At 45.4% G+C, this 57671-nt stretch carries 49 protein-coding genes (1 of these 49 running past the window's edge); 36 read left to right on the top strand and 13 right to left on the bottom strand.

Features of this window, described 5'->3' with window-relative positions; all coding sequences use genetic code 11:
* From LCM10_RS15755 to LCM10_RS15745, 3 genes are all read left to right on the top strand, one after another.
* On the top strand, positions 1-313 hold the 3' portion of the coding sequence (locus LCM10_RS15755) for a TetR/AcrR family transcriptional regulator (protein WP_224877257.1). It extends 263 nt beyond the left edge of the window; only the last 313 of its 576 coding nucleotides appear in the window; the start codon falls outside the window, past its left edge; its stop codon occupies positions 311-313.
* Between the two features lie 117 nt (positions 314-430).
* On the top strand, positions 431-2629 hold the full coding sequence (locus tag LCM10_RS15750) for a YhgE/Pip domain-containing protein (RefSeq protein ID WP_224877256.1): 2199 nt from the start codon (positions 431-433) through the stop codon (positions 2627-2629).
* A 144-nt stretch (positions 2630-2773) separates the two neighbouring features.
* Positions 2774-3526 carry a FixH family protein gene (locus LCM10_RS15745; protein ID WP_224877255.1) on the top strand — a complete coding sequence of 251 codons (753 nt, stop codon included), beginning with the start codon at positions 2774-2776 and terminating at the stop codon, positions 3524-3526.
* 120 nt (positions 3527-3646) lie between these two features.
* Here the strand turns inward: LCM10_RS15745 and yhfH are convergent, their stop codons facing one another.
* Positions 3647-3781 carry a protein YhfH gene (gene yhfH, locus LCM10_RS15740; RefSeq protein WP_224877254.1) on the bottom strand — a complete coding sequence of 45 codons (135 nt, stop codon included), beginning with the start codon at positions 3779-3781 and terminating at the stop codon, positions 3647-3649.
* Between the two features lie 195 nt (positions 3782-3976).
* Here yhfH and LCM10_RS15735 point away from each other — a divergent pair, with 195 nt between their 5' ends.
* The 7 genes from LCM10_RS15735 to LCM10_RS15705 all read left to right on the top strand — a co-directional run bounded on the left by LCM10_RS15735 (position 3977) and on the right by LCM10_RS15705 (position 15096).
* Positions 3977-4711 (top strand): MBL fold metallo-hydrolase, encoded by a 735-nt coding sequence (locus LCM10_RS15735; RefSeq protein ID WP_224877253.1) that lies wholly within the window; start codon positions 3977-3979, stop codon positions 4709-4711.
* A gap of 10 nt (positions 4712-4721) precedes the next feature.
* The gene (locus LCM10_RS15730) at positions 4722-5708 is read left to right on the top strand and encodes a lipoate--protein ligase (protein ID WP_224877252.1); all 987 of its coding nucleotides are present in this window, start codon (positions 4722-4724) and stop codon (positions 5706-5708) included.
* A 207-nt stretch (positions 5709-5915) separates the two neighbouring features.
* Positions 5916-8333: a M14 family zinc carboxypeptidase gene (locus LCM10_RS15725; protein WP_224877251.1), complete on the top strand. Its 2418-nt coding sequence runs from the start codon at positions 5916-5918 to the stop codon at positions 8331-8333.
* Positions 8334-8498: 165 nt separating this feature from the next.
* Positions 8499-10055, top strand: coding sequence for a fatty acid--CoA ligase family protein (locus LCM10_RS15720; protein WP_224877250.1), 1557 nt, complete (start codon positions 8499-8501; stop codon positions 10053-10055).
* A 160-nt stretch (positions 10056-10215) separates the two neighbouring features.
* On the top strand, positions 10216-10992 hold the full coding sequence (locus tag LCM10_RS15715) for an enoyl-CoA hydratase-related protein (RefSeq protein ID WP_224877249.1): 777 nt from the start codon (positions 10216-10218) through the stop codon (positions 10990-10992).
* A 1663-nt stretch (positions 10993-12655) separates the two neighbouring features.
* Entirely contained in the window at positions 12656-13597 is a 942-nt protein-coding gene (locus tag LCM10_RS15710; protein WP_224877248.1) for a nuclease-related domain-containing protein, read from the top strand.
* Positions 13598-13845: 248 nt separating this feature from the next.
* Positions 13846-15096 (top strand): YeeE/YedE family protein, encoded by a 1251-nt coding sequence (locus LCM10_RS15705; RefSeq protein ID WP_224877247.1) that lies wholly within the window; start codon positions 13846-13848, stop codon positions 15094-15096.
* Between the two features lie 39 nt (positions 15097-15135).
* Here the strand turns inward: LCM10_RS15705 and LCM10_RS15700 are convergent, their stop codons facing one another.
* Complete coding sequence (locus LCM10_RS15700) at positions 15136-15693, bottom strand: helix-turn-helix domain-containing protein (RefSeq protein WP_224877246.1); 558 nt, start codon at positions 15691-15693, stop codon at positions 15136-15138.
* Between the two features lie 104 nt (positions 15694-15797).
* On the opposite strand from LCM10_RS15700, the gene LCM10_RS15695 reads away from it, so the two are divergent.
* The 3 genes from LCM10_RS15695 (at position 15798) to LCM10_RS15685 (ending at position 18716) form a co-directional block, all read left to right on the top strand.
* On the top strand, positions 15798-16523 hold the full coding sequence (locus LCM10_RS15695) for an AzlC family ABC transporter permease (protein WP_224877245.1): 726 nt from the start codon (positions 15798-15800) through the stop codon (positions 16521-16523).
* Positions 16516-16827: an AzlD domain-containing protein gene (locus LCM10_RS15690; protein WP_224877244.1), complete on the top strand. Its 312-nt coding sequence runs from the start codon at positions 16516-16518 to the stop codon at positions 16825-16827. Before LCM10_RS15695 ends, LCM10_RS15690 begins: the two co-directional genes overlap by 8 nt.
* A gap of 620 nt (positions 16828-17447) precedes the next feature.
* Positions 17448-18716 (top strand): M48 family metallopeptidase, encoded by a 1269-nt coding sequence (locus tag LCM10_RS15685; RefSeq protein ID WP_224877243.1) that lies wholly within the window; start codon positions 17448-17450, stop codon positions 18714-18716.
* Positions 18717-18766: 50 nt separating this feature from the next.
* Here the strand turns inward: LCM10_RS15685 and LCM10_RS15680 are convergent, their stop codons facing one another.
* Positions 18767-19429 carry a DUF421 domain-containing protein gene (locus LCM10_RS15680; RefSeq protein ID WP_224877242.1) on the bottom strand — a complete coding sequence of 221 codons (663 nt, stop codon included), beginning with the start codon at positions 19427-19429 and terminating at the stop codon, positions 18767-18769.
* A gap of 106 nt (positions 19430-19535) precedes the next feature.
* Positions 19536-19775, bottom strand: a complete 240-nt coding sequence (locus LCM10_RS15675; RefSeq protein WP_224877241.1) for an IDEAL domain-containing protein — start codon at positions 19773-19775, stop codon at positions 19536-19538.
* A gap of 195 nt (positions 19776-19970) precedes the next feature.
* Between LCM10_RS15675 and LCM10_RS15670 the strand changes: the two genes are divergently transcribed.
* A complete protein-coding gene (locus LCM10_RS15670; protein WP_224877240.1) occupies positions 19971-20504 on the top strand; it encodes a competence protein ComK in 534 nt (177 codons plus the stop codon).
* Positions 20505-20549: 45 nt separating this feature from the next.
* On the opposite strand, the gene LCM10_RS15665 is transcribed toward LCM10_RS15670, so the two are convergent.
* Positions 20550-20954, bottom strand: coding sequence for a hypothetical protein (locus tag LCM10_RS15665; RefSeq protein ID WP_224877239.1), 405 nt, complete (start codon positions 20952-20954; stop codon positions 20550-20552).
* Between the two features lie 267 nt (positions 20955-21221).
* Here LCM10_RS15665 and LCM10_RS15660 point away from each other — a divergent pair, with 267 nt between their 5' ends.
* The 4 genes from LCM10_RS15660 (at position 21222) to LCM10_RS15645 (ending at position 28012) form a co-directional block, all read left to right on the top strand.
* Positions 21222-23189, top strand: coding sequence for an alpha/beta hydrolase family protein (locus LCM10_RS15660; RefSeq protein WP_224877238.1), 1968 nt, complete (start codon positions 21222-21224; stop codon positions 23187-23189).
* A gap of 233 nt (positions 23190-23422) precedes the next feature.
* Positions 23423-24064 carry a TVP38/TMEM64 family protein gene (locus LCM10_RS15655; protein WP_224877237.1) on the top strand — a complete coding sequence of 214 codons (642 nt, stop codon included), beginning with the start codon at positions 23423-23425 and terminating at the stop codon, positions 24062-24064.
* Positions 24061-24621: a signal peptidase I gene (lepB, locus tag LCM10_RS15650; RefSeq protein WP_224877236.1), complete on the top strand. Its 561-nt coding sequence runs from the start codon at positions 24061-24063 to the stop codon at positions 24619-24621. The genes LCM10_RS15655 and lepB overlap by 4 nt, the downstream gene beginning before the upstream one ends.
* A gap of 178 nt (positions 24622-24799) precedes the next feature.
* Positions 24800-28012, top strand: coding sequence for a BTAD domain-containing putative transcriptional regulator (locus LCM10_RS15645; protein WP_224877235.1), 3213 nt, complete (start codon positions 24800-24802; stop codon positions 28010-28012).
* Positions 28013-28061: 49 nt separating this feature from the next.
* On the opposite strand, the gene LCM10_RS15640 is transcribed toward LCM10_RS15645, so the two are convergent.
* Positions 28062-29573: an HD-GYP domain-containing protein gene (locus LCM10_RS15640; protein ID WP_224877234.1), complete on the bottom strand. Its 1512-nt coding sequence runs from the start codon at positions 29571-29573 to the stop codon at positions 28062-28064.
* A gap of 215 nt (positions 29574-29788) precedes the next feature.
* Between LCM10_RS15640 and LCM10_RS15635 the strand changes: the two genes are divergently transcribed.
* The 11 genes from LCM10_RS15635 to LCM10_RS15585 all read left to right on the top strand — a co-directional run bounded on the left by LCM10_RS15635 (position 29789) and on the right by LCM10_RS15585 (position 40609).
* A complete protein-coding gene (locus LCM10_RS15635; protein ID WP_412103412.1) occupies positions 29789-30997 on the top strand; it encodes a substrate-binding domain-containing protein in 1209 nt (402 codons plus the stop codon).
* Positions 30998-31132: 135 nt separating this feature from the next.
* On the top strand, positions 31133-31897 hold the full coding sequence (locus LCM10_RS15630) for an ABC transporter ATP-binding protein (protein ID WP_412103410.1): 765 nt from the start codon (positions 31133-31135) through the stop codon (positions 31895-31897).
* Positions 31881-32588: an ABC transporter ATP-binding protein gene (locus LCM10_RS15625; protein WP_224877232.1), complete on the top strand. Its 708-nt coding sequence runs from the start codon at positions 31881-31883 to the stop codon at positions 32586-32588. The genes LCM10_RS15630 and LCM10_RS15625 overlap by 17 nt, the downstream gene beginning before the upstream one ends.
* A gap of 13 nt (positions 32589-32601) precedes the next feature.
* Positions 32602-33462: a branched-chain amino acid ABC transporter permease gene (locus tag LCM10_RS15620; protein ID WP_224877231.1), complete on the top strand. Its 861-nt coding sequence runs from the start codon at positions 32602-32604 to the stop codon at positions 33460-33462.
* 4 nt (positions 33463-33466) lie between these two features.
* Complete coding sequence (locus LCM10_RS15615; RefSeq protein WP_224877230.1) at positions 33467-34462, top strand: branched-chain amino acid ABC transporter permease; 996 nt, start codon at positions 33467-33469, stop codon at positions 34460-34462.
* 12 nt (positions 34463-34474) lie between these two features.
* Complete coding sequence (locus LCM10_RS15610) at positions 34475-35497, top strand: 3-oxoacyl-ACP synthase (RefSeq protein WP_224877229.1); 1023 nt, start codon at positions 34475-34477, stop codon at positions 35495-35497.
* 5 nt (positions 35498-35502) lie between these two features.
* Entirely contained in the window at positions 35503-36411 is a 909-nt protein-coding gene (locus LCM10_RS15605; protein ID WP_318247505.1) for an alpha/beta hydrolase, read from the top strand.
* The gene (gene fabG, locus LCM10_RS15600) at positions 36408-37151 is read left to right on the top strand and encodes a 3-oxoacyl-ACP reductase FabG (protein WP_224877227.1); all 744 of its coding nucleotides are present in this window, start codon (positions 36408-36410) and stop codon (positions 37149-37151) included. The genes LCM10_RS15605 and fabG overlap by 4 nt, the downstream gene beginning before the upstream one ends.
* Positions 37152-37186: 35 nt before the next feature.
* Entirely contained in the window at positions 37187-38362 is a 1176-nt protein-coding gene (locus tag LCM10_RS15595; protein ID WP_224877226.1) for a thiolase family protein, read from the top strand.
* A 167-nt stretch (positions 38363-38529) separates the two neighbouring features.
* Positions 38530-40014 (top strand): class I adenylate-forming enzyme family protein, encoded by a 1485-nt coding sequence (locus LCM10_RS15590; protein ID WP_224877225.1) that lies wholly within the window; start codon positions 38530-38532, stop codon positions 40012-40014.
* Between the two features lie 49 nt (positions 40015-40063).
* Positions 40064-40609: a GNAT family N-acetyltransferase gene (locus LCM10_RS15585; RefSeq protein WP_224877224.1), complete on the top strand. Its 546-nt coding sequence runs from the start codon at positions 40064-40066 to the stop codon at positions 40607-40609.
* Between the two features lie 18 nt (positions 40610-40627).
* On the opposite strand, the gene LCM10_RS15580 is transcribed toward LCM10_RS15585, so the two are convergent.
* Positions 40628-41815, bottom strand: coding sequence for an MFS transporter (locus tag LCM10_RS15580; protein WP_224877223.1), 1188 nt, complete (start codon positions 41813-41815; stop codon positions 40628-40630).
* A 166-nt stretch (positions 41816-41981) separates the two neighbouring features.
* Here LCM10_RS15580 and addB point away from each other — a divergent pair, with 166 nt between their 5' ends.
* The 3 genes from addB (at position 41982) to LCM10_RS15565 (ending at position 49629) form a co-directional block, all read left to right on the top strand.
* Complete coding sequence (gene addB / locus LCM10_RS15575) at positions 41982-45461, top strand: helicase-exonuclease AddAB subunit AddB (RefSeq protein WP_224877222.1); 3480 nt, start codon at positions 41982-41984, stop codon at positions 45459-45461.
* Positions 45454-49224: a helicase-exonuclease AddAB subunit AddA gene (gene addA, locus LCM10_RS15570; protein ID WP_224877221.1), complete on the top strand. Its 3771-nt coding sequence runs from the start codon at positions 45454-45456 to the stop codon at positions 49222-49224. Before addB ends, addA begins: the two co-directional genes overlap by 8 nt.
* 102 nt (positions 49225-49326) lie before the next feature.
* Complete coding sequence (locus tag LCM10_RS15565; protein ID WP_224877220.1) at positions 49327-49629, top strand: HNH endonuclease; 303 nt, start codon at positions 49327-49329, stop codon at positions 49627-49629.
* Between the two features lie 98 nt (positions 49630-49727).
* Here the strand turns inward: LCM10_RS15565 and LCM10_RS15560 are convergent, their stop codons facing one another.
* From LCM10_RS15560 to LCM10_RS15535, 6 genes are all read right to left on the bottom strand, one after another.
* Entirely contained in the window at positions 49728-49946 is a 219-nt protein-coding gene (locus tag LCM10_RS15560; protein WP_224877219.1) for a spore germination protein, read from the bottom strand.
* Between the two features lie 77 nt (positions 49947-50023).
* Positions 50024-50482 carry a spore germination protein GerPE gene (locus LCM10_RS15555; RefSeq protein WP_224877218.1) on the bottom strand — a complete coding sequence of 153 codons (459 nt, stop codon included), beginning with the start codon at positions 50480-50482 and terminating at the stop codon, positions 50024-50026.
* Between the two features lie 5 nt (positions 50483-50487).
* Positions 50488-50667, bottom strand: a complete 180-nt coding sequence (locus tag LCM10_RS15550; protein ID WP_224877390.1) for a spore gernimation protein GerPD — start codon at positions 50665-50667, stop codon at positions 50488-50490.
* Positions 50648-51271, bottom strand: coding sequence for a spore germination protein GerPC (gerPC, locus tag LCM10_RS15545; protein WP_224877217.1), 624 nt, complete (start codon positions 51269-51271; stop codon positions 50648-50650). The genes LCM10_RS15550 and gerPC overlap by 20 nt, the downstream gene beginning before the upstream one ends.
* A 27-nt stretch (positions 51272-51298) precedes the next feature.
* Positions 51299-51532 carry a spore germination protein GerPB gene (locus LCM10_RS15540; protein ID WP_224877389.1) on the bottom strand — a complete coding sequence of 78 codons (234 nt, stop codon included), beginning with the start codon at positions 51530-51532 and terminating at the stop codon, positions 51299-51301.
* Positions 51533-51544: 12 nt separating this feature from the next.
* Positions 51545-51766, bottom strand: a complete 222-nt coding sequence (locus LCM10_RS15535; protein WP_224877216.1) for a spore germination protein — start codon at positions 51764-51766, stop codon at positions 51545-51547.
* Positions 51767-51891: 125 nt separating this feature from the next.
* Between LCM10_RS15535 and LCM10_RS15530 the strand changes: the two genes are divergently transcribed.
* The 4 genes from LCM10_RS15530 to LCM10_RS15515 all read left to right on the top strand — a co-directional run bounded on the left by LCM10_RS15530 (position 51892) and on the right by LCM10_RS15515 (position 57522).
* Positions 51892-53076, top strand: a complete 1185-nt coding sequence (locus LCM10_RS15530) for a DUF418 domain-containing protein (RefSeq protein ID WP_224877215.1) — start codon at positions 51892-51894, stop codon at positions 53074-53076.
* 39 nt (positions 53077-53115) lie between these two features.
* Positions 53116-54009 (top strand): fumarylacetoacetate hydrolase family protein, encoded by an 894-nt coding sequence (locus LCM10_RS15525; RefSeq protein WP_224877214.1) that lies wholly within the window; start codon positions 53116-53118, stop codon positions 54007-54009.
* A gap of 77 nt (positions 54010-54086) precedes the next feature.
* Entirely contained in the window at positions 54087-54455 is a 369-nt protein-coding gene (locus LCM10_RS15520) for a YisL family protein (RefSeq protein WP_224877213.1), read from the top strand.
* 157 nt (positions 54456-54612) lie between these two features.
* Entirely contained in the window at positions 54613-57522 is a 2910-nt protein-coding gene (locus LCM10_RS15515) for an EAL domain-containing protein (protein ID WP_224877212.1), read from the top strand.
* The last annotated feature ends 149 nt before the right edge of the window (positions 57523-57671 follow it).

Here is a 57671-nt window from a genome sequence, read left to right as displayed (position 1 = left end):
GCTAGAGTTCCGTAAAGAGCATCAATTGACAATCAAGCTGTATCAGGAAGCCAGGGAAATGGGTACACCAGCCGTATCAGAAGTGATCGAACGCATGGAAAAAGTGGTTGTTGAATTCCTGAGTCATCGCATTGAAAAAGCAATTGCTTCCGGTGCCATCAAACAATGCAATCCGGAATTGACGGCATTTGTGATGCTGAAACTTTATGTTTCATTGATTTTCGATTGGGAGAAGGCTCATGGCCCACTTGAGAAAGACGAAATTGCCGACTTATTCGAATTATATCTTATCAAAGGGTTATCTGCTGGATAGTCCTTCACTTTTGGCTGTGAATGACCAATAGAATAATATGGTCAGTTATTTTTTGGAAAGAATTGACCGTTTGAGTGATTTGGTCAACTATTATTTCGATTAAAATAGGAGGTAAACATGAAGAAATCATTTACAGGTTCAGAATTCAAGGCGATTTTCCGCAACAAGAAGTTACTCATTCCGATCCTTGCTGTTCTATTCATCCCTGTATTGTACAGCGGAATGTTCCTATGGGCTTTCTGGGATCCGTATGAACAGCTTTCCGAGCTGCCGGTAGCGGTTGTGAACAGCGACCGTGGAGCAGAGTTCGACGGCGAAGATCTTCAAATCGGGGATGAGCTCGTTGATAAGCTGAAAGAAAGCGAAACATTTGATTTTCACTTTGTAGATAAAGAAGAAGGGTATAAGAATCTAGAGAGCCAGGATTATTATATGTTAGTAGAAATTCCTGAGGACTTCTCTGAGAATGGTACGACTCTTCTCGAGGATCACCCTGAGAAGCTTGCACTGAAATATGTGCCAAATGAAAGCTTCAACTTCTTGTCTGCTCAGATCGGTGATACCGCGATGAAAGAAATCAAGGCAAGCCTTTCTAAATCTGTTTCTGAAACATATGCAGAAACGATGTTCGACAAGATCCAAGAAATGGGCGATGGCTTCCAGACCGCAAGTGATAAGGCTGGGGAAATCAACAATGGAGCCCTCGACTTATCAAAGGGCGCAAAGACATTGAAGGATAACTTGCTTGTATTAGCCGAGAAAAATGTGGAAATGACTGACGGCGTGGCGAAAACGAAGGCAGGTGCTGCCAAGCTTGCCGAGGGATCGAAAGAACTATCGGACGGCGTCGGTGTCATGACCGATAAAACGAAGCAGCTTTATAAAGGAACACAGGATGTACAGTCAGGTATGAATGCACTGGCAGACGGGATTGATAAGAGCAAGGCTGGCCTTGATCAAGTCGATGCCGGTCTTGATAGTGCCGTTAGCAATACAGCGAAACTGCAAGCTGGTTCCGAGAATCTAGCTGCAAAGATAGGCGATCTGAAAGCGGGTGCCGATCGTGCCCAATCAGGTGCGGAAGCGATCAATGCTGGGGCGGGCGCGCTCGAGGAACAATTGGCTCCGTATATGGGCAGTCTCCCCGAGGAGAAACAGGCACAATTAAAAGCCGCAATCAATCAGATCAAACAAGGTGCCACAGGACTTGAAACAGGTACAGGTGCACTGAGCACCGGGGCGTCCGAACTGCAAAAAGGTGCAACTACCCTTGCAGGAGGAATCGGCCAATTAAATGATGGTCAAAAGAAACTTCAAGGTGGAGTCGACCAATTGGTTGAAGGATCTGCACAGCTTGACCAAGGTTCTGACCGCCTTAAAGCAGGCCAGGATGAAGTTGTGAAGAACTTCGGCTTACTGACAGAAAAGATGGGGGAGGTCCACCAAGGTACAATTTCCCTTGCATCTGGAGCAGGCGAGTTGAATTCAGGACTTAACAAAGTGTATGATGGCTCGACTCAATTGACGGACGGTTCGAAGAAGCTTGCGGACGGATCTGTACAATTGGCTGAAGGAACCACGAAATTGTCGGATGGAACTACCGAGTATGAGAAGAAACTGAAAGATGCTGCCAAAGAAGCAAACAGCGTAGAGCCAAATGACGATACGTATGACATGATGGCAGCACCAGTCAATGTGAAAAATGAAAAGTTCAACCATGTTCCTAACTATGGTACTGGTTTTGCACCTTACTTCCTATCACTAGGACTCTTTGTTGGTGCACTATTGATTTCGATCGTTTATCCATTGAGAGAACCTGCGGATCGCCCATCAAATGGGATGAGCTGGTTCCTGGGTAAATTCACGGTCCTTACGACAGTCGGGATTATTCAATCCCTGATTGCTGCTGCAATCTTGCTGTTCGGACTTGGACTTGAGGTAGAAAGTGTTCCATTGTTCCTTCTTTCTACAATCATTACAAGTCTTACATTCCTTGCTTTGATCCAAATGCTTGTGACGATCCTCGGTGATCCGGGACGATTCGTTGCCATCATCATTTTGATCTTGCAATTAACAACAAGTGCAGGGACGTTCCCATTAGAATTGATTCCAACGGCGCTGCAACCTATCAGCGTATTATTGCCGATGACATATTCCGTATCAGCTTTCAAAGCAGTCATCTCAAGCGGCGACTTTGGTTTCATGTGGCAGAACCTATCCATTCTGCTTGGATACTTCGTTGTATTCATCGTCCTTACATCTATTTTCTTTGTGGGATTATTCAAGAAACAGTATTCAAAAACAGCAGAAGCATAATAAGCAAAAAGGAGATGCCGCGGCATCTCCTTTTTAAAATTCATGAAATGGACAAACCATTCTTTCATATGAGGGTGTATACTATTCTGTGTGAAGTTCATAATGGCTATGAACGTAAGATTTTCTTATTAAAGGAGAATATGTATGAAAAAGTTCCTACTATTGGTAATAACGGGAGCACTTGCTCTATTTGCTGCAGCATGCGGTAATGGTAATGAAAACGACTCCTCAACGAATGGGAATAATATGGAACCGATTTCGGCTGTGCTTGACGTGCCCGAAACGGGTGAAAAGGGAGTAGCAGTATCCCTTTCAACTACAGTTTCCCAAGGGGATGAGAGTGTCGAGGATGCCGATGAAGTGAAGTATGAAGTATGGAAGAATGGACATAAAGAAGATAGTGAAATGATTGAGGCTAAGCATGATAAGGGCGGGGTGTACAAAGCAGAAACGACGTTTGAAGAGGACGGTCTATATACGGTCCAGGTCCATGTAACGGCGCGTGATATGCATACGATGCCTAAAAAGGATATAACGATTGGCGAAGTCCAAGAAGGGGAGCATGGTGAAGAAGGTGGAGATGATCACCACGGCCATCATGAAAGTACAGTCTCCATCCACGTAATGAAGCCTGAAAGTATGACTGCGAAGGAAGATAGCAAATGGAGTGTACACGTCGAAAATGAGGGTGAAGCACTTGAAGCTGCAGAGGTACGCTTAGAAATCTATAAAGATGGCCAGGAAAAGCATGAATGGGTGGACCTGACTTCAGGCGAAGCAGGCAAATACCAGGGTTCATACTCATTCCCGGAAAAAGGCATGTACAATGTCCAAGTCCATGTCACCAAAGGGGAAGAAATTCACGAACATACCATGCAGACTGTAGAAGTCAAATAAACATAAAAAAGGATGCTCTTATTATGAAGAGCATCCTTTTTTATGTTCCGTCTCTAAAGCCGTGTTCCCGCTTTTACCCCAATATACGTTGAATTCCGTCCGTGAAAAGCCCCTTACATCCTAGTATTCGTGGTCAGTCGTACATTTTTCGCAGTAGATGCCGTAGCATTCATGCTGCTCTTCAATGATATCCCCACATTGAGCACAAGACTTTGGCGGTAAGTTCCTGAAAAATTCCACAATATTTTTGACCATGTTGATCACCCTCCGAATAGTTTAGATTCACCCGTTATTTGTTCGTGTTATATAACTGGTGTCTTAATTTATTATATTGTATTATAACAGTATGAAATTCGTCAATGATAAATTACAAAATAGGCTGAAAAAATGAAAAGATAGGCAAAATGAAGTATAGTAAGTTTGTATATCAAATTCGTCAGGAGGGTCCATATGAAACTGACCATCATCGGTCATTGGGGCGGATATCCGAAGGCAGGCGAAGCAAGTACAGGATATCTCCTTGAACACGATGGCTTTACCTTATTACTGGATTGCGGGAGCGGAGTGCTATCCCACCTGCAAAGATCTATCGATCCAACCGAGCTTGATGCTGTATTGATATCCCATTACCATCCGGACCATGTCGCGGATATAGGGGTGCTACAGCATGCACTTCTGATCCAATCCTTCTTGGGGAAATCAAACGGTACGTTACCGGTATACGCGCATAATGAGGATGCTCAAGGCTACAACTCGCTTACATACAGAAATTTGATGAAGGCTCATGCATACAATGAGCAGTCGTCGCTCGCAATCGGTCCATTCACGGTTACTTTTGTTAAGACGAAACATCCCGTACCGTGTTATGGCATGAGGATTGAAGCAGCTGGGAAATCCATCTTCTATACAGCGGATTCAGCCTTCAGAGACTCGTTCATTTCGTTTGGAAAGGATGCAGATCTCCTTTTGTGCGAATGCAATTTCTACGGGAACATGGATGCTTCGGGCGCGGGTCATATGACAAGCCTCGACGCCGGGAAGCTCGCTGAAGAAGCAGGGGTCAAGAAATTGATCCTTACCCATCTTCCTCACTTCGGTGACCTGGAACAATTGGTCTCGGAAGCAAAAACGATTTACAAAGGCGACGTCCACCTCGCCAAACAGGATATGGAAATCATAATCTAGGAGGAATACGATGTTATTCATCGACAATAAAGGAATTACAGATCCAAGAATCAATCTGGCCATAGAAGAGTATGCTTTGAAGAACCTCGATATCAATGAGAGTTATCTGCTGTTCTATATCAATGAGCCATCGATCATCATCGGAAAGAACCAGAATACAATCGAAGAAATCAATACAGAATACGTCGAAAAAGAAGGACTTCACGTAGTGAGGCGCCTTTCCGGAGGCGGTGCGGTTTACCACGATCTTGGAAATTTAAATTTCAGTTTCATCACAAAAGATGATGGGGACAGCTTTCATAATTTCCAGAAGTTCACCGAACCCGTTGTGAAAGCGTTAAATAAATTGGGGGTCAATGCCGAACTGAGCGGGCGGAATGACTTGCTGGCAGAAGGAAGAAAGATTTCCGGGAATGCACAGTTCTCCACGAAAGGCCGCATGTTCAGCCATGGTACCTTGTTATTCGATTCCGAAATGGAAAACGTGGTATCTGCCCTTAAAGTGAAGAAAGATAAGATTGAATCGAAAGGGATCAAATCGATCCGAAGCAGGGTGGCCAACATTTCCGAATTCCTCGATGAACAGATGAGCATAGAGGAATTCCGCTCCACCCTACTCGACTACATCTTTGACGGAAGCGACGTCAAGGAATACGTCCTCACAGAAGAAGACTGGAAGAATATACACGAACTCTCTGAAGAACGTTATCAAAACTGGGATTGGAATTACGGGAAATCCCCTAAATTCAATCTTCAGCACTCCAACAGGTTCCCGGTCGGACAGATCGATGTCCGCTTGGAAGTGAACAAAGGACTGATCGAGAACTGTAAAATCTACGGAGACTTCTTCGGGGTCGGTAATGTGGAAGACATCGAAAATAAGCTGTCGGGTACACGATATGAGAAGAAAGAAATTGCACAGGCTCTTGAAGGCCTTGATATCCAGCATTATTTTGGTAACGTGACGAAAGAAGAGTTTGTTGATCTAGTGTATTGATGGATGATGAAAGGTGCTGCCGGAATTCGGCGGTGCCTTTTTTCGTTGGAAGGATTCCTGGTCTGCTTCCCAAGAATACATAGATGCTAACTGGCATTGAAAATGTATGGTAGGATTTTACCATGTGAAACATAGAACTAAATATTTATGTACCGAAATGAATTATTATTCTATTATAATAGTAATACATAATTTGGAGGTACACACATGAAAAATAAGCTAATCGCAGGAATGACCAGCTTTACCCTCCTGGCTTCCATCCCTTTCAACGTATTGGCCGAATCTCCTCAGACGGCCATCCAGCAATCTCAACTCGATGAAAAGGAGAAAAGTCTTTTTAACAGTGAGCACTATGACTTTGTGAAATATTCACAAATAGAAGGAAAGTTGGATTCAATAGCCAATATAAGCAACCGGATGACAGTGGAAAAAAGTGAAACAAAATCTGCACTCGGACAGGATATGTATGTGGTGACCATTTCGGATCCTTCTTCAAAAAGAAAGTATGGTTATTATAAAGGTCTTCGCAAAAAAATGATCCAATCCCCTGGAAAGGCACAGGAATTCATCGATCAGCATCCTGATCTGAAAATCCCCGTCATGATCAACGGTTCCATTCACGGAACAGAGTTCGTCGGGACGGATGCCGTTCTTCAGTTGATTGAACGTTTTGCAACCGGAAACGACTCGGAGACGACATCTGTATTGGAAGATCATATCTTGATCTTCAATGTGGTGGCAAATCCGGACGGTCGCATCGGTGCTACCCGCTTCAATGGGAATGGAATCGATCTTAATCGTGATTTCATCACTCAGTCCCAGCCTGAAACAAAGCATATGGTGGACCTGATCACGGAATGGAATCCGATGGTGTTCCTTGATCTTCATGGATATGTGAAGGGATACGGCGGACCTTCAAAGCCCGGTTTGATCGAACCGTGCACCCCTCCACATAATCCAAACTATGAATATGATCTGTATTCAAAATGGGCGATGAGCCAGGCGGAAGCAATGGAAGCAAGCATAGTAGGAAATAAGGCTGACTATGAGAATGCCAATACGGCGACATCAAAAGTAGATTATCAGAATATGGAGGGTACCTACATCCCGCAGCGTGACGATTCCGCAGGATGGGACGATTACCCGCCGATCTTCACTCCGATGTATGCGATGTATCACGGGGCATACGGCTTTACGCTTGAAGCACCGACAAATGACTGGGATGGCGTCAAGTGGACGTATGATGCGGTAATGGGCGCACTGAATTTTGCAAGTGATAACAAGGTGGAAATGGTTAAAGATCAGATTGAAGTCTTTAAGCGCGGCGTCCAGTTTGATCATCCCTTCCATAAAGAGGGGCATTTTCCTTCAGCGTATATTTTACCTAGAGACGAACAAGATCAAACGGCGACTCAAAAAGCTGTAGAGCATCTCCAGGAAAATGATATTACCGTGCAAGAAGCGAAGAAAGAGTTTACGTATGAAGGTGTCACCTATCCGAAAGGAACGTACATCGTCCCAATGGATCAGTCGAAAGCGGGACTTGCCAATACGATGCTTTGGGATGGTGAAGACATTACGGAAGATACACCGAGCATGTATGACATTTCCGCCTGGAACCTCCCGGAATTATGGGGATTCGAAGCCGTTGAGGTAAGCAGCGAAAAGCAACTGAATGTGAAGTCCAATGAAGTGCGCGTAGTTGATCCGAAAGGTGAAGTGATGGGGGACGGACCTTATGCCATCCCGAATACTTCAGTGGAATCTGTATCTATGGCAAATCAGCTATTAAAGAAAGGTCACACCTTATACAGGGGGAGCGACGGCACATTATATGCCGACAGTTCAGCCAAGTCCGAACTTCAGACCCTTGTAAAGGATGCAGATGTAACCATCTCCAGTGAGGTGATTCCCGAGGAGGCAAAAGAAATTTCCGCCCAGACTGTTACCATCCTCAAAGACGGTGGTATCAATAAATCTCAATCTCATTCCGGAACAAAATTGGCGTTGGAGCGCCTTGGATTCCAAGTTATTGAGAAAACACCTGTGCAGGTAGCCGAAGAAGGATTGGGAGAAACCGATGTATTCATCTATAATGGAAAATCAAATTTGATTTCTTATGAAAATAGTACTGCCAACCAGGAGTTTGGACTACAGGATGCCGCTCAATATGATGCGTTTAAGGCAAACGTGAGAAGTTTTATTGAAGAAGGTGGGAACTATCTGGCAATCGGGGCTGGCGCTTCCCAAGCATCGGTCAAACTCGGCTTGAGTGATGTAGAAGTGAAAACGGGCGGCTCAAACAGCAACGGGATTGTCGAGCTTACGCATGGTGATTCAACATATACAGCCGGTTATGGCGCCACGGATATCGGATTTGTTTACCAACCGACCTGGTACTCAAATGCAGAGGACAAGGAAGTGTTATCAACCTATAAAGATAGCGAAGATTTCTTTATGGCCGGTCACTGGAAAGATAGTGGGCAAGCGCAGGGGAAACCGGTCATGGTGAAGGACGGGAATATCCTATTCATCGGATTGGAACCAACATTCCGCGACCATACAGACTACCTGTTCCGACTGGTGTCGAATGCCATCTTCTCCGGATCGAACAAAACATCTTAAAGAGTAAGGCTGTCCCTATGGGGCAGTCTTTTCTACTATTCTTTGGGAGTTTTTCTCAAGCGGGGTACTTGTATTAATAGAATTCTTTATATAAAATATATTTTGAATACTTTTAATACTTAGATGAATGACCATTCATTCATTTGAACAAGGGGAGGGAGTACTTTGAACATTTCATCACGGTTAGAACAAATTGCTGCGGAAAAATCAGATAAGACTGCTTACCATTTCTTGTCTCATTCGAGTACATACGGAGAGTTGAATGCCGCTGTGTCAAAATTCGCGGGTGGGCTGGAACAGTTGGGATTGAAAAAAGGGGATCACATCGCACTGGTACTTGGTAACTCACCGCATTTTATCATCGGCTTGTATGGTGCTTTGCGCCTCGGGTTGAAGGTCATTCCCGTCAATCCGATATATACACCGGACGAAATCGGTTATATTTTGAAAAATGGAGACGTGAAAGCAATCGTTACATTGGATTTGCTTCTTCCATTGATCGAAAAGATGCAGCATATGCTGCCTGATGTACATCACTTTATCCTATGTGAATCGGGTGACGAGCGCGCAAAGGGGATCAATCTGGAACAGGTGTCTTCTGTAAACCCGAAATTGAAATCGTTTACAGACGTTCTGTCCCGGGGTGACATGAATTTCAAAGGGCCGGAAATGGATGAAGAGGAAGTGGCAATCATTCTTTATACGTCCGGCACAACAGGAAAGCCAAAGGGCGCCATGCTGACACATAAAAACATCTTTTCTAATGCGATGGATGTCGGCAGTTACTTAAAGATGAACGAAGAAGACCGCGTCATTACGGCACTTCCGATGTTTCACGTGTTCTGCCTGACGGTCGTCCTGAATGCACCACTTATGACCGGGGCCACATTGTTGATTGTACCGCGCTTCAGTCCGAAAGAAATCTTTGCCTTGTCTAAGACATTTCAACCGACTGTATTTGCAGGTGTCCCGACGATGTACAACTTCCTGTATCAATATCCTGAAGGAAACCCTGAAGATCTATCTTCCTTGAGACTTTGCATTTCAGGCGGTGCCTCCTTACCAGTGGCGCTCCTGAAGAACTTTGAGAAAAAGTTCAATGTCATGATTTCAGAAGGCTACGGATTATCCGAAGCTTCACCTGTCACATGTTTCAATCCGCTCGATCGTCCGAGAAAACCAGGCTCGATCGGAACATCGATCATGAACGTAGAGAACAAAGTAGTCGATGAACTTGGTGATGAAGTGCCTGTCGGACAGGTCGGGGAACTGATCGTCAAGGGTCCGAACGTCATGAAGGGCTATTATCAGATGGAGGAAGAGTCGGCTGCCACCATCCGCGACGGCTGGCTTTATACAGGGGACCTTGCGAGAATGGATGAAGAAGGCTATTTCTTTATCGTCGACCGCAAAAAAGAACTCATCATCGTCGGGGGCTACAACGTCTACCCGCGCGAAGTCGAAGAAGTTCTATACAACCACCCTTCCATCGTTGAAGCAGCCGTGATCGGTGTGCCACACCCAGAAATGGGAGAAGCGGTAAGCTGCTATATCGTCAGGAATGATCCATCCCTTTCCGAACAAGCAGTTATGGACTATTGCAAAGATCACTTAGCCAAATATAAGCTTCCTTCACATATCGAATTCCTGGAGGAGCTTCCTAAAAATACGACAGGAAAGATTTTGAGAAGAGCTCTTAAGGAGCAAGTCCTTCAATCCTGAAGTTAAGAAGGGATGTCCAGCTGTCAACGGCTGGGCATCTTTTTTTGCAGGTGATGGTGTCATTTGGAATCTGGGTGAAAAACATTGAAAGGGTTTCCAAATCTTTTGTCGAATGATATGTATGGGGAAAAATATTGCATACAAAGGGGAGAACAGAATAGTGGAATCTATTTTGCTTGAACAAAAGGGTCATACTGCATATGTCACAATCAATCGTCCAGAGGCGATGAATGCCTTTAATTATGATACGTTAAACGAATTACACAAAATCGTCGAGGCACTCAGAATCAACCCGGATGTCCGCGTGGTCATCTTCACGGGAAGCGGCAATAAAGCATTCAGCGTAGGGGCTGATCTTAAGGAACGAAAAACGTTGACGGAAGCACAAGTCCTCCGTAACGTATACAAAATCGGTGAAGTATTCCAATCGGTCGCCACCCTGCCACAGCCGACGGTCGCAGCCATGAACGGTTATGCATTCGGAGGCGGAATGGAGCTTGCCCTCGCCTGTGACTTCAGGCTGGCAGTGTCAGGCACATCAATGGGTCTCACCGAAACAAGCCTCGCCATCATCCCAGGTGCGGGCGGGACACAGCGCCTTCCGCGACTGATCGGTGAATCCAAGGCACTCGAGCTCATCCTCACCGCAAAGCGATTGACGTCTGAAGAAGCTCATCAGATTGGATTGGTGACAAAGGTCGTAAGCAAGGACAACTTCCTCGAAGAAGTGCAATCATTTGTCGAGCCGATGCTCTCCAACGGGCCAATCGCACTCCAACAGGCCAAATTCGCCGTGAAGAACGGAATGAACACAGACCTTCAAACCGGCCTCCAAATCGAACGAAAAGCATACGAAATCACCATCCCCACAGAAGACCGGGTAGAAGCCTTACTCGCATTCAGTGAAAAGAGGAAGCCTGAGTTCAAGGGGAAATAACTTAGTAGACCCGCCTGATGTATGGCGGGTTTTTTTATTTGTTTATTAGGTGTTGGTAGGAGTATGTGGTCTAATCTCTGGTTGGATGCTTTTGAAGATGTATGTTTGGCGTTAGTCTGTTTTGGCTGGATTGTGGTTGTATGGGGTATTGGCGTTGGATGGAGGATTGTGGTGGTATGGGGTTTTTTGAAATGGGTTTTGACAAATTGACGGTTTGGCAGGCGATGATTTAAGAACATTTGACATGAAAGGCAGAATAACCAGGATGAAGGGTAGAATCATTCGTTTGAAGGGCGTAATCATTGAAAGATCGGCACGATTATTTAGTTTAAAGGGTGAATTATTTCAATGAAGGGTGTAATTACATATTTAAGCCAGACACGTGAAGCGGTTTTTCAGGTGAGAGGGGCATCCACGTTGTAGTTTTGGCTAGATTGTGTAGAAAACGGGAGTGTTGTTAAAGGGAAATGGTCTTTTTAGAAGGGTTTTGACAAATTGACGGTTTGGCAGGCGTTGGATCAAAGCGTATTCAACATGAAGGGCAGAATGACCAGGATGAAGGGTAGAATCATTCGTTTGAAGGGCGTAATCATTGAAAGATCGGCACGATTATTTAGTTTAAAGGGTGAATCATTTCAATGAAGGGTGTAATTACATATTTAAGCCAGACACGTGAAGCGGTTTTTCAGGTGAGAGGGGCATCCACGTTGTAGTTTTGGTTGGATTGTGTAGTAAACAGGAGTGTTGTTGCTAAATGGGAGAGGGAAATGGTCTTTTTAGAAGGGTTTTGACAAATTGACGGTTTGGCAGGCGTTGGATCAAAGCGTACTCAACATGAAAGGCAGAATGACCAGGATGAAGGGTAGAATCATTCGTTTAAAGGGCGTAATCATCAAAAAAGAGGCACGATTATTTAGTTTAAAGGGTGAATCATTTCAATGAAGGGTGTAATTACATATTTAAGACCGACACGTGAAGCGGTTTTTCAGGTGAGAGGGGCATCCACGTTGTAGTTTTGGCTGGATTGTGTAGAAAACGGGAGTGTTGTTGCTAAGGGGAATGGTCTTTTTATAAGGGTTTTGACAAATTGACGGTTTGGCAGGCGTTGGATCAAAGCGTATTCAACATGAAGGGCAGAATGATCAGGATGAAGGGTAGAATCATTTGTTTAAAGGGCGTAATCATCAAAAAAGAGGCACGATTATTTAATTCAAAGGGTGAATCGTTTCAATGAAGGGTGTAATTACATATTTAAGCCCGACACGTGAAGCGGTTTTTCAGGTGAGAGGGGCGTCCACGTTGTAGTTTTGGCTGGATTGTGTAGTAAACGGGAGTGTTGTTGCTAAATGAAGAAGGGAAATGGTCTTTTTAGAAGGGTTTGGACAAATTGACGGTTTGGCAGGCGTTGGATCAAAGCGTATTCAACATGAAGGGCAGAATGATCAGGATGAAGGGTAGAATCATTTGTTTAAAGGGCGTAATCATCAAAAAAGAGGCACGATTATTTAATTCAAAGGGTGAATCGTTTCAACGAAGGGTCTAATCAGATAAAAATTACCTATTTATCTCTTGAAAAAGGAGGATTTTTACAAATTATGGAGAAGTATATTTAGATAATCGAAAAAGGAGTGATCAATTGTTCGTAAAAAATAGAAGAATACCGTTGAAGATAGAACAGACTGAAGCTCTACTTAGAAATATCGTTCAAACTCATTCAAAAATCCCACTACTGCAACAAGATTTAAAGAAGAGATTAGCTGGATTTAGTGGGGAGAAGGCGATTGATTACCATTTGAGCTTTCTGTCTGAAAAAAAGTACTTAATCTTTAATGATTTGAGACTCCCCCTGCCCCCTTACCACTTTCAAATTGACTCACTACTTGTCACCGCCTATTATTGTTTGATTCTTGAAATAAAGAATATCTCCGGTACTTTAACGATTGATCCTAAATTTAATCAACTCACCAAGTATTATGATGGGGTCGAGACTGGGTTCCCTGATCCGATTTCGCAGGCACAGCGCCAGAAACTCCTCTTGCAACGCTTCTTCTATGATAATAATTTGACTATGCCCCCGATTATCTTTTTTGTTGTGGTCAGCAACCCTAAAACGATCTTAAAAGTAGCAAAAGGCCAAACACTTTCATCTCCCTATTCAAAAATGATCCATGCGCAAAATTTAATCGATGAAATCAGTAAACTGAATCATATTTACACAAAAGAAGTTGCCAGTAAGAAGGATATTAGTAAAATTAAGAGAGTCCTTTTAAATAGCCATGAACCAGGCTATACAAACATCCTCGATCAATATGGAATAGATGAATCGGATACTATCCAAGGAATCAGGTGTGAACGTTGCTCAGGGAAAATGGAGAGGCAGTGTAGAACGTGGGGTTGCTCTCAATGTCATTTCACATCAAAGCTAGCACATCAGCAAACGATAGAAGATTATTTTTTGTTAATAAAACCATCAATTACTAATAAAGAACTTAGAACTTTACTTGACATTCAGTCCCCAAAAACAGCTCGCAATCTTTTAAGCTCCCTCAACCTAAAAACCACCGGCACCACAAGAGCAACCATTTACCATAAAGAATTCCACTAACGCCAATCACCATTCCGCCCTCTACCATCAGCCCTACACATTACCAACTAACCAACCAACCGACCACATAACACAAAGAATTCTACTAAATCCTTTCCCCAATCCGATCTTGGTCATCAACCATCATCTCCACACAGCACCAAGCATAGAGTCACTCCCCAAAACAGCCCTTTTGACATCTCCCTCCAAATCCATTACCATATGAAAATGAATTCCAACTAAATCAATCAGATTAAGGAGGAAAAGACATGGGAAGCTATGTTCAACCTATAGATGAAACAAAAGGACCAAAGAAGGGGAGTGCTGAGCTGAATCCGCCTCAGACTTCTTTAGTGGTTGGGGGCTTGGTGGTGGCGGCCATTCTTGCCATTTATCTGTTATTCACACAGGAAATAGCTCAGACGGTATTGCTTGTTCTTGGTTTGCTTTTGGGATATACATTGTTTCACGCTAGATTTGGTTTCACTTCCGCATTCCGTAGAGTGGTGTCAGTGGGGAATGGGCAGGCGCTCAGATCTCATATGCTGATGCTTGCGGTGGCGGTTACGCTGTTTGCGCCAATTCTTGCTACAGGTTATACATTTTTTGGCGGTGAAGCTGCCGGGTATGTATCGCCGGTCGGCGTGAGTCTGCTTGTCGGTGCATTCATGTTCGGTGTCGGCATGCAGCTTGGAGGCGGTTGTGCGTCAGGTACACTCTATGCCATTGGTGGAGGGCGTTCCGTTATGTTCATCACCTTGCTGTTCTTCATTGTGGGAGCGACGGTCGGGGCAGCTCATCTTCCATTTTGGACAGAGGAACTGCCTTCGTTTGCCCCGATTTCACTTGCGACTTCGACGCCACTCGGTTATTTCGGTGCGTGGGCTGTATCCATTCTGCTCTTTGGCTTCATTGCTTGGGTTACCTTAAGAATCGAAAAGAAGAAAAACCCTCCGAGAATGGCTACACTTCCAACAGCGAAAGGGTGGAGGAGAGTCCTTCGCGGTTCATGGCCACTTTTCACAGCAGCCATCGTCCTAGCTGTGTTGAATGCCCTGACACTCATGACGAGGGGGAATCCTTGGGGAATCACTTCGGCATTCGCGCTTTGGGGTTCCAAAGCGGCAGCGGTGTTCGGAGTCGATGTAGCGAGCTGGGGATATTGGAGTGGAGCGAACGCAGAAGCACTGCAGTCATCCATCTTCGCTGATTCGACCACGGTCTTGAATTTCGGTGTCATCCTTGGCGCGTTCCTTGCATCAGCGGCAGGGGGACTGTTCCGATTCAATAAGATCACTGGTAAAAATGCAGCAGCATCCGTCATTGGCGGTCTGTTGATGGGATATGGTGCACGCCTGGCGTTCGGTTGTAACATCGGTGCTTATTTCGGAGGGATTGCTTCCTTCAGCCTACACGGCTACATTTGGGGCATCCTTGCATTAGCCGGTACTTTCTTTGCTTTATACCTTAGACCATTTTTCGGACTTTCGGTGCCTAAACCGAAGGATACGTTCTGCTAAAGACAAAAAACTCCTGCCGTACACTCGGCAGGAGTTTTTTCATTCGTTTCCATAATAAATCATCATTTGGCAAACTGCCTGTTCCTCAAAAGGATTACGATATTGGTGACCGGAATCGGCAGCAAAGCGGATGGAACTTCCTGCGTCAAGTTCGTAGGTTTCATCTGCTATTTCTAAAGAAATCCTTCCTGCAATCACACTGATATATTCCTCTACACCCGGGGGATGCCCCTCGTTCTTGTAAGAGCATCCAGGCTTCATTTCCACTCGGTAGCTTTCCCATTTTTTAAAAGGATCGAAAGGGAAGATGGGATAAACAATATAGTTTCCACCATCTTCAAGTACAGGCTGCACATCCTTGTAATGAGTGATTGATACCTGATGCTGCGGTTTTTCAATCAGGGAAGAGAAGGAGACCTTCAAACCGTTTGCAATTTTCCACAAGATCGCGACGGTCGGGTTGGAGTCGCCACGTTCGATTTGACCGATCATGGCCTTGCTCACACCTGTCGCTTCCGCCATCTGTTCAAGGCTCAGTCCGCGTTCCCTGCGGATCTTTCTGATGTTCTCACCGATTTGTATCGGGAAATTTTCCATATTAAAAACCTCTCTTGTATACTATAACGTCTGTATGTATAATATAATAAATTATCAAATTATTAAAATAGTTTATACCTTTCTATTATAAAGGATGTGAAGAGATGGAGGCACTGCTTTCAACGAAAAAAGTAAGTGATTTTCGTCACGGGCTTCAGGGTGGGATCAGCATTGCGATTGGATATATGCCGGTAGCCCTTACGTTTGGGTTGTTGGCACGCACCACTGGGCTGACTGTCACGGAAACGGTATTGATGAGCATGCTCGTATTCGCAGGTGCGGCTCAATACATATCCCTGAGCTTGATTGCTGTGGGGACAGGGATTCTTGAAATCATACTTACGACGTTCATTGTGAATATCAGGCACTTTCTAATGTCTGCTTCATTGAGTGAAAAGCTTGAAGAAGAAGTGCTGTATAAAAAATTGACCTATGCCTTCGGGATAACGGATGAGACGTTTACGGTCATCAGCGTGAAAGACGGGAAAGTGAAGACCGGTTTTGCGTTCGGTGTCATCCTTATTTCGTACGGAAGCTGGGTCATCAATTCAGGTATAGGATACTTTATCGGAGAGATCCTTCCTGACTTTCTTCAAGCCAGCATGACGATCGCGCTTTATGCCATGTTCGTCGGCCTGCTCGTCCCTTCAATGAAAAAAAGCATCAAGGTGACCTTTCTTGCCGTGACTGCAGGTGCTTTGAACAGTGTACTCCTGTTTACGACAGGCTTATCAAATGGCTGGTCCATTGTACTCGCAACGCTTGTTTCTGCCATCCTGGTCGAAGCGGTCGTCATGGTGAAACGGAGAGGGGGAGGAAGCGATGAATAGCATGGTGATATGGATGATCATCGGGATGGCTGTTGTCACATATATCCCTCGGATGCTTCCTTTTCTCGTGTTTAAAGGAAAAGAACTTCCTCCGTTCATTCAGGGAGTCCTGAAAAATGTCCCGTTCGCAGTATTGGGGGCGCTCATTTTTCCAAGTATATTATTGATTCAGGAAGGGAATCTTTTATTTGGGGTGGTAGGAACGGCTTCGGCATTCCTCATTGCTTTCCTTGGTGCGAATGTGATCGTTGTCGTCATCGGTGCCATTTCCATTTTATCTCTTTATTCGGTATTCTTAATGTAGTGGATGAAGTCACGTTTCGCGTGGCTTTTTTATTTGTAGCGGTCACGGTGTGTTTAAATGCAGTTTCTAGCTGTTGCGGCCAAGTCCCTCGAGGTCATAAGCTAACTGGTCAAAAAGCAAAAAACGCCTTTGTGGCTGCTTTGTCTTATGCTTGTCGCCTCTAAACGAGTGCCTCCGCTTTTCTAGTGTCCAGCTCCGGGGCTTAGAGGCACATGTCATAAATCAAACCGACCAAGAAGGCAAAGAACGCCTTCATGGCCGATTCGCCTTATGCCACCCGCCTCTGAGCAAAGCCCCTCCGCTTTTCTTAGTGTCCAACTCCGGGGCTTAGAGGCACATGTCATAAGTCAAACCGACCAAGAAGGCAAAGAACGCCTTTATGGCCGATTCGCCTTATGCCACCCGCCTCTGAGCAAAGCCTCTCCGCTTTTCTTAGTGTCCAGCTCCGGCGGCTAGAGGCTCGAGACATAAGCCATGCCATCCAAAAAGGCAAAGAACGCCTTTATGGCTGCCCTGTCTTATGCTTGTCGCCTCTGAGCAAAGCCGCCTCCGCTTTTCTTGTTCTATTTAAAAGGACAAGGTATTACATATAGTAAGAGAGAAGGAAGGGAGGAAGTAATTTGGTTAGGAAGTGGGCTTTCCGGGCGGTATTGGGTTATTTGCTGCTGGGATTATTCTTATATGTGTATTTGTTTTTCTTGGCGGACTCTTCTCTGCCAGAAGCATTTAAAGGCAGCAGTGCAGATCCTGCCACGTTCATGAATGGCAGGGAGATCATGTTGAGTGAGGAATTCTCGAAGATCAAGAATTTGTTGTTTTTTCTATCGACCCCATATGAATGGTTGTTTTACTTTCTGATCCTCATTTTTGGTGTGTCGAGGGGGTTTGAGAAGTGGGCGAGGGGGACGTCGAAGAATGGGTTCATCCAGACGGGCGTTTATTTGTTCTGGTTGTCGCTTGCTTCATTTATCGCCATTTTTCCATTGCAGTTCATTTCGTATAAAATTTCAAAGACGTACAATATCTCTACGCAGACGTTTTCGATGTGGATGAAGGATGAGTTGACGGATTTCTGGGTGAATTATTTGATAATGTTCATCATTGTCTCAGTGCTGTATGGCTTGATGAAGAAGTTCAAGAATCGATGGTGGCTGGCAGCGTGGGCATTGTCCGTGCCGTTCACGATTTTCATGATGTTCATCCAGCCCGTGGTGATTGATCCTTTGTATAATGATTTCTATCCGCTGAAGGATAAAGCGCTTGAGGAAAAGATCCTGACACTGGCTGAAAGAGCAGAGATCCCGGCTGATCATGTGTTCGAGGTCAATATGTCGGAAAAGACCAATTCGCTCAATGCGTATGTGAATGGGGTGGGGGCGAATTCCCGGATCGTCCTTTGGGATACGACGCTGAAACAGCTGACAGATAAAGAAATCCTGTTTGTCATGGCCCATGAGATGGCCCATTATGTCGAGAAGCACATTTATATCGGGATTGCGATTTATTTGTTGCTGTCGTTCTTCGGGCTTTTCCTTGCATCCAAGTTGATGAGGGGATTTGTGGCGAACTATAAGGACGAGTTCAAAGTGTCGAATGTGTCGAGCCTCAGTTCCTTGCCGCTTTTCCTTCTGATTACGTCGATGCTGATGTTTGCAGTCAGTCCATTTTCGAATTGGATCTCGCGTTATCAGGAGACCCGTGCAGACCGGTATGCGATTGAAATGACTGGGGATAAAGAAGCGGCGATCACGTCCTTCCAGAAGCTTTCCAAGGTTGGCCTTTCCCAGGTGAATCCGCCGTTATTGGTGAAGATTTTCCGTTACGGCCACCCAACCATGATGGAGAGATTGAACATGCTTGAACAGTATGACGATGAGAAAACAGAGTAGCTAAAGAACGCGTGCTGCGCACATCAAAAAAAAGCCTGGTCGGATTCCGACTAGGCTTTTTCCCGTTTACTGATGACAAGGTTTTTCTTCTTTTCCGTCATATAGGCAAAGATGATGTCTTTCGGCTGGATCCCTTCGCTTGCTAAACGATCAAGCAGCCAGTCCCGATTTTTCCCCAGAAGGTGCAGGTTGCGTTTTTGGATTTTACCATCGACAATCACTGAAATCGGCAGTCCTTCATCGTCAATCTTCAGGTTCAGATGCTGAACCGTGACTGGTGTATTCTCGACTTTCGGGATCACGCTCACCTCCCCGATCGGTTCGAGCATGGCATAATCCACGTCGGAGATTTTGGGATATCCATTTGCTCTCAGGATGGATGTCAGCTGAATGAGGGAGATCTTTGATTTCTCCAAATTATCTTCGAGGATTTCACCATTTTTGATCAGCAGGGTCGGTTCGCCAAGAAAGAACTTATTGCCCCATTGGCATAGAGTAAGGAATGAGAATAAAACGTGCAGCCCCACTAAAATGACGAGCGCCGTGATGGTTGGCCAAAATTCTGTACTGATGAGTGGTTCTGAAGCGATCGTCCCGACGATGATGATGGCGACAAGATCATATGGCGTCATCTGGACGATGGTCGATTTCCCCATGAGTCGCATTGCTGCAATCGTAATGAGATAGAGTACAAGCACCTTGATGAATATCATGGTCTTCCTCCAAAGAGTTCGTTTTGTTTGGATTAGCTTTCACCATTTCACCTGTACTCATCCTATAAAAAAAGAGAAGGCTGACTCATGATGAGCCAGCCGTTCATTAAGTTCCATAACAGATATTGATTTCCTTTAGTTCTTCCGTCAGTTTCATAAACAGGGTTTCATCCTTACAATCAAGGGCTGCATCAATGTCTTTTAACAGTTTGTTCTTTCGCGTGGACAGGATGCTTTCATGTAGCAGCATGTCAATGTAGATCTCCAATACACTTTTCTCAGCGTTTCGTTTCCGGGTCATCGCAGAAGCTTTCATCATTTCGGTATAAGACTTTTTATTTTCCAACACGATCACCTCTGAGTCTTTTTATTAGTATATGGAAGAAGGAATGAAAATTCAACCAAAAATTTAAATATTCAGAAAATTTTTAATGAGGTGGAATATCGTCGGGTTTAAATATCAGAATTTTTAAAATTAGTAGAGACACCCTTTGTGATTTGTGGTATTATTTTGGGGAAATATGTAAAAGGAGGAGAAAATATGAAGGGTAGATCGCGAATGTTGGAAGAATATGAAGTGAATCCCCATACATTGATGTTAAAACCCATTGAATATGGTGCCAAGACCTTTACGGAAATTATTGAAATGGAGGATGTCATACTTTCTCCGTTTAAGCCGATGGACATTTTGAAAAAAAGCTGTGAGTTCTTCGGTTCTTCGTATCAAGGAAGAAAGGATGGCACGAAAGAGTTGACGGGTATATCGTACAAGGCCCCCATCATGTTAAATCCCCAAATGTCGATGTTCCTATTTCCGACGACTTCCCCTGTTAAGCAAGAGTGCATATGGATTTCCCATTCCCATGTGTGTAGTTATGCGGCTGCCGGAAGTGGCCAAACTTCCGTCACATTCCAGAACAGGGAATCCCACCTTGTGCCCATTTCGTACAGCTCGTTTGAAAATCAGATGCTTCGTACTTCCAACCTTCGAATCGCTTATTCCCAGCGGGTTTCTGAAATGGAAAGCAAATACTCGATGAAATCATTCTACCTGAAGAATAAGACAAACGCGTGAGGACCTTTGATCACGCTTTTTTTAATGAAGGATGTCAGAGTTTCATTAAGCCTGGCGGGGATGGTCAGAACGATCCGCTGGGGATTTCGATTCAAGGAATCGGCGGAACAAATAATGCCTCATTAAATCCTCCACCTTATTCCTGAGTCTCGGGTTAAAGTAATTGTGGTGTTCTTCGTATCCTTTGTACAGAAACATATACATCGTAAAGGCATCGTCTGACTGCAGCCGTTCGACCTTCATTTTATTCGTCCTCATATACTTCTTCACATACGCAAGCTCTCCTTGGATGACTTTCATCGTTTCCTCGATCAGTTCTAAATATGGCCGCTTGAGTTTAAAGGGGCTATTGTCTACAATTTGTAAGTCCCGATTTAATATGGTGAGCACCATCGGAAGGTAAATCGCCTGTTCCAAAATGTTTCGGTCGTTCTCTGGGATTCGTGTCATGTAAAAGAACTCCTTTCCTGTCATGAATCGAACTTATGTTCGTGTTACTATTTTACGGCGAAATGAGTTTACTTTCAATAGCGAAAAATGGAGAATATGAATTTGTTGTTAGTATGAAAGAAACCACCCCGTTCTATCCCTCATTTCGCTCAGTCCTAATGGCGGTATCCACCGACCAGGCGTGCCTGTTTTTGCAGATCGGGAGAGGAAATGAATTTCCGGTTGTCGAAAACAACAATAGAACAAATGAAAAGGAGTCATGTAGTCATGGAAACGAAAGGGATTCAAATAAAAGATCTTTATCATATAAAAGCATTGTCCGATCCACGGATTTCACCCTGTGGGAAAGAGGCTGTCTATATCCAGACAGTCATGGACGAAAAAAAGGATGATTATGTTTCACACCTGTATTTCTTTGATCTTGAGACAGGGTATAAGAAGCAATGGACATTCGGTGAAGAGAGGGTCTCATCTCCAAGGTGGTCGCCTGATGGCGCACGAGTTGCATTCTTATCGAACCGGACGGGTCAAATGGAGCTTTACATCATGAATCGGGATGGAGGGGAAGCAGAGCGCCTGACGGAAAGTCGAATGGGGATCGGTAATCCTGTCTGGTCACCATGTGGGACGAAGATTGCATGTGAGGTCCGCTTGAAAAAAGGGGAAGCCCTAAAGGGACAAGAGGATAAAGGGGAAGGGATCAAACCGTTCATCGTTTCTTCAATGAAATATAAATCCGATGAGAAGGGCTTTCATGATGATCGATACTCGCAGTTGGTGATGATCGAACTCGAGACCAAAGAGATGACAAGATTGACGGATGATGAGCATGAGTACTCACTGCATGCCTGGAGTGGGGCGAATATAGCATACTCCGCGGATTTTGATGAAGAAAAGGATTTCTCTTTTGCATCATCGGTTTACCTATTAGACACAACAACAATGGATTCGATGAGGATCACAGAAGGAAAGGGGTATTACGGGGCGGCAAGCTTTTCGCCAGATGGCCGTCATCTTGCGTACATAGGGAATGAGCGGGAATATGAAAATGCCACTCAAAATGAGATTTATATCTACAATTTGGAATCACAAGTTTCATACTCGCTTACAGCAGCAATGGATATCCCGGTCGGGGATTATCTCAATAGTGATAGTATTCAAGGGTCTTCACAAACGGGGATCGTCTGGTCGACGGATAATGAGAGCATGTACTTCATTGCGTCTGACAGTGGAAACACCATCCTCTATTATGCGCACAAGGATGGCGCTATCTATCCTGCGCTGTTTGAAGAAGAACAGCATATTTACGGATTCGATTTCCATCCGGAAGACCAGAGTGTGTTGCTTGCGATGAGCAAGCCGGAAGAACCGGGAGAACTATACTTTCTGCATGTCCCGAGCGGACGGATGCAGAAAATGACGGATTCAAACAGCCCATGGTTGAAGGACAGGGAACTTTCAACCCCGGAGATGATCATGTTCAGTGGAGAGGATGGCACACCCCTTCAAGGATGGGTGATGAAGCCAGTCGACTTCAAGGAAGGAGTCAAGTATCCTCTCATTGTTGAAATCCACGGAGGCCCACATACGATGTATGGCAATACATTTTTCCATGAAATGCAGGTACTTGCAGGGAAAGGGTATGGTGTCTTATATGTGAATCCGCGTGGAAGCCATGGATATGGACAGGGATTTGTCGATGCCGTGCGCGGTGATTATGGAGGAGGGGACTATCGGGATATCATGTCGGCAGTCGACTATGCCCTCGGTGAGTATGAATGGATTGATGTTGATAGGCTTGGTGTGACCGGCGGGAGCTATGGGGGGTTCATGACCAATTGGATCATCACCCGCTCTGACCGGTTCAAGGCGGCTGTCACCCAAAGGTCGATCAGTAACTGGATCAGTTTCTACGGCGTGAGCGATATCGGATATTACTTCTCGGAATGGCAGATGAAATGCGGGATGGACGATATCGAAACGTTATGGAAGCATTCTCCATTGGCCTATGTTAAGAATATCGATACTCCCCTCTTGATCCTTCACAGTGAAAAGGATTACCGATGTCCGATCGAACAAGCGGAGCAATTATATATCGCATTGAAACGGGATGGAAAACAGACTAGATTCGTTCGGTTCCCGGAATCCAACCATCACTTGTCACGCACGGGGAAACCTTCATTGCGTGAAGCGAGGCTGCAGGAAATCATCGATTGGTTTGAAGAATATCTGTAAGGCCCGACCGCCATCCCTTATAGGGATGGCGGTTTCGGGTTTAGTGGAGAAAGAACATTGTTCAAGTGCCGTTCTGATTTTACATGTACAGACTGTTTAAATTTACGCCCTTTAGGATAAGGTTTAAATACGGGAGTATGGAATTCTGAAAGCGATATGATATGATAAAGTGAGCAAGCAAACGTTAATGCGTATGAGAAATGTTCATTGAAGCATAAGGGGAAACATATACTATGGATATTAATTCGATAAAAGATTGGTTTACCCTCGAAAATATAATGGAATTGATTCAGCAGTATAGAGCCCTCGGGCCCTTTGCTGGTATTCTGCTGCCTTTATTGGAGGCGTTCCTTCCATTCATGCCATTGGTTGTGTTTGTCATGGCGAATGCGAACGCATTCGGTCTATGGTTCGGATTCTTGTTTTCCTGGATCGGTGCAGCAGGGGGGGCGCTCCTTGTATTCATCCTCGTGAGAAAGTACGGGGATGCAAGGATATTCCGTTTCCTGCGGAATAACCGTCAAGTGAAGAGGCTGACTCGATGGGTAGACAAGCATGGCTTCGGACCATTGTTTCTACTGATCTGTTTTCCATTTACACCGTCTGCCCTTGTCAATGTCGTCGCCGGGTTATCGAGCATCAGCATTGCTCAATATATGATTGCCGTACTGGCCGGTAAGATGGTGATGATCTTCACCATAAGCTTCATCGGATATGATATTATATCATTAGTGCAGAAACCGGTCCGCACTGTGATTGTCGGGGTCATCATCTTCGTATTATGGCTGGTTGGAAAGCAGATTGAAATACGTTTGAATAAAAAAATGGAGATCGATCACAGGATTGACCGTGAAAAGCAGGAGGAATCGAATTGAGAGAAGAGGTAAAAAAAGAAGGTCTTGAATGGATTAAAGCTCTGGGTATCGGGTTGATCATTTTTATCGTCATTCGAACGTTTCTTTTCTCAAACTATGTAGTGGAAGGCGAATCGATGATGCCTACATTGCAGGACGGAAATAAGCTTGTCGTTAATAAGATCGGATATCAACTCGGTGAACTGCACCGTTTCGATGTCGTTGTCTTCCATGCAAATGAAAGTGAAGATTACGTGAAAAGGATCATCGGCCTCCCGGGTGATAAAGTGGAGTATAAAGATGATAAGCTCTACGTCAATGGGAAATATTATCCCGAGCCGTACCTGGAAAAGTTCAAGAAAGAATACATCGGCAACAAACTGACAGGTGACTTTACGGTTGAAGAAATCACCGGCGAACAGACCGTCCCGGATGGGAAAGTATTCGTATTAGGTGATAACCGCAGGGGCAGCATGGACAGCCGATACTTCGGGTTCGTCGATCAAAGTAAGATCGTGGGTAAAGTCGACCTTAGATACTGGCCATTAAATGAATGGGATATGCAATTTAAAAATTGATGATGCGAAGAGGATTTTGTTCAATGAAATGAATGAAGTTCTCTTTTTTTTGCATTGTTGCAAAGTGCTGGCCCTTACATGATGGTTCAGAAGTTTTCTGTCTGAGTACTAGATTGCCTTCAACGGCTATAAATATGTTAAAATAGTAAGAAAATTCGTGCGTTTCGAGGGTGATAGTATGTCAGCAGAAATTCCGATAATAGAAACGAAATTTGTACCTCCCGTTGTTAAAGATGCGTATATCAGGCGTCCCGAATTGATGAAAAAAATGAGAGCGTTCACAAATTATAAACTTGCTATCGTCCATTCGGGAGCAGGGTACGGGAAAAGCACTGCGATCAGTCAATTCCTTCAGGATGAAAACATCGATTATTGTTGGTATTCGATCACAAGCAATGACGATGGCTTAGTCCCTTTCGTTACCAACATTCTATACAGTATAAGGAGGCAGGTCCCTGAATTCGGAAAGGAGTTGGAAGATGTACTGACCTCGACCGGTCAATATATCAAAGAAGAAGATTTATATAAACTAAGTGCTGTTTTTACAAACGAGTGCATGAAGATTCCTCATACCCTCTCGATCATACTCGATGATTACCATCTGATCGATCATTCTTTCCTGATCAATCAGTGGATGGAAAAGGTGATTGAATATCTCCCGGATCATATCCATTTCTTTCTTTCAACCAGGACAAGACCATCTTGGTCATCATTCGTACAGCTGAAAATATCCCGTCATTTACTTGAGGTAACAGAGTCAGATCTGAGCCTGAGCGATGAAGAAGTGGAGTTGCTCCTGACGGATTTTTATGAAAGACCCATTCCGGGTGATCAAATCAAGTCGATATGTGATCTGACAGAAGGTTGGGTGATCGCCGTCAGCATGATCCACTCACAGATTCAGGAGAATCAAGGTATTGTCGTGGTGGATAAGCAGTACTCTTCTTTGACGGAACTATTCCATTACCTGGCCCATGAAGTTTATTCCAAACAATCCCCTGTTGTGCAGCAGTTCTTGAAGCAGATCTCGATTCTTCAGGAAATCGATGGCGAGACATGTGAAGCCATTTTCGAGGTACCGGGATCATCCCAAATGTTGAAACAGCTTTCAGAGAAAAATGCGCTTCTGCAAGAGATGAAGGGAGGGATGGTCTTCCGTCTCCATGCCTTGTTTCAAACGTTCTTGGAAAGAAAGTTGTTGGAGGAGAATGCTCACCTTTTCAACGGCCTTCAGCAGAAGTGTGCGTACCATTTTGAAAGAAAAGGACAGTGGGAAAAAGCGGTGTTCCACTATTTCAAGATGGGAAACTTGGAGGCCGTTGCTTCCATCTTGACACGGGAAGCGGAAGGGATGATCAAGAGGGGTCACCTTGAGATGCTTGGTGAGTACCTTCTCAAGCTTCCCGAAAGTATAAAGAATCACTATCATTCCTTATGGGTCTATCAGGGGGAGTTCTTTCGTTATCGCTCATTTTACGAAAAAGCAGAGAAAGCATACTTGCAGGGAATCCAGCACGCATCTGAAAAGCAAGATGCACACATCGGGAGCAGGGCGTATGTAGGTATCGGGCGGATCTATCTGGATACCATCCAACCAGGTAAGGCTCAACGGTATTTATTGAAAGCAATTGAGTGCCTCGAGGAAGTGGAAGGTGATTTCGAGCAAGAGAAACATCAGCTGTATCATTTGATTTCTGAGAACCTTGTGAATTCCGGAAAAGCGATTCAAGCGAGAATCTGGTATGAGAAGGGGAAAGGTAATGGAAATACCATGGAAGAGGGGAATCTTGGGGCGAGGATGTTCCTTAGGACAGGAAAGCTCAAGGAAGCGAAAGAACTTCTTCTAGGCAACAATCAAGACGAACAGCTTCCCCAGTCTCACAGGGAGAAAGAATTACTCCTTTCCCTCATAGAATCGTTCATGGGGAATGGAAGTGAAGCAAAGGTCCTTGCACAACAAGGGATCGGGCAAGGCATCAAATCGAAATCACCATTTGTGGAGGCGTGCGGTTGGATGCGGATGGGACATGCTGTACAGCTAATACCAGGATATAATCGAGACCTTGCGAAGGAATGTTATGAAACGTCTTTGAGCTTGATGGGAAAGATCAATGTTTCAAGAGGAAAAGCTGAACCATATATGGGGCTCTCGATACTATACAGCCGGATGGGTGACTATGAAAGGGCGAAGAAATATGCAGATGAAGCGCTTCATGAGACAGAGAAAGTGGAAGACCTGTGGCTGTCATCTTTGATCATGCTGAGTGCCGGTATCAATGATTATTACAGGGGAGAGTATAGTTTAGCATTTAATCAATTCACGAAGGCTCTCCGTCAGTTCGATGCATGTGGGGACGGATACGGTAAAATGCTGACAAGTTTATGGAAAAGCGCAATTGCCTTCGCATGCGGAAAAGATGATGAATTCCGTGAATATATGACAACATGCATCAATGAAGTGCAGATAGCAAACTATGAGTTTGTCTTCTTTAGGCCGACCACATTTGGACCCAAAGATCTTCAAAGCTTCATCCCGATGCTAGTAAAAGCTCATCAGGAGGGGATCCAAGCATCTTATTGTTTGGGATTACTGAGGAAATTGGGATACGAGTCGCTTTCTTCGCATCCAGGATATACGCTCAGGATCCACACGCTGGGCAGGTTTGAAATCTGGCTTGGGGATGAGAGAGTTCAAGATAAGCGATGGCAAAGGGAGAAGGCCAAGGAGTTATTTCAATATCTCCTCATTAATAGACATCATATCAAGCGAAAAGAAGAAATCATTGAAGAGCTGTGGCCGGAAGGTGATGGCTCTGACCGGGATTTCAAGGTCGCGCTGAACACGTTGAATAATGTACTGGAACCGAATCGTCCTGCCAGGGGGAAACCCTTTTTTATCAGCAGGATGCAGGAGGGGTACAAATTGAACGAACTTGCCGGCATTGAATATGACAGTGATGAATTTTCCAATTGGGTATTACAGGGATTAAAGGAGCACGACGTTGATAAATCGATTCAATTCCTAGAAAGGGGCCTCCTTCACTATAAGGGCAGTTTCCTGACTGACCGGAAAGGTACGTGGTGGACAGAGAAGGAAAGGGAGCGATTGCAGCATTTATATGTTAGGGGGCTGGAGAAGAGGGCACAGTTGGCGATCCGAAAAGAATCTTACGATGAGGCGATAGACTGCTCCCTTTCGATCATTGAGCAAGATCCCCTTTGGGAGGAAGCGTATCGGATCCTGATGTTTTGCTACTATCAGAAGAATAACCGCCCCCAAGCAGTAAAATGGTTTCAAAGGTGTAAGGAGTTATTGGACATGGAACTTGGTGTGGCGCCTATGAAGGCGACGCAGGAAATGTACGATATGGTGATTGGGGTGAAGGGGTGAAAAAACGGTTCTGGATTCGTCCGGAACCGTTTTTTTTTATAAGAGCTCCTCATACGATTTTTTCAGCAGCGTTCTCTCTGGTATGTCCCATTGCCCTGAAAAAAGCGTCCACGAATACTGGATCCCATTGTGAGCCTCTGCCTTTCTCGAGAATGGCAAAAGCTTTATGAAAAGGCATGCCCTTCCGATAAGGACGATCGGAAGTCATCGCATCGAATGCATCCGCCACAGCCATTAAACGGCCGAATACTGGGATTTCATTTCCCTTTAATTGGTCAGGGTACCCTAATCCGTCATATCGTTCATGATGATGCTTGATTCCTGGTAAAATTGGGTGCAAATCAGGCGTCAATCGAACACTCTCCACAATGTCAGAGCCGATGACGGGATGCGTTTTGATTTGCTCGAACTCCTCATCTGTCAGCTTTCCTTCTTTTAGGAGGACGTGATCCCGGATCCCTATTTTACCGATGTCATGCAACAGGGCCGATTTCCTCAATAAATCCATTTCCCCAAGGGACCACCCACATTCTTTAGCAATCGAAACGGAAAACTCTGCCACACGCTTGGAATGACCGGCTGTGTAAGGGTCCCTTGCATCCAGTGTTCCCGCGATGACGGCAAAGAACTGATCTAGGAGCTGCTGGTTTTTTTGATCGCGAAGATCGATGGCCTCGACCATGTGGTTAAAGCCTGCGAATAAATAAGAAAACTCATCGGTATGCGTATTTAATAGAGGTGAAATGTTCCCTTCCTCTACTTCTTTAAAGCGACCCATAAGATCTTGTACTGGTTCATCGATACTCTTGAACAAAAGGAGAGCTCCGTAAAAGGCAAGCATGGTAACAATCAGGACAAGAAATGCAGCCCATCTCCAATAATCTTCCAGAATATCAGTTTGGGTCATTGAGAGCTTGATTTGCGAAGCAAGTGAAAATAGTAAAATCGGAAATAATGCCAGAAAAAGTGAACCTGCAAGCAGCTTCTTTTTTAAGCTTACAAATTGTTGTGAACCCTTTGATGGATCGGTACCGGTCAGAGCTACGCTTTTTTGGATCAAATCCTTTTGTAGGGGGTGACATGCCCTGGATGCTAGGAAAAACTCGATCAGGCTATGAAGCGATGCGACTAAAAAGGCTCCGCACCACGCATAGACGATATAGTTGCCAGGGATGGTCAGCCACTTCATGCGTATGAAGGAGAGTGTCAACAATGTAGCAGGGACGGCCAACCCAAGAAAATGGGGGATCATGATCCTTTTAACGGTCAATAACGGAAACTTTTCTGCTTGTCGATATGCAACGAGCATTTCCCCCGGATCATGCGTCTCCTTTTTGTAAATGGTTCTGATTGGGCCGATATGCTTCTGATAAACAAAAAATTCACAGGAAAACATGATCAAGATTGATAGTAGGATCACGGTTGCCATGGCCATTGATTCAGAACCCTTTAAGGGGATGGTCTGAAATATGAACACAGACCCTACACCGAAGACGGCAATAAAACTGCCGACCAAATAACTGACTATCATTTTTCGTTGAAATTGTGCAAGTATATCCAAGGATAAATCCTCCAATTTTACTAAAAGTAGGTCTTTTGTTATACGGGAATTATATCACGGGGAAACGATTGATGCGATGCAATAGTAAGAATGTTTTGTGGACGAAGCCCTTCCGCTTTTCTTTTTGTAACTCATTTGTAACTCTCCTTTTTTACTATGTGGTCAAAGCTATTTTGCTTTGTGAACAATAAGGGGGAGTGGAGATGAAGAAATCGATGAAGTGGTCTTGGTTGGTGGTTCTGTTGTCATTTGTCCTGGTCATGTCGACAGCATGTAATTCCGAATCCAGTGGGGGATCTGGTGAGGGATCAAACGAGAAAGAAACCGTAAAGATCGGTGTGCTCGCTTCTTTGACAGGTGCCCTGGAATCTTACGGGAAGCAGACGCAAAGAGGTTTTGAACTTGGGTTGGAATATGCGACGGACGGCACGATGGAAGTGGCAGGGAAGAAAATAGAAGTGATTTTTGAAGACACTGAAACAAAACCGGAAGTGGCCGTACAAAAAGCCACGAAGCTACTTGAGGAAGATGAAGTGGACTTTCTGATGGGTTCTTCGAGCTCAGGCGATACACTGGCGGTTCTTCCACTGGCTGAGGAATATGAAAAGATCATGGTGGTCGAACCTGCAGTCGCCGACAGCATCACGGGTTCTGAGTTCAATCGTTATATATTCAGGACGGCGCGAAATTCTTCACAAGATGCCGTGGCAGGTGCAGCGGCCATTGCAAAAGATGGAGTGAAGATTGCCACCCTGGCACCTGATTACTCGTTCGGACGAGATGGAGTGGCTGCTTTCAAGGCAGCCGCAGAGAAGCTTGGTGCGGACGTTGTCCATGAAGAATACGCCGATCCAGCAGCAACCGATTTCACTTCCAATATCCAGAAGGTAATCGATAGCAAGCCGGATTATTTATTCGTCATTTGGGCGGGGGCCAATTCACCTTGGAATCAAATTGCAGATATGAAACTCCAGGAAAAAGGAATCAAAATCTCGACGGGTGCACCGGATATAGCTGCCTTGTCCGCGATGGAACCACTGGTGGGAATGGAAGGGTTCTCGGTTTACTACCATGAACTTCCAGATAACGAAGTCAATGATTGGTTGGTGGAAGAACATAAGAAGAAATACGATGGGGATGTTCCGGACTTGTTCACTCCGGGCGGTATGAGTGCAGCCATTTCGATTGTGGAGGCAATCAAGAAGACAGAAGGTGATTTAGATCCGGAAACATTGATTGAAACGATGGAAGGGATGAGCTTCGATACACCAAAGGGGAAGATGACGTTCCGTGAAGAGGATCATCAGGCACTGCAGACCCTTTATGCCATCAGACTTGAGAAGAAAGAGGGTGTGCCATATCCCGTCCCTGTATTGGTAAGAGAGCTGTCTCCTGAAGAAACGGCTCCACCGATCATGAACTAAAAAAGAGGGGTTGACCGTTGTGCCCCCTGCACTCTTCGAATTAGAGGGCAGGGGTACGGTCAGCCTTTTTAATAGACTATCATGTTTAAGGCGAAGACTGCGCTTCATAATGACGAAATGAACGAGGTGATGAAAGTGAATAGCTTAGAGACGAAGAATCTAACCATAAAGTTCGGTGGTCACACAGCGGTGGATAACGTATCCTTCACGGTCCCGGAAAAAGAATTCAAATCGATCATCGGACCGAATGGGGCTGGTAAGACGACACTCTTCAATTTACTGAGTGGTCAATTGAAACCAACGAGCGGGGATGTACTCCTCAAAGGGAAGAACGTGACGAAGTACTCACCCACTAAGAGGACCAGGCTTGGGATCGGGCGATCGTTTCAAATCACGAATGTGTTTCCGAATCTAACAGTTTTGGAGAATGTAAGACTTGCTGTGCAATCAAAACGGGGGATCCGCTATCTCATGCATCGCCATAAGGATGGGTTCCTCGATATCAAGAGCGAGGCGTATCGGTTATTGGAGCTCGTCATGCTGACAAAAAAAGCTGACTACCTTGCAGTGAATCTCGCACATGGAGAAAAGAGGAAGCTCGAAATTGCCATGCTCCTTGCACTGGACACGGAAATTCTCTTACTCGATGAGCCGACTGCGGGCATGTCACTGGAAGAAGTGCCTGCTATCCTCGATGTCATTCGTACGATAAAAAATCAGGGGGACAAAACCATTGTCCTCATTGAACACAAGATGGATATGATCATGGATCTTTCTGATTCCATCATGGTGCTCTTCAACGGTCGTCTGCTAGCCGATGATCATCCATCTGAAATCATGAAAAATGAACAAGTGCAATCCGCTTATTTGGGGGGGCTTTACGATGAGCACACTGCTTAAGGTGGAAAACATTGAAACGTATATCGGGCAATACCATATCCTTCAAGGGGTGTCCTTTGAAGTGAAGAAAGGGGAAGTCACCGTCCTGTTGGGGAGGAACGGTGCCGGTAAAACAACGAGCCTCAGGACCATCATGGGTATGACCCCTCCTTCATCCGGGAAAATCATCTACAAAGGTGAAGAGATCCAGGGTCTTCCAACCTTTAAAACAGCGAACAAGGGGATCGGCTACGTCCCGGAAGATCAAGGGATTTTTGGTGATTTGACCGTTGAGGAGAATATGAAAGTTGCCATGAAAAGACAGGATGCCGAAACGAGGGACAGGATGAAATGGATCCTCGATTTATTTCCCGATTTAAAAAAGTTCTGGAAGAAAGCAGGAGGGAATCTCAGCGGGGGACAAAAGCAGATGCTTTCGATTGCGAGGGCCTACCTTGGACAAAATGACCTGATCTTGATCGATGAACCAAGCAAGGGGCTTGCCCCGATCGTAGTCGAAAAAGTAATGGAATCCATCATCGAAATGAAAGAAATGACGACGATTCTTTTGGTGGAACAGAATTTCATCATGGCAAGCAGGATAGGAGATCGGTTCTACATCATCGACGATGGAACCACCGTTCATCACGGGGAAATGGAGAATCTGAGGAAGGATGAAGAAATGAAAAAGAAATACCTCGGGATTGCGTAAGGGAGGAAATGAAATGGACCTTATCATTAATTTGGCACTGAACGGCCTTGCTACAGGGATGCTGATTTTTCTGTTGGCAGCGGGGTTGACCTTGATCTTCGGCTTGATGGATGTGTTGAATTTTGCCCATGGCGGATTGTTCGCATGGGGTGCTTACAGCGGGGTATGGATGTATGCCCTCACAGACAGCTTCCTCCTTGGAATTGTCGCTGCGATTCTGACAGGGCTTGTACTGGGGATGATTACGGAAAAGTTCATCATTCAGCCTGTTTATGGAAACCATGTACAACAAATTTTAATCACACTGGGCTTCATGCTCGTCTTATCTGAACTGTTGAAAGTGGTGTGGGGACCGAATCAATTATCGACATCCGCTCCGGATTACCTGTCCGGCAGCTGGGCAGTCGGGGATATCATCATCATTAAATACAGAGTGTTCATCATTATCATCGGACTACTCATATTTGGTCTGGTCCAGCTCGTTTTGAACAAGACGAGGATTGGATTGGTCGTTCGTGCAGGAGTGATGAACAAAGAGATGGTGGAAGCTTTCGGCATCAATATTAAGAAAGTATTCATGTATGTGTTTATGGTGGGTTCAGCCCTCGCTGCACTCGGCGGGATGCTTCTCGCTCCATATTCCGGAGTGATTTATGCAGAGATGGGGATGGAGTTTGCGATTCTGGCATTCATCGTTGTGGTGATCGGCGGGATGGGCAGCTTCCCGGGATCGCTGTTTGCTGCCATCCTGGTGGGGTTGACGGGTTCTTTTATGACCTATTATGTCCCGGAGCTGTCACTGGCGGTGAATATGATCTTGATGGCGCTCGTCCTCATTTTCAGGCCTCAGGGACTATTTACAGTAAAGGGGTGAAATCATGAAATTTCTCGGCCGTTCTAAATGGTTGATGACTGCTGCACTGCTCATGCTGGTGCTCTTTCCTTTAGTAAATGATTCAAGAAGCATGATGATCTTATTGACCCAGGTATTCATATTCGGTGTGTTTGCCATGAGCTATGACCTTTTGCTTGGTTATACAGGTATCGTATCGTTCGGTCATGCCATGTTTTTCGGTATCGGTGCATATTCAAGCGGAATCTTACTTGATCGGATGGAACCGACCATGTTTTGGTTCGTGATTTCCCTTCTCGTCGGCTTCGTGATTGCAGGAGTGGTCAGCTATCTCGTCGGATTATTGACATTGAGGCTAAAAAGCCACTTTTACGCGATGCTTACGCTTGCATTTGCAGGTTTGTTCCTTGTTGCTGCAGAAAAGTGGAGGTCGCTTACCATGGGGAATGACGGATTTACATTCCGTGCCCCTGAACTCATGAAGGATCGAATGACCTTTTATTTCATCTGCCTTGCCGTGATGGCAGCCGTTTATTTCATATTGAGACGATTCACACATTCGCCGGCAGGATCGGTTCTTCAAGCGATCCGTGAAAATGAACAAAGGGCGGAATCACTGGGGTTTCAGGTGATTCATTATAAAATTATGGCAAGTGTCATCGCAGGTGTGCTGGCCAGTCTCGCCGGGTCTCTCTATGCTGTGTCACTCCGTTTTGTGAATACGAGTGTATTTACGATGGATATCACCCTGGATGCCCTCCTGATGACGATCATCGGTGGAGTGGGGACGCTTATTGGAGCAATTATAGGGGCAGGACTGATTGAATTCGCCCACCACTGGTTGACGGAGCTTGCTGGCACGTTTCCAATCTTTGAAAGGTGGATCATTTTCTTCGGAATTTTATATATTCTTGTGGTTATGTTCTTCCCGGCAGGGATCGTAGGCTCGGTCCGTCAACTGGGCAGGAAGAAGAAAGCGGTAAAGAAACAAGAACCTTTGGATAAAAAGATTGCCGGGTGAGGAGGGAACATCGTGACAGTAGGTATTCTGAGTACAGGCATCTATCTTCCCGAGAATGTCGTGAGTGGATTTGAAATCGCTGAGAAAGCAGGACTTCCGCAAGAAGTTGTCGAAAACAAAATGGGAATAAGAAAGAAAACGATTCCAGGACCGGATGACCACACCTGTGCCATGGGTATCCATGCAGCAAGGGAAGCCATTGACAAAGCAGGGGTGAATCCAAAAGACATAGATGTCGTCATCTATGTCGGAGAGGAATATAAAGAATACCCTTTATGGACAGCTGCAATCAAGCTGCAGGAAGAGATTGGTGCATACCGTGCATGGGCGTTTGACGCTTCTTTGCGATGTGGTACGACCATCATGGCTATGAAACTTGCAAAAAGCCTGATCGAGACCGACCCCGAAATTAAAACCGTGCTTCTTGCCGGGGGCTACCGAAACAGCGACTTCATCAATTATAAGAATGAAAGCACCCGCTTCATGTTTAATCTTGCGGCCGGCGGAGGGGCACTGATCCTGCAGGAAGGGTTGAAAAAGAATTTGTTGCTCGAAACATCACTGGTAACGGATGGGTCCTTTTCAGAAGATGTTATCGTTCCAGTCGGAGGAACCGTGGAACCATTGACTGCGCTGTCACTTAATGAAGGCCGTTATTACTTGGATGTACCGGATCCCGAGGGCATGAAGAAGCGCCTGGAGCAGAAATCAATGGACCACTTTCTGAAAGTGATCAGGGAGTCCCTTTATAAAAGTGGTTATGAGGAGAGGGATATTGACTATTTAGCGATTCTCCATATGAAAAGGTCAGCTCATCAGTATGTATTGACACAATTGGGACTTGAAGAAGAGAAATCCATTTATCTGGAAGACTATGGTCACATCGGCCAGTTTGATCAAATCCTTTCTCTGGAGCTTGCCGAGAAGGCAGGCAAACTGAAAGAAGGGGATGTCGTAGTGTTCGTAAGTGCTGGAATCGGATATGCATGGGGGGCATCGACGATCATTTGGGGTGAACCGAAGACGGGAGGATGAAAGTGATGCTTGTTGAAATGAAGAAAATATTGTTGGCGAACGGAGAAACAATGGCTTACCGGGAAAGGGAAGGCGGACATGTGCCGGTCGTGCTGATCCATGGGAACATGACTTCATCAAAACATTGGGATCTGGTAATGGAACGTATGGATGAGCATTACAAACTTTATGCCATTGATATGAGGGGATTTGGCGGGTCCAGCTATCATCAACCCATCACCAGCATCAAAGAACTGGCACAGGACGTAAAAGACTGGGTGGATGAACTGGGGTTGACTGGGTTTTCCCTGATCGGGTGGTCCACGGGAGGAGCGGTTGCCATGCAGTTCGAAGCGGACTATCCGGGATACTGCAATCAGCTGGTCCTACTGGCCTCTGCTTCCACAAGGGGATATCCCTTCTTCGGTACGAAAGAAGACGGTTCAGTGGATGTCGGGCGTCGACTTCAGATCTTGGATGAAGTGAGGAAGGATAAGGGCAAGACCCTGCCGGTACAAAACGCTTATGACAACAACGACAGGGAATTCCTTAGGGCATTATGGAATATGCTCATCTATACTCACGCAAGGCCGCATGAAGCGCTGTATGAAGAATACATCGATGACATGAGATCACAGCGTAATCTTGCGGAAATCTATCATGCACTCAATACGTTCAATATCAGTGCTCATCATAATGGGCTTGTAGCGGGATCGAATCAGGCAAGCTCCATATCGATTCCCGTGCTCGTGCTGAGGGGTGACAGGGATCAGGTCATTTCAAACGAGATGACAGCTGAGATTGTGGAGGACATAGGGGAAAATGCAAGCTTGGTAGAATTAGTGAATAGTGGACATTCCCCGCTTGTGGATGACTTGGATCAACTACTCGGGGTGATTACATCATTTCTGCAGCAAAAGGAGGAAATTTCATGAGGTTGAAAGGGAAGGTCGCTCTCATTACGGGGGCGGCAAATGGAATAGGGTATGCGGCAGCCGAATTGTTTGTAAGAGAAGGGTGTCATGTCGCACTGGTAGATTATGATGAACAGACAGGAAGGGATAAAGAAACATCCCTGAAAGGGATCGGTGATGGGGAAGCGGCATTCTTTCAAGGGGATGTTGCCGACCGAACTTCCGTGGACCGATTTGTTCAAAAGGCAAAGCAACATTTCGGGAAGATTGATATCCTCATCAATAACGCAGGCATCACAAGGGATGGGATGCTTCATAAATTGTCAGCAGAGAATTTTCAAAAAGTGCTGGATGTCAACTTGACGGGTGTATTCAACTGTACGCAAGCCGTACTTCCACACTTGATTGAAAACGGAAAGGGTAAAATCATCAACACTTCTTCGGTTAGCGGTGTCTATGGAAATGTCGGGCAGACGAACTATGCTGCGACAAAGGCGGCCGTTGTGGGGATGACCAAGACCTGGGCGAAGGAACTTGGGAGAAAAGGAATCAATGTCAATGCCGTTGCCCCGGGCTTTACTGATACGGGAATGGTGGCAAGTGTCCCGGATAAAGTGATTGAAGGCATGAAATCGATGATCCCAATGGGCAGGCTAGGAAAACCCGACGATATCGCGAAAGCCTATTTATACTTGGCATCGGATGACAGTGACTATGTGAATGGCACAGTCCTGCATGTGGACGGCGGTATCATGATGTAACGAACATGAGGAATACGGAAAGGGGAAGAGGAAATATGAGGAACGTAGTGATCACATCAGCCCTTCGAACACCAGTCGGAGCATTCGGAGGGGCATTCAAGGATCTGCTTCCGACGGATCTGATCGTACCGGTCATGAAGGAAGCATCCAGGCTGAGCGGTTTGAATAAGGGGGATATCGATGAAGTCATCCTTGGGCACTGTATTCAGCGTACCGACCAGCCGAATACAGCGAGGACAGCCGCACTGCTTTCAGGTTTCGATGATGCGACGACAGGCTATACGATTCAAAGACAATGTGCAAGTGGGATGCAGGCAATCATCTCGGCTGCCATGCAAATCCAGACAGGATTGTCGGATATCGTGCTGGCTGGAGGAGTGGAAGCGATGAGTTCAAGTCCGTATATATTGAAGCAGCATCGATTTGGACAACGACTTCAGCACGGTGAAATCCGTGATTCTGTGTGGGAAGTACTTGAAGACCCGATCCACGGCATCATGATGGGGGAAACGGCTGAGAATCTGGCGGAAATCCATGAGATTTCAAGGGAAGAACAAGATCAATTTGCCATGCTAAGTCATCAGAGGGCTGTGAATGCCATCGAAAAGGGTTATTTCGATTCTCAAATCGTCCCTGTTACGGTTAGGGAACGTAAAGGAGAGAAAGTGATTGAAACGGATGAGGGCCCGCGCGCAGGATTGAGTGCGGACAAATTGGCTAAATTGAAGGCGGCTTTCCGTGAAGGGGGAACGGTCACAGCCGGGAACTCCTCAAGTCTGAACGATGGAGGCGCAGCTTTGATCCTGATGAGTGAAGAAGAAGCGAAGGCAAGGGGTCTGAAGCCATTGGCCAGGATCTCAGGATACTCTGTCGCGGGTGTCGATCCAAAAGTGATGGGGATCGGTCCTGTTCCTGCCATAAAGAAAAGTCTACATAATGGGAATTGGTCGCTTGATGATATTGATCTTTTCGAAATCAATGAAGCATTTGCGGCTCAGTATCTGGCAGTGGAAAAAGAGCTTGGCCTTGATCGGGATAAAGTGAATGTAAATGGGAGTGGCATCAGCATCGGGCACCCTGTAGGATGCACAGGTGCAAGGATTGTCGTCTCTCTCGTACACGAGCTGAAAAGGCAGAATCTTAAAAAGGGTCTTGCGTCGCTATGTGTCGGTGGGGGCATGGGGGCGTCTGTCATGGTAGAAACCGTGTAGGAGTATGCATAATGAAGTACCAGTCCAATCGGGCAGGTACTTTTTTTGTGCATCTCTATTTTGAGTGTTAGTTGGGGTCGTGTGGATTTCAGTGTTTTCGTTGTGTAACTTATTTGTAACTATCCCCTCATACAATGAAGGTCATTCCAATCCGAGGAGGAGATGAAATGGAGAAAGTGGCAGATTGGTTGCAGAAGCGATCAATCATCTCTCCTGAACGAGTGGCGCTTGTCAATGGGACCACCAACGAGAAGATCCTATACCGCACACTTTACTCAAGAGCGGCAAAGTGGGCTGAATATATGAAAATGAAAGGGATCCAGAAAGAAGATCGGATTGCGCTGATATCAAAGAATCATCCAGTTTGCTTTGAATTGTTGTTTGCCTGCAGTTTAGTCGGTGCTGTTTTTGTTCCGCTGAACTGGCGTCTTTCATCTACTGAAATCACTTCACTAATGAAGGACAGCGAACCTGAGATGATCCTGTATCAAGCTGAATTTGAGGGATTGGTAAGGAGGCTTCCTCTCCCTTTACAGGCAATGAAGCTAGAGAGTATTGTCGATGATGTATACGGGAGAAAGGGGCTTTCCGAACCCATGAGGATGGATAAAGACGATCCATGGGTCATGATTTATACAGGAGGCACAACGGGGAAGTCAAAAGGAGTCGTTCTTTCATACCGTTCCATTATGGCAAACAGCATCAATACAGTATTGAGCTGGAATTTAACGGAAGAGGACAGCACAATTACGTATCTTCCGACCTTTCACACCGGGGGATTGAATGCGTTGTCCTTGCCGCTCTTGATGATCGGTGGCAAGGTGGTGACTGCCGAACGGTTTGATCCTGTCCAATCGGTTGATATGCTGAATGGACACGGATGTACCATCGTCTTGATGGTGCCGACAATGTATCACGGGTTGATGGATTCAGATGAATTCAAGGCTGCTTCATTTCCGAAGATGAAGGTCTTCCTTTCCGGTGGAGCCCCATGTCCTGGGAAAGTTTATGATGTTTTCAAGGCCAAAGGGATTCAATTCAAAGAAGGATATGGCTTAACAGAAGCGGGGCCGAATAATTTCTATATCGATCCCGGTCGAATGAAGAAAGGGTCGGTCGGAAAGGCGATGATGTTCAACGAAGTGAAAGTCGTCGATGACAGAGGGGACTGTGTGGGGCAAGGGGAAGTCGGCGAGCTGCTACTCCGAGGTGATCACCTGTTCAAAGAGTACTGGCAGATGCCTGAAGCGACGTCTGCGGTGTTAATGGATGGCTGGCTCCATACAGGTGATCTCGCTAAGGTGGATGCTGAAGGTGATTACTATATCGTCGGACGTAAGAAAGATATGATCATATCAGGGGGAGAGAATATTTATCCCCAGGAAATCGAACATTGTCTGTGTGAGCATCCATCTATATCAGAGAGTGCAGTAGTCGGGATACCCCACGAAAAATGGGGGGAAGTGGTCACCGCTTTCATCACCCTACGTAAGGGAAAGACCGTTACAAGCACTCAATTGAAAGAACATTGTCTTGAAACATTGGGAGCCTATAAAATCCCCAAACATTTTTATTTCATTCAAAGCCTTCCGAAAACCCATGTCGGAAAAGTAAATAAAACGGCATTACTGGAAAGCATACCGACATTATAAAGGGAATTCCTCATCCGGCCTCGAATTCTATCTTACGAGGTGAAGATGGATGAATCAGTTACTTACAGGAGATGCCCTTTATCTGACAGGTTTTATGGCAGGGGATGAAGTGCAATTGATGAAATGGGGGCGGAATGAAAGGGTGCAGAGAGCACTTGATGCCGTTCCGTACAGGCCAAAGTCCACCGAGGATATGAAGAGGTGGATGGGTGAACAGGAGCAAAATGGATATCGATTTGCCATCCGACTGAAAAGAGACGACTGCTTGATCGGGTATGTTGAATTGGACGGCATTCTATGGGCACACAGGGTATCCGGCCTTTCGATCCTGATCGGTGAAGAGTACCAAGGGAAAGGCTATGGAAGGGAAGCGATGGAATGCTTAATGGCTTTTGCTTTCAGCGAGTTGAATTTGCATCGCATCCAGTTAACGGTGTTTTCCTATAATGACCCAGCGATCCGTTTATATGAATCTCTTGGATTCATTAAAGAAGGGAGCTTCCGCGAATTCCTGCAAAGGGACGGGAAGCGCCATGATATGCAATTGTATGGAATGCTTGAGGAAGAATGGCGGAATCGCACGAGGGAAGGCTGAAACGCCTTCTTTTTTTTGTTATCGATCCATGATCTGTCCGGGCGATTCCTTCTTCGGTTCCTCGCGTCTCAGGATGGACAAAAAAGCCCCGAGGATAAGGTTGAGAATAAAGCAAATCAAGAGCAATGACAGTGATTGGATATAAGTCAATTTCATTGCGAACAGGGGGGCTAAGCTGGTGCCTCCTAATAAAATGAATGAGTATAGGCTGAGTGCCTGACTCCTCTCCTTCCCGCTGATATCCCCGATGAGAGTGATGACTGTTGGGATCAACAGGGAGATGGCAGAAACAAATAAAATAGAGGAAATCATCAGTAGTAGGTACATAGGGGTGATCAAATACATAAAGGAAACACCTATCGATGTGACAGCAATGGAAAAACCGATGAAAAGGGTTTTAAAGGATCCGAGTGCATCAAGTAACCTGCCTGTGAAAAGGGACAAGGAAACCCCAACCAGGCCCATGAGCCTGATGTACAATAGAAGGGTCCCGTCATCATGCAGGAACCTGTTCAGGCTGTCGTAATAGAATACAAATGATGAAAGTAATGTAAAAACGATAAGATAAAGAATCATCAGCTGCTTGTGAATCAATAAGGAATAAAGGATGGCGACGGGGTGTCTGGCAATCCCTCTTTTTGGTGGAAGTGTTGCAGGAAGAATTCTTTTTCCGGAAAAGAATAAGAAAAGATATACGGCCGAAAAGAACAAGAAGACGGCACCCCAATGGCTGACGCGAGTGATTCCCTCACTGAGTAATTGTCCCAGGATTCCTGCGAAGAGAAAACCTGAATTGATCAGTGCAAGTAAAAGCGTCCGCTTTTTTCCATTGAATAGATCATACGTATAGGAAAATGCCACAGGGGCGAAGCTTCCAAGGCAAAAACCTTGAAGTCCCCTGGTGAAGGATAGGCTAAACGAATCAAATGAGATGGTCACAAGAGCCGTGGAAAGAGTGGATATGATCATCCCGAAAAGCAGGATTTCCCTCTTCCCGAATCGGTCGGCAATATTGGCGAATATCAATAAACCGCATGCATAAAAGAACGAAAATGAGCTGCCTGCCCATACGACCGAATGTTGAGGGATTCCGATTGATGCGGCAATATCCCCATAAATGGGAATGAAGGTATAAATATTACTCGCCACCATAACTCCCATCATCACCAGCAACACAGAAATCGATTTGAACGATCGTTCCTCCATCTAATCACCTGCCTTCTTTACTGTATGCAGCAGCTCCCAGATATTTTCAAGTAAGAATGAAGCAGGAAGGATTTGTTCAACGGCAATATCGTTTATAATGGACCTATACAAAAAAAGATAGAACCCCCTGGGTAAAATAGAGAAAGATGTAAAAAGGAGTGAGATGATGGCTGTTAGATTCATGCTTGGCCGGGCAGGAACAGGTAAAAGCTACGGTATGCTGGCTGAAATAAAAGAAAAGCTTTCTGAAAATCCGAACGGCGACCCGATCATTTACCTTGTGCCCGATCAGATGTCATTCATATCGGAGTATGAATTAGTGAATACTCCTGGGTTGAATGGGATGATCCGTGCCCAGGTATTCAGCTTTACGAGGTTGGCTTGGAAAGTCCTCCAGGAAACAGGTGGAATGAGCCGTTATCATTTATCGAATGTCGGCCTGAATATGATGATCCGTAAAATCATCGAAGAAAATAAAGAACAATTGCGTATATTCACCAAGGCTTCGGATAAACCAGGATTCATCGACCATGTGGAGGCAATGTTGACTGAGTTCAAAAGATACTGCATAGCACCTTCCGAATTGGGTGGATTGGATCAGGAAGAGGGACAATCGAAGGCATTGAAGGATAAGCTTCATGATCTTGAACTCATATACGGTAAATTCGAAGAAAGGCTGTTTGGGAAATACATAGATTCTGAAGATTACTTTCAACTTCTGGCAGATAACATTAAAAAATCCGAGCTCTTGAAGGATGCCGAGATCTATATCGATGGATTCCACAGTTTTACTCCTCAGGAATATTCCATCATTGAACAACTCATTGTTCACTGCAGGAAGGTGTCCATCGCCTTGACCACGGACCCGGATCAGCAAATGGGGACCATGGATGAACTGAGCCTGTTCAGGATGACGAATGAAACGCATGAAACGCTGAAGGAAATTTGCCGTAACGGAAATAGGGCGGTCGAGGAGGTAGTGTTCGTCAAACCGCTGAGATATAAAAGTGGCCCGATCACTCATATGGAAAGATACTTTGAAGAGCGTCCGGCCGTTCCGTATAAAGGCGAAGGATCCATTGAATTCCTCGAAGCGGCCAACCGGCGTGCCGAAGTAGAAGGGATCGCCAGGGAAATCAGGCAATTGGCACGGCTTGACGGATACAGGTATAAGGATATAGCGGTGCTTGTCCGCAATAATCAAGATTACAGGGACAAAATCGAAACGATCTTCCAAGATTACGAGATCCCGTTTTTCCTTGATCAAAAGAGGACGATGTTGAATCATCCTTTGATTGAATTGATTCGATCGACGCTTGAAATCATGAACTCCAACTGGAGATATGAGCCGGTGTTCAGGGCGGTGAAAACAGACATGCTCTTCCCGGTTGATAAAGATCCCACCGAATTGAGGGAGCAGATGGACAGGTTGGAAAACTATGTGCTTGCATACGGTATTCAAGGGGATCGCTGGACGAATAAAGATCGGTGGAAATATCGCCGCTTCAGGGGACTGGAACATGTCGATGCCCCGCAGACAGATCGGGAAAAAGAACTGGAACACGAAATAAATGAGCTGAGGCTCTTTATTTCAGCACCGATTGTCCGCTTGGGCAAACGTTTTAAAAAACAAAAGACGGGAAGGGGATTCTGCGAAACGCTCTATCAATATCTGGAAGAATTGGATATACCGGCTAAACTTGAACGGTTGAGGATACAGGCCGAAGACCGCGGAGACCTAGTTGCAGCGAGGGAGCATGATCAGGCATGGAGTGCCGTCATCGACTTGCTGGATCAATATGTCGAGATGCTAGGAGATGAAGAGACGACAGTGAAGAAATTCACTTCCGTACTGGATGCCGGGATGGAGTCAATGAAATTCTCACTCGTTCCCCCCGCAATCGATCAGGTCATCATAGCCGACCTGGAGAAATCCAGGCTTGCTGATATCAAAGCTGCGTTTATCATCGGGGTCAACGATGGAGTCATCCCCGCAAAGATGACAGAGGAAGGTGTTCTTTCGGACGATGACAGGGAAACCTTGCTCCAGCAGGGCTTCAAAATCGCCCCGACGAACAGGACGAAGCTCCTGGATGAAGAATTTGTTGCGTATAAAGCCTTCACTACTTCGAGTGAAAAGCTAGTCATAAGCTATCCGATTGCAAATGATGAAGGAAAAGCACTGCTTCCGTCATCCTATATTAAAAGATTCAAGGAGATGTATCCGGACGCACGCACGAAGCTATTATTCAACGAACCGTCGGAACTTCCTGAAATGGATCAGCTCCACTATATCAGTCACCCGAATGTGTCGATCTCCCACCTTACTTCGCAGCTTCAGTTGAAGAAGAGGGGCTATCCGATCCATGATTTCTGGTGGGACGTTTACAATTTCTATGCAGCATCACCACAATGGAAGTGGCAGGCTCAGCATATTTTGTCCAGCTTATTCTATCGAAACGAAGCACATGCTCTCTCAGAAGAAACGAGTAAAGATCTTTATGGAGATCACATCCTCGCAAGTGTCTCAAGGATGGAACTGTTCAATAGCTGCCCATTCTCCCACTTTGCCAGTCACGGTTTGAAGCTGCGGGAAAGGGAATTATTCAAACTGGAGGCACCCGATATCGGGGAGATGTTCCACTCGGCATTGAAATGGATTTCAGAGGAAGTCGAGCGACATGGTTTGACCTGGGCCGGACTAACAAAGGCACAGTGCATGCAGTTGGCGAAAGATGCCGTGGCCATGCTTGCCCCTAAGCTTCAACATCAGATCTTGTTAAGCTCGAACCGCCTTTATTATATCGCGCGTAAGCTTGAGCATATCATCAGCCGTGCCAGTCTGATTTTAAGTGAACATGCAAAAGCGAGCGGATTTGTTCCAGTCGGAGTGGAACTCGGCTTCGGACCGCAGGCCGATCTTCCACCGTTCCAATTCCAACTGAAAAGCGGTGCGAAAATGGAGCTGCAGGGAAGAATCGACAGGGTTGATAAGGCGGAAGATGAGAATGGGGTATATCTGCGCATCGTCGATTATAAATCCAGCGCCAGGGACCTTGATATGACAGAAGTGTATTATGGGCTGGCGCTGCAGATGCTGACGTATCTCGACATCGTCCTATCTCACTCCAAACAGTTCGTCGGCAAAGAAGCCCAGCCGGCTGGGGTCCTGTATTTCCATGTCCACAATCCACTGATCAACAGTAAAAAGATCTTGACCCTCGATCAAATCGAGAAAGAAATCTTAAAGAGTTTTAAAATGAAAGGTCTCGTACTGGGTGATACGGACATCGTCCGTCTGATGGATCAGACGCTGGATACAGGTAATTCAGATATCATTTCAGCGGGGATCAAAAAAGACGGGAGCTTGTCATCGAGGTCGAAGGCGGCTTCCAAGGAAGATTTCCAATACATGAGGCAGCACGTGAGGAAACTGTATGAAAAGGCGGGCAACCGGATCGTATCTGGCGCGACCGAGATTACACCATATAAATTAAAAGACAGGACTCCCTGTCAGTTCTGCTCTTACAAGTCTGTTTGTCAATTCGATCAGTCCCTTGAGGAGAATGAATATAGAGTACTGCCTACTGCGAAACCGGACGATCTGCTTGCAAAGATAAGAGAGGAGGTTGAGGGAAATGAATAACTATTCCATACCTGAAAGACCTTTGGATGTGACTTGGACGGATGATCAATGGAAAGCCATCTGGGCAAAGGGTCAGGACATCCTTGTAGCGGCTGCTGCGGGATCGGGTAAAACAGCTGTACTCGTAGAAAGGATCATACAGCGCATCCTCTCTGAGGAAGATCGCCTGGATGTGGATGAACTACTCGTCGTTACCTTTACGAATGCCTCCGCAGCTGAAATGAGACATCGTATCGGACAGGCGATCGAGAAGGCCATTGATGAAGACCCCCATTCCACCCATCTGCGAAAGCAGCTCAGCCTATTGAATCGGGCATCAATTTCGACGCTTCATTCTTTCTGTCTGGAAGTGATACGTAAATATTATTATTTGATCGATATCGATCCCGGGTTCCGGATTGCTGATGATACGGAAGGTGATTTGATCAGGGATGAGGTACTTGAAGAGTTACTTGAAGAAGAATACGGGAAAAAGGACCATACAGACTTCTTCAGGCTGGTAGATACGTTCTCAAACGACCGTAGCGATGGAGCTTTACAGGAAATGATCAGGAAGCTATATGATTTCTCCCGCTCACATCCGGATCCGGATGAATGGCTTCGGGAATTATCTTCGATGTATAGCATTGATGAAGACACGATGATCGATGATCTGCCGTTGATCGGTACGCTTAAGATGGATATCCGTCTTCAGCTGGACGGCGCAAAGAAGCTGTTGGAGAGGGCAATGGATATGACGAAGTTGCCCGGCGGTCCAGCTCCTAGAGCCGTGAATTTCCTGGATGATCTTTCACTGGTGAATGAACTGATCGACGCTCAAGGGATTTCGTGGAACACCCTTTATGACAAGATGCAGAATCTAACATTCACGAAATTGAAACCATGCCGTGGTGATGAATTCGATAAGGATCTGGTTGACGAAGCCAAAAAGCTTCGTGATCAGGCAAAGAAGATGCTAGAGAAGCTTCAGGAGGAATTTTTTCTCCGGAGACCCCAATCCTTTTTGACCGATATGTTAAGTATGAAAGAGGTCATTCGCACTCTTTCTGAACTTGTCATTGAATTCGGGCACCGATTCAAAAAGGTGAAAGAGGAAAAAGGGCTTGTGGATTTTGCAGACCTGGAGCATTTCTGTCTTGAAATCCTGAAAGAGAAGGGAAGTGATGGGGCACTAACACCATCGGATGCGGCCCTTCAATATAAGGATAAATTTAAAGAGGTCCTGGTTGATGAATATCAGGACACGAATATGGTTCAGGAGTCGATACTACTCCTCATTACAGGCGAAGAAGAATCGACTGGCAACCGGTTCATGGTAGGCGATGTCAAACAGTCCATCTATCGATTCCGCTTGGCGGAACCGAACCTTTTCCTGGCGAAATATAATCGTTTTCTCCCGGAACCAGAAGAAAGTGGATTGAAAATTGACTTGTCACGGAACTTCAGGAGCCGAAAAGAGGTACTCGAAGGTACTAACTTCTTGTTCAAGCAGATTATGGGGACGGCTGTGGGGGAAATGGAGTACAACCGAGAAGCGGAATTGGTGAAAGGTGCTCCATACCCGGAAGAGAAGGAATATCCGATCGAGGTGGCCTTGATTGACCAGGAAACAGGTGAAAAAGCCGCCGCACCAGAAGAAGAACCTCTCTCCGTGTTCGATGAAGAGGATATCGAGAAGTCCGTTCTTGAAGCAAGATACATGGCGGGAAGAGTGAAAGCGATGATTGAAGGGGGGACCCCGGTTTACGATCCAAAAACAAAGACGGAAAGGCCGGTCCAATATAAGGATATCGTCATTCTGCTCCGTTCGATGCCGTGGGCTTCTGAGATCATGGAAGAGTTCAAGCGACAGGGGATTCCGATCTATGCAAACTTATCAACGGGATACTTTGAAGCGACCGAAGTTTCGATCATGCTGTCCCTGTTGAAAGTGATTGACAATCCTTATCAGGATATTGCGCTAGCTTCCGTTCTGCGTTCACCGATCGTGGGGCTTGATGAAGAAGGGCTGGCAAGTATCAGAATGCACTCAAGATCAGGTACCTATTATGAAGCGATGAAGAAATTCGCTTCGAAAAAACCGGAAAGGGCAAGTGAAGAGGAGGCATTCGAGAAGATCAAGCTATTCTCTTACCAGCTGGATCGCTGGAGGACGATCGCCCGTCAAGGATCGGTAACGGAATTGATCTGGCAGCTCTACAGGGACACCCGATTCTACGATTATGTCGGAGGTATGGCAGGGGGCAAACAACGGCAAGCGAATCTCCGTGCCCTCTATGACCGTGCCCGTCAATATGAAGAGACGACTTTCAGGGGACTGTTCCGTTTCCTGAGATTCATCGACAGGATGAGGGAACGCGGTGATGACCTCGGTGTAGCACGGGCGCTCAGCGAGCAGGAAGATGTTGTCCGGTTAATGACGATCCACTCCAGTAAAGGACTCGAGTTCCCAATCGTTTTCGTGGCAGGCACTTCTAAGCAATTCAACCTGATGGATTTGAATGCCTCTTATTTATTGGATAAGGATCTTGGCTTTGCAAGTAAATATACCGACCCTGAGAAGCGCATCAGTTACCCTTCCCTCCCTCAGCTTGCGTTCAAGAGAAAGAAGCGGATGGAAGCCATTTCTGAAGAAATGCGTGTACTATATGTTGCGTTGACACGTGCAAAGGAAAGGTTGTTCCTGGTCGGGACAGTCAAGGATCTGGAAAAATCGATAGAGAAATGGAAGGGTTCCATGAGTGAAAGCGGATGGTTGCTACCGGATTATGATCGTGCAGGTGCCAGCTCCTACCTTGATTGGATCGGGCCATCTCTTATCCGTCATCCCCACTGTAAAGAACTTCATGGAGGAGCCATTCAGCGACCGGAAGGGGATGAAGGGGTCCATGCCCACCCTTCTTGCTGGAACGTCACAAAAATCAATAAGGCCGAACTGATGGGTGAAGAGGACGTCGACCTTGAAGAAGGAGAAGATTGGGCGTCGCAAGTCGAGGAAGGGAAGGAAGTCAATCTGCAATCATCCCTGAAAGAGGACGTCGTCGGGCGCTTATCGTGGACGTATCCAAATATCCAGGCGACGAGGCTACGCTCGAAACAATCGGTCTCCGAACTGAAGAGAATGTATGAAATCCGGGATGAATCTTCAAGCGTCGAGCTGTTAAGGCGCCAACAGAAACCCGTCTATAATCGACCAGCATTCATGCAGTCCAAAGAGTTATCACCTGCCGAGAAAGGGACGGCCATGCACACCGTCATGCAGCATATTTCGTTCACGGATGGTAAGCCTTCCGAAGAAAGCGTAAAAACCCTTCTTGAGGATCTTGTGAGAAAGGAAATCCTTTCTGAGGAACAACGGCAATCGATTTCGATCACAAACATCGTCCGATTCTTTGATAGTGAACCGGGTATGAGGATCTTGAAGGCTGACAGAGTGCAAAGGGAAGTCCCGTTCAGTATGAGTGTACCTTTAAGGGAGCTATCTGAGTCAGGGGAGGAGCCTCCCGAAGAAACGGTTCTTGTCCAAGGGGTCATCGACTGTATCTTCAGGGATGAGTCAGGCATTGTCCTGCTTGATTATAAGACGGACGGCATTCATGACCGTTATAAAAAAGGTTTCGAGGAAGCGAAGGAAGTTCTCGAAACCCGATATAAAATCCAGATCGAGCTATATACAAAGGCACTGGAATCCATCTGGAAAGAAACCGTATCAGAAAAATACCTTTATTTCTTTGATGGAGGTCACCTGCTCGAAATAGACTGAACAAAACCGCTTCAAGATCTATCCGATCTTGAAGCGGTTTTTTTATTCCTTCCACAAGTGGGTAAGATACATAGTAAATATGATGATGAGGGCTGAATAATCATGAAGAATAAATCAATGGGGCGCTGTGAACTATGTGCGAGGGAACCGGTTCATACTACGATACACCATCTGACCCCTAAAGAAGTGGGGGGTACATTCCTGCCGACAGCGGAACTGTGCATCCCGTGTCACAAACAAATTCATTCGCTATATACGAATGAAGAGCTGGGGGTAAGGCTCAATACAATTGAAGAATTGAGGAAAGATGAGAAGATAAGTAAGTTTATCAAATGGATCCGCAAGCAGCCCCCTTCGAGATTGGTCAAGACCAAAAAGAGCAATGAACGGAAAAAGAAACGGTAGTGATGGTCAATTTGGAGTTAGGGTTAGTTACCTATGCAGGGCAAAGAGTGGAAAGAAAAAACAAGAAGCAAAAAGTCTTTGAATTGACTTTTTGCTTCTTAGTTATTTCCAGTGATTGGCTGATCTACGACGTTACAATCGAATGTGTTGGTGATACTGAAAACGTTATAACTCAATTGAAAGGGGCCAGTGTTGAATCCACCAGATCCGCCGAATGTTTTTGAAGCGGACTTCGGGGAGATGATGGCCGTATCTCCAAATTGAACATTTCCGCCACCTACATTAAGAATGGAAACAGGTCCAATAATCGCAGGCATAAAAAACATCCTTCTTTTTTTATCTATACTTCTAATCTATGTGACAAACGTTAGAGCGTTCATTCCTTTTCCATCGTTTAGTCCTCGAATTGAATGAATTCAACCGTTTCACCCTCTTCGACACCAGGGAATTCCATCTCCTGGATTGCTTCCATTTCCTCTTCGGTATACTCTGCTTCGCCCTCGAGTTGCCTGACGTTCTTGACCCTTGAATCCATGTAAACATTGCAGGTGTTCCCGATATGGACGATGGAGGAGAAGGCTGTTGCCCTGATTTTCAAGCAATTCACTTTGATGGGGGCTAGGTTTAAACGGTTCACCGTAACCCTCGGATTCGGCGGGGGAAGTTCGATGGGTTTATTGAATACATCTGAGTCGAACCTTCCTTCGCTGCTCAGGAAAAATTCTTTTTCACGCTGTACCGCGAACGCCTTCGTCGTTGAAAATATATTCTGAGAATCCCCAAGCTGATAGACTGAAGAGAAGGAAAGGGTGACCCCTGACAGTTCGTTCACAATCGAATATCGTTTTAACACGATGATTAACCTTTCGGTGTCAGTGGAACGAATGGACCGATCAACAGTGATTCGGGAGGGGTATCGAAGGCTGAAGCCAATTGAATCACGTCAGCATCCCCGACTAGTACCAGGGAGGCGCTGGCTACTCCCGCAATTTCTATGTTGCCGACAGATAATTCGCGATTAATCACTTGTAGATTCATCATTCTTCATCCCTTCCATATTTTCCGGCATTTGTGACATGAAAGAAAAGAGGGCGGACTGGATATCCTGCTTGATTTTCGAGATGATTTTTTCTGTCCATTCTTCGCCGGTCTGCTTTCCTTCAATAAACGGTATGTTTTGTACGTAGAAATCAATTCTCTGTGGCATTTGATTCATTAAATCCTGTTGGATCATCTGATGATAGGATGCATCAATCGAGCGCTGAAGCTGGAGTTCTTGGTCAGAAATCAATGACGGCAGGTCATTCTGGATATAGGAGCTGATATCTTTTGAAATTTTTTCTTTATAAGGGGTCAGGTCTTTTACCGCTTTTTTCTTACCATTCGGATCAACGGCAAAATCTTCAATTTCTTCTTTCAACCCGCCTGGATTCAATCCGATATTCAAGGTTCCGTCTAGAGATTCAACCTTTAATTGATCGAATTTATATTCAATTTTTTCCACATTGATTTTAGGTGATTCCTTCAATGTGGTCAGCTCCTCGGAAAGTGCGTTCACCTGTTTCTCAAGCGCCATCATTTTCTTATTAAGCGTTTCGATATATTGATAGATTTGCTGTGGGGTCAAGTAATATTGACTCATCCTAACACCTCTTTCTGTTGCAGGTTTTTATAGGGGTCCTGGTGCTTGTAATGGTACAAGTGAGGTACTTGGTGCACCCTGTGATTCTGTCGTGCTTTTCTTCTGGGCTTCGGGGGCGGGTTCGGTATACCCTCCTGTATTATAGAGGTAGCTGTTCGTATTGATCTGACCGCAAGCACCAATCTGCAATACGGATGAATTTGTCATTCCCCCGATTTTGATAAATCGAATTTGAATGGTTTGTTGAAGGTAATAATTCACCATGCATCACCCTCATAGATTGAAGTTTATACCTTGGTCCATGACTTCATCATCCACTGTATATGTCAATGAGCTTTCATTGTAAACTGAAATTCCTTTTCCGGTGATGAAAGAACCTGCACCAGCAAAGGTTTTAGCTGTAGAGATGGGGTTGATGGTGAATACATCCCCAATGTGGAAAACCCCACTGGAACCGACACTTACGACCTGCGCTATTCCGACGATTGCGGGCATCTCGACTCACACCTTTAAGACTAAGATAATTATTGTTAGTGTATGTGGAAAGGCGGAAAGTGATAATCGCCTATCAGGTGTAAGTCGTGTACAATAAGAGAATACTAGTCATTGGAGGATGAACCATGAACGCGTTATCGCCTATTGAAGAATCAGAGCGCATCGTCAGTCTTGATGTAATCAGGGGTTTTTCATTGCTCGGAATCTTTCTCATCAACATGATCTCCTTTCATTCCCCTTTCCTTTATATGGATCCCTATTCCTGGTGGAAGGTGCCTGAGGATCGAACTCTATATCCTTGGGTCGATGTACTGGTACAAGCGAGCTTCTATCCCTTGTTCGCCATGTTATTTGGGTATGGCCTTTCGATCCAACAGAGCCGGGCTGCCATGAGAGGGAAGCCTTTTTATCCTTTCGCAGTGAGGAGACTTATCGTATTACTGGGGATCGGCTGTGTCCATGCTTTCCTGGTATGGTCAGGTGACATCCTTATCAATTATGCGGTTTTCGGGCTGTTACTATTACTATTCATGAATCTGTCAGGAAAGATGTTACTCATGATGGGCAGCTTGCTTTTGTTACTGCCCCAGCTGTTTTTTAGTATTTTATTAGTTTTGATGACCTATGCAGATCCCGCAGGCGTCACTCATTATACGGATATCGGTGCAATCCAGGATTCCGTCGCCTCGTATTCATCTGGCAGCTTCTCTGACATCATGTCTCAGCGTTTTCAGGATTGGTACTTGGTGAATTCACCAGGCAACCTTGTGTTTCTGTTGCTTTCCATCCTTCCGGTCATGATGATCGGAGCGGGGGCAGGGAAATTGAAGCTTCTTGAAAAGGTGACCGCACATAAGAAAAGATGGGGTATCCTCGGTGCAGGCTTGTTGATTTCAAGTATCGGAATCAAGATGCTTCCGCTGCTGATTGAAACGAATATGGCTTATTCCTACATACAGGATTTCTTAGGTGGTCCTTTCTTATCAGTATCTTATGCAATTATCCTTGCATTATTATTAGAGAATAAAAAATTGAAGAAATGGAGCAAGCCCCTTGCATCTGCAGGCAGAATGTCAATGACCAATTACCTTTTACAGTCGATCATTGGAACGTTGATTTTCTATTCTTATGGTCTTGGATTGTACGGGGAAGTCACATTGACGACGGGGACCTTCCTTGCCATGGGAATCTTTATCATCCAGGTGATCTTCTCTGAAATCTGGCTTTCGTCATTCAAGCAAGGGCCTGTTGAGAGACTTTGGCGTACCCTTACCTATGGGAAGCAATCAAAGAGGCAAGCTGGAATGTAGTAGGGTACCATTCTTATAAAGTAAAGGAGATGGAAAAGGATGAAGTTGTGCAGTTTTGAAGTGGAAGGAAAAGAATCATATGGGATCGTTGATGGTGACAGGGTAATTGATCTGCTCCCACTATCATCTTATTATAATGCTGCACTGCCTTTAAGGGTCCTGGATGGAATCGCAAAAGGTGAAGAGTTCTTACAGCAAATTTCCTCCCTTCTCCAGAGGGCGAAATCAGAGGGGGAATTAAGTGGACATACCCTCTCGATAGAAGAGATCAACTGGCTTCCACCAATGCCAGAGGTGAAGAGGAACATCATCTGTGTGGGCAAAAACTACCGTGAACATGCGATAGAAATGGGGAGCAGTGACGATATACCAGAACATATCATGATCTTCACCAAAGCAACCAACACGGTGGCGGGACATGGCCATACAGTCCCTTTGCACGAAGATGTAACGAGTCAACTGGATTACGAAGGGGAGTTGGCTGTCGTCATTGGGAAAAGAGGGATCAAAATCTCTCCTGACGATGCGATGGATCATGTATTTGGGTATACGATCGTTAATGACATAACCGCAAGGGATTTGCAGAAGAAACACGGTCAGTTCTTTATAGGTAAGAGCTTGGATTTCAGTTGTCCGATCGGTCCTTATATCGTCACAAAAAGTGAAGTGGCAGATCCCCACCAACTGACGATCACCACTTCGGTGAACGGGGAGGTACGCCAGTCCTCTAGTACAGGGTTGATGATTTTCAGGATTCCTGACATCATTTCCACCCTCTCACAAGGTATGACGCTCGAACCGGGAGATATTATCGCGACCGGAACGCCTGCCGGTGTCGGGAAAGGATTTACACCGCCCCGATATTTGAAAGCGGGGGACAGGATCGATATTGAAGTCGAGGGACTCGGAAATTTGACAAATCAGTTACAGTGAAGGCTTACATTTCTGTTGCCGGACCGTATGTGGTAATATAAATGAGCATGTATAAAACTAGCTCTGGGAGGTTCACAATGTTTGATAACACACACGCCCATATCACAACCTGGGTCATCGCGATTATTCTTTTCTTTGTAGCCGTAGGCTTACATAATGCCGGCAAAGCAAAAGGCATGAAAGTGGTTCATATGATCCTTCGTCTCTTCTATCTGCTGATCATCTTGACAGGAGCGTTATTATTCTGGAAACATCAGGGGATCGATCCTGCACTTTATGGGATTAAAGGATTGGTCGGTATCTGGGTGATCGGTATGTTTGAAATGCTGCTTGTCCGGATGAAAAAAGGGAAGGACACGAAAGTATTCTGGATGCTTCTTGCCCTTTCACTTATCATTGTTTTGTTCTTAGGTTTCAGATTACCGCTTGGAATCCACATTTTTTAAGAGGGGCCTGCATCGTGCAGGTTCTTTTTTTTAATCTTTTATCTATCTTTAAGTCAGTAGGTTGGACCACAACCATTAAACTAAAAAAATGAATATCCAAAATTGTCGATTTGTGGTATTTTTGTAGTAACATGTATTTATAGAGTAGGTGTGGACCATGATTACGTCTTTTCAATATATATACAAAGATCGAGATTCTCTTACCCGATTCATTCAGGAACATGACTTGGATCTATTTCCATCTCTCCTCATACAAGCCTTCGCAGGTCAATCTTCCATCCAATTCATTACTTCACTGCAAAAAGAGCTGAATGAATTACTTCCCAAGGCAACGCTTATCGGTTGCAGCTCTGTCAGTCAAATATTTGAGGGAAAGCTGAATGCAGACACCATCCTTTCGTTCACAGCATTTGAAAGGACTGAAGTGAAGGCTTTCCTGGTTGAGGAATCGGAAAAGAAGTATGCAGAGCGCTTATATGATGAATTGATTCGCTTCGATACAAAAGCCGTCATGCTCTTTGTCAGTCACCTTAAGCTTGACATTACGGGTCTATTAGATACGTTGGCACCAAAAAATGACGAATACAACATCGTAGGTGGGGTTTCTGCCGACCACCCCGACATGCGTCCATCTTATGTGTTTACAAATAGCAAGATATCGCGCAATGGATATGCGGGGGCTTCGCTGAATCATTCTGGTTTGCATGTGCAGACATATGCACTCGAGCATTGGCAGGAGGTAGGGCCGGCCTTTGAAATCACAAAGGCGAAGGGAAATATCATCTATGAGATAAGCGGGAAAAAGCCCCCTCAAACGTTGGAAAGGTATCTGGGAAGGGAATTCGTGAAAAATCTTCCTGACTCATCAATGGAGTTCCCGTTTCTTACGCGGCAGGAGGAAGGGAAGTCTGCTGTTTATGTCACGGATATCCTCTCGAATGGCGCCATCGAAGTGAGCCGGGAGATGCAACCGGGGGATAAGGTGAGCTTTGGTTTCATAAATGTACAGGATTTGGTTGATTCCACAACAAAGCAGTTAAATAAACTGAAGCGACGTCCAGTGGAGTCTCATTTTGTTTATAATTGTGTAGCGAGAAAAAGGAATTTAAAGGATTTCACCAACCAGGAGCTTGCCAAGCTGAATTCGATCGCAGCAGTAAATGGATTTTTCTCGTACGGTGAATTCGGTCATGATGCAAACAATAAGCCGAAGCTATTCGCACATTCCTTGACCTATTTGGGTATATCAGAAGAAGTCAGGGAGCCGTTGCAGGATTTCAAGTCCGACTTCCACTTGACCCATGAAGCCAATGCGATGATGTCGCTGACGAACCTGATCAATTCGGCATCAACCGACATTAAGGAACTTACCCAGAATATCGTTGTATCCGAAGAATATTATCGATCCCTTTTTGATAACAATACGGATTTTGTATATAGCACCGATTTGAAAGGGCGTTTCACGTCGTTGAACCCCTCATTCATCAAGACATTCGGCTTTACCGAGAAAGAATTGATCGGTAAAAACGCATTGCATTTCATCATGCAAAAGGATCGACAAAGGGTGAGGAGGCATTTCTATCGTGCGATGGATGGGAGGGAGCAGTACTACGATCTCCCGATTAGTACAAAGGATGGAAGAATCAATCATTTTCAAATAAAGAATATCCCCATCACGGTAAATGGACAATGTGTCGGCATATTCGGAATCGGTAAAGACGTCACCTTGCAACGGCAATCCGAAAAGAAAATCACCCAGCTCGCATATTTTGATGGCGATACAGATCTCCCCAATAAGCAGAAATTCCGGGATTTGATGGATGAGCATATAAACAGGGCCGATAAGAAGAAACGTGAATTAGCCGTCCTATTCATGGATATCGATCGTTTCAAGATCATCAATGATACATTGGGTCACAAAGCAGGGGATGTGCTCATAAAAGAGCTTGCAGAACGATTGAAAGCAACGCTCCCCAAGGGGGCGTATCTCGGCAGGTTCAGCGGGGATACATTTACTGTCCTTCTTTCTAAAAACGTGGATAAAGACAACATTTCTTCATTGACGGACGATATCTTAAAGACAATCAGGGAACCGTTCACTTATAAGGGGAAAGAGTTTTATATGACCGTCAGCATTGGCGTGGGAATCTATCCGAGAGACGGACAGGTTACCCAGGATGTCCTGCGTAATGCGGATGCAGCAATGAATTTTGCAAAATCAAGGGGCGGGAATAACACGGTTTATTTCTCCAGTGACATAAATGAAGAGACGGTCCGGAAAGTGGAAATGGAAGCGCATCTACGTAGAGCGATTGAGAAGGATGAGTTGTTCATCGCCTACCAACCGATCATTGAAATATCCAATGAAACCATCATTGGATGTGAAGCGCTGCTCAGATGGCAACACAAAGAAAAGGGGCTAATCCCTCCGGTGGAATTCATCCCATTGGCAGAAGAAACCGGCTTGATTCAAGAACTTGGGAAGTGGATCTTGAATGGTGCGTGTTTGCAACTAAAAGATTGGCTGGATCACAAGAGGGGGGATTTCTACATCTCTGTGAACGTATCGGCTAATCAATTCCAGCATCCGGCATTCCTCTCTGACGTGAAAGAAGCATTGGATCTTTCCGGTCTTCCCCCTAAGTATCTTTGTCTGGAACTGACGGAAACCATCATGCTTCATGATCCAGCTTTCTCGATCGGAGTGATGGAAGCCCTCTCGGAAATAGGGGTCAAACTTGCGATCGACGATTTTGGTACAGGGTACTCTTCACTCAGTTACTTGAAGCATTTGCCGATTGATATCCTGAAAGTGGATCGTTCCTTTATCCAGAATATGAAAGATCGATCCCCGGATGTGGCAATCGTCGAATCCGTCTCGATGATGGGGAGGGGACTCGGCCTCAAAGTGGTTGCCGAGGGAGTTGAAACACCTCATCAGCTAAAGTTGCTTAAGACGTTGGATTGTGACTATGCACAGGGCTACCTGATCGAAAAGCCAATGGAATGCAACAAAATGGAAGCTTTCTTGCAGAATCATCACTTAGTGACAGTTCAAGGCCAATAAGGGACTTTAAATAAAAAACGTGCTTTGCCGGGTACCGACCCCCGAAAGTTAGAGTGAAAAAACTAACTTTCGGGGGTGTTTTTTTGGCTAAATATAGTGATGAATTTAAAATGAAACTTGTCATCGAGTATTTATCTGGAAATCTAGGA

It is taken from the genome of Rossellomorea aquimaris (genome assembly GCF_020171925.1).
Classification (GTDB): domain Bacteria; phylum Bacillota; class Bacilli; order Bacillales; family Bacillaceae_B; genus Rossellomorea; species Rossellomorea aquimaris_F.
The sequence above is the reverse complement of the archived record's forward strand: the minus strand, read 5'-3'. Positions and strand labels throughout refer to the sequence as shown.

What these genes read in the sequence shown, in the direction of transcription:
- LCM10_RS15750 (WP_224877256.1), top strand. Translation starts at nt 431, where the DNA reads ATGAAGAAATCATTTACAGGTTCAGAATTCAAGGCGATTTTCCGCAAC.
- LCM10_RS15745 (WP_224877255.1), top strand. Translation starts at nt 2,774, where the DNA reads ATGAAAAAGTTCCTACTATTGGTAATAACGGGAGCACTTGCTCTATTT.
- yhfH (WP_224877254.1), bottom strand. Translation starts at nt 3,781, where the DNA reads ATGGTCAAAAATATTGTGGAATTTTTCAGGAACTTACCGCCAAAGTCT.
- LCM10_RS15735 (WP_224877253.1), top strand. Translation starts at nt 3,977, where the DNA reads ATGAAACTGACCATCATCGGTCATTGGGGCGGATATCCGAAGGCAGGC.
- LCM10_RS15730 (WP_224877252.1), top strand. Translation starts at nt 4,722, where the DNA reads ATGTTATTCATCGACAATAAAGGAATTACAGATCCAAGAATCAATCTG.
- LCM10_RS15725 (WP_224877251.1), top strand. Translation starts at nt 5,916, where the DNA reads ATGAAAAATAAGCTAATCGCAGGAATGACCAGCTTTACCCTCCTGGCT.
- LCM10_RS15705 (WP_224877247.1), top strand. Translation starts at nt 13,846, where the DNA reads ATGGGAAGCTATGTTCAACCTATAGATGAAACAAAAGGACCAAAGAAG.
- LCM10_RS15700 (WP_224877246.1), bottom strand. Translation starts at nt 15,693, where the DNA reads ATGGAAAATTTCCCGATACAAATCGGTGAGAACATCAGAAAGATCCGC.
- LCM10_RS15695 (WP_224877245.1), top strand. Translation starts at nt 15,798, where the DNA reads ATGGAGGCACTGCTTTCAACGAAAAAAGTAAGTGATTTTCGTCACGGG.
- LCM10_RS15690 (WP_224877244.1), top strand. Translation starts at nt 16,516, where the DNA reads ATGAATAGCATGGTGATATGGATGATCATCGGGATGGCTGTTGTCACA.
- LCM10_RS15680 (WP_224877242.1), bottom strand. Translation starts at nt 19,429, where the DNA reads ATGATATTCATCAAGGTGCTTGTACTCTATCTCATTACGATTGCAGCA.
- LCM10_RS15670 (WP_224877240.1), top strand. Translation starts at nt 19,971, where the DNA reads ATGAAGGGTAGATCGCGAATGTTGGAAGAATATGAAGTGAATCCCCAT.
- LCM10_RS15665 (WP_224877239.1), bottom strand. Translation starts at nt 20,954, where the DNA reads ATGACACGAATCCCAGAGAACGACCGAAACATTTTGGAACAGGCGATT.
- LCM10_RS15660 (WP_224877238.1), top strand. Translation starts at nt 21,222, where the DNA reads ATGGAAACGAAAGGGATTCAAATAAAAGATCTTTATCATATAAAAGCA.
- LCM10_RS15655 (WP_224877237.1), top strand. Translation starts at nt 23,423, where the DNA reads ATGGATATTAATTCGATAAAAGATTGGTTTACCCTCGAAAATATAATG.
- LCM10_RS15645 (WP_224877235.1), top strand. Translation starts at nt 24,800, where the DNA reads ATGTCAGCAGAAATTCCGATAATAGAAACGAAATTTGTACCTCCCGTT.
- LCM10_RS15635 (WP_412103412.1), top strand. Translation starts at nt 29,789, where the DNA reads ATGAAGTGGTCTTGGTTGGTGGTTCTGTTGTCATTTGTCCTGGTCATG.
- LCM10_RS15625 (WP_224877232.1), top strand. Translation starts at nt 31,881, where the DNA reads ATGAGCACACTGCTTAAGGTGGAAAACATTGAAACGTATATCGGGCAA.
- LCM10_RS15620 (WP_224877231.1), top strand. Translation starts at nt 32,602, where the DNA reads ATGGACCTTATCATTAATTTGGCACTGAACGGCCTTGCTACAGGGATG.
- LCM10_RS15615 (WP_224877230.1), top strand. Translation starts at nt 33,467, where the DNA reads ATGAAATTTCTCGGCCGTTCTAAATGGTTGATGACTGCTGCACTGCTC.
- LCM10_RS15605 (WP_318247505.1), top strand. Translation starts at nt 35,503, where the DNA reads ATGCTTGTTGAAATGAAGAAAATATTGTTGGCGAACGGAGAAACAATG.
- fabG (WP_224877227.1), top strand. Translation starts at nt 36,408, where the DNA reads ATGAGGTTGAAAGGGAAGGTCGCTCTCATTACGGGGGCGGCAAATGGA.
- LCM10_RS15595 (WP_224877226.1), top strand. Translation starts at nt 37,187, where the DNA reads ATGAGGAACGTAGTGATCACATCAGCCCTTCGAACACCAGTCGGAGCA.
- LCM10_RS15590 (WP_224877225.1), top strand. Translation starts at nt 38,530, where the DNA reads ATGGAGAAAGTGGCAGATTGGTTGCAGAAGCGATCAATCATCTCTCCT.
- LCM10_RS15585 (WP_224877224.1), top strand. Translation starts at nt 40,064, where the DNA reads ATGAATCAGTTACTTACAGGAGATGCCCTTTATCTGACAGGTTTTATG.
- LCM10_RS15580 (WP_224877223.1), bottom strand. Translation starts at nt 41,815, where the DNA reads ATGGAGGAACGATCGTTCAAATCGATTTCTGTGTTGCTGGTGATGATG.
- addB (WP_224877222.1), top strand. Translation starts at nt 41,982, where the DNA reads ATGGCTGTTAGATTCATGCTTGGCCGGGCAGGAACAGGTAAAAGCTAC.
- addA (WP_224877221.1), top strand. Translation starts at nt 45,454, where the DNA reads ATGAATAACTATTCCATACCTGAAAGACCTTTGGATGTGACTTGGACG.
- LCM10_RS15565 (WP_224877220.1), top strand. Translation starts at nt 49,327, where the DNA reads ATGAAGAATAAATCAATGGGGCGCTGTGAACTATGTGCGAGGGAACCG.
- LCM10_RS15560 (WP_224877219.1), bottom strand. Translation starts at nt 49,946, where the DNA reads ATGCCTGCGATTATTGGACCTGTTTCCATTCTTAATGTAGGTGGCGGA.
- LCM10_RS15550 (WP_224877390.1), bottom strand. Translation starts at nt 50,667, where the DNA reads ATGAATCTACAAGTGATTAATCGCGAATTATCTGTCGGCAACATAGAA.
- gerPC (WP_224877217.1), bottom strand. Translation starts at nt 51,271, where the DNA reads ATGAGTCAATATTACTTGACCCCACAGCAAATCTATCAATATATCGAA.
- LCM10_RS15535 (WP_224877216.1), bottom strand. Translation starts at nt 51,766, where the DNA reads ATGCCCGCAATCGTCGGAATAGCGCAGGTCGTAAGTGTCGGTTCCAGT.
- LCM10_RS15530 (WP_224877215.1), top strand. Translation starts at nt 51,892, where the DNA reads ATGAACGCGTTATCGCCTATTGAAGAATCAGAGCGCATCGTCAGTCTT.
- LCM10_RS15525 (WP_224877214.1), top strand. Translation starts at nt 53,116, where the DNA reads ATGAAGTTGTGCAGTTTTGAAGTGGAAGGAAAAGAATCATATGGGATC.
- LCM10_RS15520 (WP_224877213.1), top strand. Translation starts at nt 54,087, where the DNA reads ATGTTTGATAACACACACGCCCATATCACAACCTGGGTCATCGCGATT.
- LCM10_RS15515 (WP_224877212.1), top strand. Translation starts at nt 54,613, where the DNA reads ATGATTACGTCTTTTCAATATATATACAAAGATCGAGATTCTCTTACC.